At 39.3% G+C, this 40,590-nt stretch carries 40 protein-coding genes, 1 rRNA gene and 1 riboswitch (2 of these 42 only partly in view); of the genes, 7 read left to right on the top strand and 34 right to left on the bottom strand.

The window, feature by feature from the left end:
- The 13 genes from IGK70_RS01035 to pth form a co-directional block, all read right to left on the bottom strand.
- Window positions 1-968, bottom strand: a 16S ribosomal RNA gene (locus IGK70_RS01035); it reaches 593 nt to the left of the window's first position.
- Window positions 969-1,618: 650 nt separating this feature from the next.
- The gene (gene lysS, locus IGK70_RS01030; RefSeq protein WP_002356264.1) at window positions 1,619-3,115 is read right to left on the bottom strand and encodes a lysine--tRNA ligase; all 1,497 of its coding nucleotides are present in this window, start codon (window positions 3,113-3,115) and stop codon (window positions 1,619-1,621) included.
- Between the two features lie 93 nt (window positions 3,116-3,208).
- Window positions 3,209-4,207, bottom strand: a complete 999-nt coding sequence (dusB, locus tag IGK70_RS01025; RefSeq protein ID WP_104855924.1) for a tRNA dihydrouridine synthase DusB — start codon at window positions 4,205-4,207, stop codon at window positions 3,209-3,211.
- Between the two features lie 11 nt (window positions 4,208-4,218).
- Window positions 4,219-5,115, bottom strand: a complete 897-nt coding sequence (hslO, locus tag IGK70_RS01020) for an Hsp33 family molecular chaperone HslO (protein WP_002359370.1) — start codon at window positions 5,113-5,115, stop codon at window positions 4,219-4,221.
- A 161-nt stretch (window positions 5,116-5,276) separates the two neighbouring features.
- Complete coding sequence (ftsH, locus tag IGK70_RS01015) at window positions 5,277-7,433, bottom strand: ATP-dependent zinc metalloprotease FtsH (protein WP_002363441.1); 2,157 nt, start codon at window positions 7,431-7,433, stop codon at window positions 5,277-5,279.
- A gap of 93 nt (window positions 7,434-7,526) precedes the next feature.
- Entirely contained in the window at window positions 7,527-8,072 is a 546-nt protein-coding gene (gene hpt / locus IGK70_RS01010; RefSeq protein WP_002356260.1) for a hypoxanthine phosphoribosyltransferase, read from the bottom strand.
- An 18-nt stretch (window positions 8,073-8,090) separates the two neighbouring features.
- Window positions 8,091-9,479, bottom strand: coding sequence for a tRNA lysidine(34) synthetase TilS (gene tilS / locus IGK70_RS01005; protein WP_002379219.1), 1,389 nt, complete (start codon window positions 9,477-9,479; stop codon window positions 8,091-8,093).
- An 85-nt stretch (window positions 9,480-9,564) separates the two neighbouring features.
- Window positions 9,565-10,044 (bottom strand): S1 domain-containing RNA-binding protein, encoded by a 480-nt coding sequence (locus IGK70_RS01000; RefSeq protein WP_002356258.1) that lies wholly within the window; start codon window positions 10,042-10,044, stop codon window positions 9,565-9,567.
- 44 nt (window positions 10,045-10,088) lie between these two features.
- Complete coding sequence (locus IGK70_RS00995) at window positions 10,089-10,568, bottom strand: FtsB family cell division protein (RefSeq protein WP_002356257.1); 480 nt, start codon at window positions 10,566-10,568, stop codon at window positions 10,089-10,091.
- Between the two features lie 254 nt (window positions 10,569-10,822).
- The gene (locus tag IGK70_RS00990) at window positions 10,823-11,086 is read right to left on the bottom strand and encodes an RNA-binding S4 domain-containing protein (protein ID WP_002356255.1); all 264 of its coding nucleotides are present in this window, start codon (window positions 11,084-11,086) and stop codon (window positions 10,823-10,825) included.
- A 14-nt stretch (window positions 11,087-11,100) separates the two neighbouring features.
- Window positions 11,101-12,690, bottom strand: a complete 1,590-nt coding sequence (locus IGK70_RS00985; protein ID WP_002368546.1) for a putative polysaccharide biosynthesis protein — start codon at window positions 12,688-12,690, stop codon at window positions 11,101-11,103.
- Window positions 12,691-12,705: 15 nt separating this feature from the next.
- Window positions 12,706-16,245, bottom strand: a complete 3,540-nt coding sequence (mfd, locus tag IGK70_RS00980; protein WP_373415120.1) for a transcription-repair coupling factor — start codon at window positions 16,243-16,245, stop codon at window positions 12,706-12,708.
- Between the two features lie 19 nt (window positions 16,246-16,264).
- Window positions 16,265-16,831 carry an aminoacyl-tRNA hydrolase gene (gene pth, locus IGK70_RS00975; RefSeq protein ID WP_002361556.1) on the bottom strand — a complete coding sequence of 189 codons (567 nt, stop codon included), beginning with the start codon at window positions 16,829-16,831 and terminating at the stop codon, window positions 16,265-16,267.
- Between the two features lie 335 nt (window positions 16,832-17,166).
- Between pth and IGK70_RS00970 the strand changes: the two genes are divergently transcribed.
- Window positions 17,167-18,150 (top strand): L-lactate dehydrogenase, encoded by a 984-nt coding sequence (locus IGK70_RS00970; RefSeq protein WP_002356251.1) that lies wholly within the window; start codon window positions 17,167-17,169, stop codon window positions 18,148-18,150.
- A gap of 226 nt (window positions 18,151-18,376) precedes the next feature.
- Here IGK70_RS00970 and IGK70_RS00965 read toward each other — a convergent pair whose 3' ends face one another.
- The 5 genes from IGK70_RS00965 to IGK70_RS00945 form a co-directional block, all read right to left on the bottom strand.
- Window positions 18,377-19,867 carry an aldehyde dehydrogenase family protein gene (locus IGK70_RS00965; protein ID WP_104855926.1) on the bottom strand — a complete coding sequence of 497 codons (1,491 nt, stop codon included), beginning with the start codon at window positions 19,865-19,867 and terminating at the stop codon, window positions 18,377-18,379.
- 276 nt (window positions 19,868-20,143) lie between these two features.
- Window positions 20,144-21,655 carry a glucosaminidase domain-containing protein gene (locus tag IGK70_RS00960; RefSeq protein WP_104855927.1) on the bottom strand — a complete coding sequence of 504 codons (1,512 nt, stop codon included), beginning with the start codon at window positions 21,653-21,655 and terminating at the stop codon, window positions 20,144-20,146.
- A 227-nt stretch (window positions 21,656-21,882) separates the two neighbouring features.
- Window positions 21,883-22,395, bottom strand: a complete 513-nt coding sequence (locus tag IGK70_RS00955; protein WP_002356248.1) for a transcription repressor NadR — start codon at window positions 22,393-22,395, stop codon at window positions 21,883-21,885.
- A gap of 10 nt (window positions 22,396-22,405) precedes the next feature.
- Window positions 22,406-23,251 (bottom strand): chorismate mutase, encoded by an 846-nt coding sequence (locus IGK70_RS00950; protein WP_002363448.1) that lies wholly within the window; start codon window positions 23,249-23,251, stop codon window positions 22,406-22,408.
- A gap of 4 nt (window positions 23,252-23,255) precedes the next feature.
- Window positions 23,256-23,969 (bottom strand): NAD-dependent protein deacylase, encoded by a 714-nt coding sequence (locus IGK70_RS00945; protein ID WP_002403960.1) that lies wholly within the window; start codon window positions 23,967-23,969, stop codon window positions 23,256-23,258.
- A 172-nt stretch (window positions 23,970-24,141) separates the two neighbouring features.
- On the opposite strand from IGK70_RS00945, the gene IGK70_RS00940 reads away from it, so the two are divergent.
- The 3 genes from IGK70_RS00940 (at window position 24,142) to IGK70_RS00930 (ending at window position 27,332) form a co-directional block, all read left to right on the top strand.
- Window positions 24,142-24,438, top strand: a complete 297-nt coding sequence (locus IGK70_RS00940; RefSeq protein ID WP_002356244.1) for a hypothetical protein — start codon at window positions 24,142-24,144, stop codon at window positions 24,436-24,438.
- Window positions 24,439-24,627: 189 nt separating this feature from the next.
- Window positions 24,628-24,802, top strand: a riboswitch (Lysine riboswitch).
- 194 nt (window positions 24,803-24,996) lie between these two features.
- A complete protein-coding gene (locus IGK70_RS00935; protein ID WP_002381368.1) occupies window positions 24,997-26,580 on the top strand; it encodes an ABC transporter substrate-binding protein/permease in 1,584 nt (527 codons plus the stop codon).
- Window positions 26,581-26,591: 11 nt separating this feature from the next.
- The gene (locus IGK70_RS00930) at window positions 26,592-27,332 is read left to right on the top strand and encodes an amino acid ABC transporter ATP-binding protein (protein ID WP_002356242.1); all 741 of its coding nucleotides are present in this window, start codon (window positions 26,592-26,594) and stop codon (window positions 27,330-27,332) included.
- 44 nt (window positions 27,333-27,376) lie between these two features.
- On the opposite strand, the gene IGK70_RS00925 is transcribed toward IGK70_RS00930, so the two are convergent.
- Window positions 27,377-27,961, bottom strand: coding sequence for a TIGR00730 family Rossman fold protein (locus tag IGK70_RS00925; protein ID WP_002387512.1), 585 nt, complete (start codon window positions 27,959-27,961; stop codon window positions 27,377-27,379).
- Window positions 27,962-28,133: 172 nt separating this feature from the next.
- Here IGK70_RS00925 and IGK70_RS00920 point away from each other — a divergent pair, with 172 nt between their 5' ends.
- The 3 genes from IGK70_RS00920 (at window position 28,134) to IGK70_RS00910 (ending at window position 30,514) form a co-directional block, all read left to right on the top strand.
- Window positions 28,134-28,625, top strand: coding sequence for a GNAT family N-acetyltransferase (locus IGK70_RS00920; RefSeq protein WP_010819704.1), 492 nt, complete (start codon window positions 28,134-28,136; stop codon window positions 28,623-28,625).
- A 90-nt stretch (window positions 28,626-28,715) separates the two neighbouring features.
- Complete coding sequence (gene brnQ / locus IGK70_RS00915; protein ID WP_104874216.1) at window positions 28,716-30,071, top strand: branched-chain amino acid transport system II carrier protein; 1,356 nt, start codon at window positions 28,716-28,718, stop codon at window positions 30,069-30,071.
- Between the two features lie 131 nt (window positions 30,072-30,202).
- Window positions 30,203-30,514, top strand: a complete 312-nt coding sequence (locus IGK70_RS00910) for a heavy metal-binding domain-containing protein (protein WP_002381365.1) — start codon at window positions 30,203-30,205, stop codon at window positions 30,512-30,514.
- 50 nt (window positions 30,515-30,564) lie between these two features.
- On the opposite strand, the gene truA is transcribed toward IGK70_RS00910, so the two are convergent.
- The 15 genes from truA to secY form a co-directional block, all read right to left on the bottom strand.
- Window positions 30,565-31,314 (bottom strand): tRNA pseudouridine(38-40) synthase TruA, encoded by a 750-nt coding sequence (gene truA, locus IGK70_RS00905; protein WP_104855725.1) that lies wholly within the window; start codon window positions 31,312-31,314, stop codon window positions 30,565-30,567.
- An 18-nt stretch (window positions 31,315-31,332) separates the two neighbouring features.
- Complete coding sequence (locus IGK70_RS00900) at window positions 31,333-32,130, bottom strand: energy-coupling factor transporter transmembrane component T family protein (RefSeq protein ID WP_002373841.1); 798 nt, start codon at window positions 32,128-32,130, stop codon at window positions 31,333-31,335.
- Entirely contained in the window at window positions 32,127-32,996 is an 870-nt protein-coding gene (locus IGK70_RS00895; RefSeq protein ID WP_002381364.1) for an energy-coupling factor ABC transporter ATP-binding protein, read from the bottom strand. The genes IGK70_RS00900 and IGK70_RS00895 overlap by 4 nt, the downstream gene beginning before the upstream one ends.
- Window positions 32,972-33,811 carry an energy-coupling factor ABC transporter ATP-binding protein gene (locus IGK70_RS00890; RefSeq protein ID WP_104855724.1) on the bottom strand — a complete coding sequence of 280 codons (840 nt, stop codon included), beginning with the start codon at window positions 33,809-33,811 and terminating at the stop codon, window positions 32,972-32,974. Before IGK70_RS00890 ends, IGK70_RS00895 begins: the two co-directional genes overlap by 25 nt.
- Window positions 33,812-34,012: 201 nt before the next feature.
- Window positions 34,013-35,188, bottom strand: coding sequence for a M20 family metallopeptidase (locus tag IGK70_RS00885; RefSeq protein ID WP_162783091.1), 1,176 nt, complete (start codon window positions 35,186-35,188; stop codon window positions 34,013-34,015).
- Between the two features lie 15 nt (window positions 35,189-35,203).
- Window positions 35,204-36,403 carry a membrane protein gene (locus IGK70_RS00880; protein WP_002363456.1) on the bottom strand — a complete coding sequence of 400 codons (1,200 nt, stop codon included), beginning with the start codon at window positions 36,401-36,403 and terminating at the stop codon, window positions 35,204-35,206.
- Window positions 36,373-36,633: a hypothetical protein gene (locus tag IGK70_RS00875; protein ID WP_002390254.1), complete on the bottom strand. Its 261-nt coding sequence runs from the start codon at window positions 36,631-36,633 to the stop codon at window positions 36,373-36,375. Before IGK70_RS00875 ends, IGK70_RS00880 begins: the two co-directional genes overlap by 31 nt.
- A gap of 45 nt (window positions 36,634-36,678) precedes the next feature.
- Complete coding sequence (gene rplQ / locus IGK70_RS00870) at window positions 36,679-37,062, bottom strand: 50S ribosomal protein L17 (RefSeq protein ID WP_002356228.1); 384 nt, start codon at window positions 37,060-37,062, stop codon at window positions 36,679-36,681.
- 73 nt (window positions 37,063-37,135) lie between these two features.
- A complete protein-coding gene (locus IGK70_RS00865; RefSeq protein WP_002356227.1) occupies window positions 37,136-38,074 on the bottom strand; it encodes a DNA-directed RNA polymerase subunit alpha in 939 nt (312 codons plus the stop codon).
- Between the two features lie 80 nt (window positions 38,075-38,154).
- Entirely contained in the window at window positions 38,155-38,544 is a 390-nt protein-coding gene (rpsK, locus tag IGK70_RS00860; RefSeq protein ID WP_002356226.1) for a 30S ribosomal protein S11, read from the bottom strand.
- A 27-nt stretch (window positions 38,545-38,571) separates the two neighbouring features.
- The gene (rpsM, locus tag IGK70_RS00855) at window positions 38,572-38,937 is read right to left on the bottom strand and encodes a 30S ribosomal protein S13 (RefSeq protein WP_002356225.1); all 366 of its coding nucleotides are present in this window, start codon (window positions 38,935-38,937) and stop codon (window positions 38,572-38,574) included.
- A 19-nt stretch (window positions 38,938-38,956) separates the two neighbouring features.
- Window positions 38,957-39,073 (bottom strand): 50S ribosomal protein L36, encoded by a 117-nt coding sequence (gene rpmJ / locus IGK70_RS00850; protein WP_002288710.1) that lies wholly within the window; start codon window positions 39,071-39,073, stop codon window positions 38,957-38,959.
- Between the two features lie 32 nt (window positions 39,074-39,105).
- Window positions 39,106-39,324, bottom strand: a complete 219-nt coding sequence (infA, locus tag IGK70_RS00845; RefSeq protein WP_002356224.1) for a translation initiation factor IF-1 — start codon at window positions 39,322-39,324, stop codon at window positions 39,106-39,108.
- A gap of 210 nt (window positions 39,325-39,534) precedes the next feature.
- Window positions 39,535-40,185 (bottom strand): adenylate kinase, encoded by a 651-nt coding sequence (locus IGK70_RS00840; RefSeq protein ID WP_002356223.1) that lies wholly within the window; start codon window positions 40,183-40,185, stop codon window positions 39,535-39,537.
- Between the two features lie 86 nt (window positions 40,186-40,271).
- Window positions 40,272-40,590, bottom strand: partial view of a preprotein translocase subunit SecY gene (secY, locus tag IGK70_RS00835; RefSeq protein WP_002359350.1) — the end only. It continues 980 nt past the right edge of the window; only the last 319 of its 1,299 coding nucleotides appear in the window; its start codon lies beyond the right edge, outside the window — the gene reads right to left on this strand; the stop codon is at window positions 40,272-40,274.

Raw genomic sequence — 40,590 nt, 5'->3', positions numbered from 1 at the left:
TGCTCCACCGCTTGTGCGGGCCCCCGTCAATTCCTTTGAGTTTCAACCTTGCGGTCGTACTCCCCAGGCGGAGTGCTTAATGCGTTTGCTGCAGCACTGAAGGGCGGAAACCCTCCAACACTTAGCACTCATCGTTTACGGCGTGGACTACCAGGGTATCTAATCCTGTTTGCTCCCCACGCTTTCGAGCCTCAGCGTCAGTTACAGACCAGAGAGCCGCCTTCGCCACTGGTGTTCCTCCATATATCTACGCATTTCACCGCTACACATGGAATTCCACTCTCCTCTTCTGCACTCAAGTCTCCCAGTTTCCAATGACCCTCCCCGGTTGAGCCGGGGGCTTTCACATCAGACTTAAGAAACCGCCTGCGCTCGCTTTACGCCCAATAAATCCGGACAACGCTTGCCACCTACGTATTACCGCGGCTGCTGGCACGTAGTTAGCCGTGGCTTTCTGGTTAGATACCGTCAGGGGACGTTCAGTTACTAACGTCCTTGTTCTTCTCTAACAACAGAGTTTTACGATCCGAAAACCTTCTTCACTCACGCGGCGTTGCTCGGTCAGACTTTCGTCCATTGCCGAAGATTCCCTACTGCTGCCTCCCGTAGGAGTCTGGGCCGTGTCTCAGTCCCAGTGTGGCCGATCACCCTCTCAGGTCGGCTATGCATCGTGGCCTTGGTGAGCCGTTACCTCACCAACTAGCTAATGCACCGCGGGTCCATCCATCAGCGACACCCGAAAGCGCCTTTCACTCTTATGCCATGCGGCATAAACTGTTATGCGGTATTAGCACCTGTTTCCAAGTGTTATCCCCCTCTGATGGGTAGGTTACCCACGTGTTACTCACCCGTCCGCCACTCCTCTTTCCAATTGAGTGCAAGCACTCGGGAGGAAAGAAGCGTTCGACTTGCATGTATTAGGCACGCCGCCAGCGTTCGTCCTGAGCCAGGATCAAACTCTCATAATAAAAGTTAGAACAATCTTGCGATTGTTAAGCTCAATTTGTTTGCTAGCATATTGCTTGCTTGTTAAAAATGTTTGTTGTCTTGAATTGAATCAAGACGCCCTACACATTTGGTTTGTCTATTCTTTGTTCAGTTTTCAAAGGTCTACGTTACCTCGCAGCAACTTTTATATCATAACAAACTTTCGTTTGAATGTCAAGAACTTTTTTAAAAAGTTTTTTCAAGTTGTTTTGCTCGGTTGTTGTTGTCTGTTGTGACAACTTCTATATCTTATCATCTCGTTTGTTATTTGTCAACAACTTTTTTGTTGTTTTTTCAAACTTTTTTCGAGAGATTTGAAATCAAGAATTGTTATTTAATTATTGATTTCTGAATCGCTCAGCTGTGTGACTCGCCTTGCGACATGTAATAATATACCAAGATTTCAAGCATTGGTCAATCATTATTTTCACTTTTTTTGAACTTTTTTTCAATACCGATTGTTCTTTCTTATTCGATTAGATAAAGTTCGTTTTTTTATCAGATTACCCATTCTTTTTACTACTCATCTTCGATTTTTTTAGAAAAAAAGAATTGGTTTCAATTGTTTTTCTACTCTTTTTTATTTAATTTTTTGCGAATACAAAAAAAGATGCCCTTAAGGCATCTTTTTTTATCTCATTGTTGGGAATAATAATACATCACGAATTGATTGAGCATCGGTTAATAACATAACTAGTCGATCAATCCCAATACCTAATCCTCCGGTTGGTGGCAAGCCATATTCTAAGGCTTCGATGAAATCTTCATCTACTCCGTGTGCTTCGTCATTTCCTTGTTCCCGTTCTTTTTCTTGTTCTTCAAAACGTTCACGTTGGTCAATTGGATCATTTAATTCTGTAAATGCATTAGCAAACTCTTTTCCGATAATAAATAGTTCAAAGCGGTCAGTGAAACGACCATCTTCTGGATTTTTCTTCGCTAATGGTGAAACAGCGACTGGGTGACCATAAATAAATGTTGGTTGTTGCAATGTATCTTCTACAAATGTTTCGAAAAATTCATTAATGATATGACCGACTGTCATAGCATCTGTAATTTCAACATTATGTTCTTTAGCCAACGCACGGGCTTCTTCTATCGTCATCTCTTGCCAAAAATCTACGCCCGTTTGTTCTTTGACCGCATCTACCATGTGTAGACGTTTGAAAGGACTGCCTAAATCAACCGCTTGACCATCGTACGTGATATCAGTAGTTCCTAAGACTTTTTCCGCAGCATTACGGATAATTCCCTCTGTTAAATCCATCACATCTTGATAATCAGTATAAGCAGTATAAGCTTCTAGCATTGTAAATTCTGGGTTATGAGTGGTATCGATTCCTTCATTACGGAAGACACGACCAATTTCATATACTTTTTCCATGCCACCGACAATTAAACGTTTTAAATGTAACTCTAGGGCAATGCGTAAGTATAAGTCCATATCTAATGCATTATGGTGTGTGATAAATGGACGAGCAGCAGCTCCTCCTGCTTCGTTATGCAAGACAGGTGTTTCTACTTCGACATAGCCATTGCCATCTAGATAACGACGGATTTCGCTAATAATTTGACTGCGTTTCATGAAACGATCAAAACTTTCTTTGTTACTGATTAAATCCAAATAGCGTTGACGATAACGTTGTTCCACATTCGTTAATCCATGGTATTTATCTGGCAACGGACGCAAAGCTTTAGTTAATAACGTAATTGTTTGAGCTTTAACAGTAACTTCCCCCGTATTGGTTTTCATTATTTGACCAGTCACACCAAAGAAGTCGCCTAAGTCAGCATGTTTAAATAGTTCATAGGCTTCGTCTCCAACTTGGTCCTTCCGAACATAAATTTGAATTTGGCCTTCACGGTCTTGCAAATGGGCGAAACCAGCTTTTCCTTTACCACGTTTTGTCATCATACGTCCAGCAACGCTGACTTCTGTATTCATTTCACTAAGTTCTTCTTTTGTATGATTATCATATTGTTCATGAAGTTCTGCTGAATTATGAGTGCGATCGAAACGTTTACCGAAAGGATCAATCCCTTCTTCACGTAAAGCTTCCATTTTTTCGCGGCGCACGAGCATTTGATCATTTAAATCCTCTAAATGCGCTTGTTGTTCTTCTGCCACTGTTGTTCCTCCATTCTTGATTTTAACCTATCCTAATAATGCCACAGTAATTCGAAAAAAAGCAAGCCGAATTTTACTTTCGGCTTGAATTTTTTATTCTTCTATAGTAGTTACAGCAACTTTGGAAATCTTCTCTACAAAGGCATCAAGTAAATCGACAACTGCTTGTTGTGTTTCAACTTGGTTAATCGCAACTTTCACTTTGGCTGCTCGCGAGATTCCTTTTAGATAGTAAGAAGCATGTTGGCGAAACTCACGGACCGCAATTTTTTCGCCTTTTAAATCCACTAATCGTTGTAAATGAACTTTTGCAATATTGATTTTTTCAGCTGTTGAAGGCTCAGGCATCAATTCGCCCGTTTCCAAGTATTCTTTCGTCCGTTGAATCATCCAAGGATTGCCCAAAGCAGCCCGACCAATCATCACACCATCCGCTCCAACATATTCTAACATGCGTTTAGCATCTTCAGGCGTTTTGACATCGCCATTTCCCATAAAAGGAATGCTTAAATGCTTTTTCACTTCCTTTAAAACGTCCCAGTTGGCTGTCCCTTCGTACATTTGGACACGCGTCCGACCATGCATAGCAATTGCCGAAGCCCCTGCTTGTTCGGCAGCCAAAGCGTTGTCTACAGCATATAGATGATCTTCATCCCAGCCTGTTCGCATTTTTACAGTGACAGGCAAAGAAACTGCCGAAGAGACTGCGTGAACCATCTCATGCACTTTATTCGGATCCAGCAACCATTTCGCACCAGCTTCAGCTTTAATTATTTTATTGACAGGGCAACCCATGTTAATATCAATAATCGCCGCTTGCGTATTTTCTTCCACAAACTTAGCAGCTTCCACTAATGTTTCTTTATCTCCACCAAAAATTTGTACACTTAAAGGATATTCTCGCTCATCAATATATAGCATTTCTAAGGTTTTTTTGTTTCTTAATTTAATTCCTTTATCACTAATCATTTCACAAACGACTAATCCTGCGCCAAATTCTTTTACAGTCACACGAAAAGCGGCGTTACTAATACCCGCCATCGGAGCTACGACAACACGGTTGGGGATTTCAACGTCTCCAATTTTCCACATAGTCTTTCCTCCTACTTTTGTTTCGTATTGCGAATCGCTTCATCGCGAAGTTCAATTAATTCTTCTTCACTATAGTGATATTTATTGTTACAGAATTGACAAACTGCTTCTGCTCCATGATCTTCATCAATCATCGCATTTAATTCATCGATCCCAACGGCAATCAAAGCGGTCGCAAATTTTTCTTTGGAACAGTCACATTTAAATTGTACAGGCATTTTTTCTAAAATTTCTACTTCGTCTTCTCCCAATAAGCGATACAAGACTTGTTCAGGTGTTTCTCCATTTTCTAGTAATTGTGAAATTGGTGGCACTTCCGCTAGACGCTGTTCAATAAAATCAATGGTACTTTCATCGGCACCTGGCATTACTTGAATCATAAAACCACCGGCTGCTTTCACAGATTCATCCGTGTCCACCAATACACCTAAACCGATAGCTGAAGGAACTTGTTCAGAGACCGCCATAAAATATGTAAAGTCTTCACCGATTTCACCAGAAACAATAGGTGTTTGTCCAGAAAAGGTTTCTTTTAATCCTAAATCTTTAATGACTGTGAAAATTCCTTCGTTACCGACAGCGCCACGTACATCAATTTTACCTGTTGCATTCAACTTTAAGCTGACATGTGGATTTTTAATGTAGCCTTTTGTTTCTCCACGGCCATTACTATCGACAATAATAGCGCCAGCTGGGCCATTTCCTTGTACTTTTACAGTTAATTTATCGTCGCCTTTTAAAGTCGCTCCTAGTAAAAGGGCTCCAATCAATGTGCGCCCTAACGCTGCAGTAGAAGAACTCCATGTATCATGTCTTCTTTGCGCTTCGCTAACAGTTTCAGTGGCACTGATGGCATATGCTCGTATTGAACCTTTATAACAAAGGGCTTTTACTAAATAATCTTCCATTCTTTTTCCTCTTCTCTTGGTGCTTTTTTGTCCATTAGTCAGATAATACTAGGAATCAGGTGTTTTTTCAACCAAATAATCTTCCTTCTATAGAATATCTTAATATTATAGAAGGTGCAGTATTCGTCAACTCGACAAATACTGCACCTTCTACTAATTGGTTATTTATAACGATCTTCGTAGTTATTGCGATCATATTCAGAATTGGAATCTGAATCTTTTTTCTCTTCAGATTGGACTTCTTTTTCTGTTTGTTCGCTTTCTACTTTGACTTCTTCTGCTTCATCATGTAATTCTTTTTTCGCTTCTTCAAAGTCTTGTTTTTCTTCAACTTGTTTTTGCGCTTCTTTTTCTTCTAAAGCACGTTTTGCTTCTTCGAATGTTTGCGCTTCTTTTTCACTAGGATAGTCGCTGTCAGCACCTTCAGGCATTTTACCTGTTTCAAATAATGATTTGATTGCTTTTGCATCTAATGTTTCATATTCTAATAGTTTTTCAGCGATTAGTTTATGTTGTTCACGGTGCGCTTCGATAATTTCATGCGCTTTCGTATGAGCATCCATTAAGATACGACGAACTTCCTGATCGATTTCAAACGCCACTTGTTCTGAGTAAGCTTTTGTTTGACCATAATCACGACCGACAAAGACTTGATGGTTTCCTTCATATTGAACAGGTCCTAATTTGTCGCTCATTCCATATTCAGTTACCATGCTACGGGCAATCCCTGTTGCTTGTTCAAAGTCATTTGAAGCCCCTGTTGATTGAACGCCAAAGATAATTTCTTCTGCTGTACGTCCACCAAGTAAGCCAACGATTTGTTCAAACATATCTTCTTTAGTCATTAAGAATTGATCTTCTTTTGGTAAAGCAATCATATAACCGCCTGCGCGACCACGAGGGATAATTGTTACTTTGTGGACAACACGAGCACGGCTTAAGACTAAACCAACAATTGTGTGTCCTGCTTCATGGTAAGCCACCATTTCGCGTTCTTTTTTATTAATCACACGATCTTTTTTAGCTGGACCAGCAATTACGCGGTCTTCGGCTTCATCCACATCAGAAGCATCAATTTTTTTCTTGTTACGACGAGCGGCAACTAAGGCTGCTTCGTTTAAGACATTTTCTAAATCAGCACCAGCAAAACCTGGTGTTTGTTGTGCAACAACTTTCAAATCAACGTCATCAGCTAACGGTTTGTTTTTCGCATGAACACGTAAAATCGCTTCACGACCTTTGACATCTGGACGTCCTACCAAGATTTGGCGGTCAAAACGACCTGGACGTAACAACGCTGGGTCTAACACGTCTGAACGGTTCGTTGCAGCAATTACGATAACTCCTTCATTGCCATCAAAACCATCCATCTCAACTAATAATTGGTTAAGGGTTTGTTCACGTTCGTCGTGTCCGCCACCCATACCAGCACCACGTTGACGACCAACTGCATCGATTTCATCGATAAAGATAATCGCAGGCGCGTTTTTCTTCGCTGTTTCAAATAAATCCCGGACACGGCTAGCACCGACCCCGACAAACATTTCAACGAAATCTGAACCTGAGATTGAGTAAAATGGCACACCTGCTTCACCTGCTACGGCTTTAGCAAGTAACGTTTTACCAGTCCCTGGAGGTCCTTCTAATAGTACGCCCGCAGGAATCCGTGCGCCTAATTCAGCGAAACGACGTGGATCTTTTAAGAATTCCACTACTTCAACTAATTCTTGTTTTTCTTCTTCCGCACCAGCTACATCTGAGAAGCGGACACGGTTAGCTTTTTTATCGGCTTCTTTGGCTTTTGATTTACCGAAGTTCATCACACGGCCACCGCCGCCACCGCCACCGCCTTGTTGGCTCATCATCATGTAGAAGAAGAAGAAAATAATCACTAATGGTAAGAAACTAAACAACAGTGACAACCAAGCACCACTTGTTGATTGTTCTTTGACAACTAGCTTCACCTTGTTATTTTGTGCCGCATCTTGAATGCCAGCTAAGGTTGTATCACTAGGTAAAACGGTTGTTGTGAAGCCTTTTGACGATGCTTGCGTTGAGCCCCACAATGACAGACCACCTGTGTCTTTCACTTCTTGTTTTTCTTTATACTGACCTTCAATTCGGTAAACCCCATTGGTTGGTTGAATGGTCATGTCTTTGACTTTTCCGTCTTCCAATTGTTGTTGGAAGGTTGAGTAATCGATGTCTGGCGATTGTTGGTTGTTATTTCCAAAAATGAAATAGACAACCATGACCATGGCAAGTACTACTAAGACGTAGTATAAACCATTTTTCATGCCATTATTCTTTTTGTTCATGCCTGTCCTCCTTATGCTCATCATTACAATTCATGTTATTCTTTTATCAATCCTGACCTTTACATTGTAACACAATTAATTCCTTGATAGATATTAATTTGATTCGTAAACTTCAGGTTTTAAAACGCCAATATAAGGCAAGTTGCGGTACGTTTCTGCATAGTCTAATCCGTAACCGACCACAAACTCATTGGGCACATCAAACCCTACGTAGTCAGCTTTAATGTCTACTACACGGCCTTCTGGTTTATCTAATAAGGTAACAATTTTCACAGATGCAGCTTTACGGTATCTAAACAAATCTACTAAATACGCTAATGTACGACCACTATCGATGATATCTTCTACGATTAAAATATGTCTACCTTCGACATTTGTGTCTAAGTCTTTGACAATTTTTACTTCGCCTGAAGAAACTGTCGCGTTGCCGTAGCTAGATACATCCATAAAGTCCAATTCTAAATAAGTATTGATTTCACGAGTCAAATCAGCCATAAATGGTACTGCACCTTTTAAAATACCGACCACTAAAGGATTTTTCCCTTGATATTCTTCTGTCAGTTGCTTGCCAAGCTCTGCAGACTTCGCAAGAATTTCTTCTTTGGAGATTAGGACTTTCTCAATATCTTTTTCTATCATAGTGCGCTCCTTTCAGCATTACTCCTTTGTCTTAAAAAGGAGTCTGTAGTGTATTTTATCAGTTTCTAAAGGAATACTCAAATAGGAATTTGCAAATTTTGGTACCCAAATGATTTCCTCTTGCTCATCCGTAATGACCCAAGCACTCTCTCTCGCTTCATTTGGCACTTTTTGATCAATAAAAACTCTGCTTAATTTTTTCGTAAACCCTGGTTTTAATGTAATCCGATCACCACTTTGGCGATGACGAACGGTCAAAGGTGTGGCTGTTGTCAACGGGATTGCTAACAACTGACCCGTCCATTGATTAATCTCTTCAGGAAGAGGAAACGGTTTGTCTGTCGCAATTAATCCTAGCCACTCGGTTTCCGATAAATAAATCCCCGCACCAGGTACTAATAAATGTGTAACTTCTTCTCGCAGTGCAGCCTGTTTTTGTTCTAAGCATAGCCAATCATAACTTTTAGCTAGTTGCCATTGCTGTTCTAACATAACCGAGCCTTGCGGTTGCCGTTCATCATTCAAAACTTTTAAAATTTGTGTCATCTGGCGTTGGTTTAACGAAACCCCTAATGGCACTAATGTTTTTTGAAAAAACGCGGTTAAAAAGAAGTGCTGGTACGCAGGCGTTTCTTTTAATAATCTCTTCAAAGGAATGCGCCAGCCTTGTTTGGTTGGTTCTACGGCTTCAGATAATTGAGGCTCAATTTGTTCTTGAATAAATTCTTGGGCAAAACGTTGTTCATTACTAAAAGAAGCAATCTGATCTAAGAATTGCGGATTTTCCTGCTTTAATAGCGGCAAAACCTGATTACGGAGCCGATTTCTCAAATATTCATTGGTTTGGTTCGTTTCGTCCTCAAAATAAACGAATGCTTGGCGCTGTGCAAATTGATACAATTCTTCTTTTGGATAAATAAGTAACGGACGAATCAATTCCCCTGTCGCAAAAGGACGTCTCTCTTTAATGCCTGCGGAATGGGAAAAATTAGTTCCTCGAATCAGCTTCATTAAAATCGTTTCCGCTTGATCGTCTAGATGATGTGCCGTCATTAAGACCGCCGCACCTTCAATTTCCATGACTTCTTTAAAAAATTCATAACGAAATGTGCGCGCTTTTGCTTCTAAATTTCGTTGCTTTTCAGGGTCTTCCCAACGTGTTTCATAATACGTTAGCTCTCGCTGCTGACAATAGGTAGCGAGATATTGCGCTTCCTGTGCCGACGCTTCTCGCAATTGATGATTGACGTGTGCAACAACCAATTGTAATTGTTCTTTTTCTGCCACCTGTTCCATTAACGTCAAAAGGGCCATGGAGTCTACACCACCAGAAACGGCGACCACGATTGTTTGATGCGGTTGCCAAAATCCTTGTTCTTTTCCTCGTTTATAAAACTGCCAAAACATTGTTCGCCCTTCTTTCTTCCTTAGAATAAAAGAGGAACCGAGAAATAACCCATTCGTTATCCCCAGTCCCCCTATTTGTTTGTGCTTAGCCGCGACGTCCGCCACGTCCGCCACGTTTGCCTTCAGTATTACGTTTTAATGAAGATAAACGGTCATCACTATCTTTCAAGAAAGAGCTCATCAATGAGTCAAAATCTTGTTTATTGTTATTGTTATTTGCTTGTGGTTTATTGAAAGGCTTTTTGCCCCCTGCGCGTGGATTACGGTCACGATTCTCATAATTGTTTTCACGACGTTGAAATTCACGTTTTGGTTGTTGCCCTTCTGCTGGCTCTTGCGCTTTACGGATCGATAAGCCAATTTTGCCGTCGTCACCAACTGAGGTTACTTTCACTGTTACTTCGTCACCTACTGTTAATACATCATGAATATCTTTAACGAATCCATTAGACACTTCACTGATGTGTACTAACCCAGTTTTTCCTTCTCCTAAATCAATAAATGCACCAAAGTTAGTAATCCCTGACACTTTTCCTGGCAATTTAGCTCCTACTTCGATTGACATAAAAAAATTGTTCCTCCTATTTTTTCCCTAATTATAATTGCAGTTTATTCAGCTGAAGACTTAGTTGTTTCAGTTGAAGACTGTGATTGACTATTTTTTTCTGAACTGCTCTTGCTTTCTTCCGCTCCAGAAGTCTGTGTTTTTTTCATTTGTTCTGGTGTGGGATAAATCTGTTCGCCTTCTTTTGAGAGAAGGAAACGGCTACGTGCTAATTTTGCCACATAATCATCATCTTTTAACAAAGCAACGTCTTTTTTTAGATCCTTGACCTTCTTATCAACTGCTACGGATTCAGCAATTGCATCTGCTCGTTCTTGTTTGAAAGCACCTAAGCGATGATAATCTTTCATCAATTGGATGCCAGAAAAGGCAAAAATAATGAAGGCCACGAGAAAAATCGCTGCCAAGCGTCTGCGTCTAAAAATCAATTGTTTCTGTTGTTTTTGGAATTCGACATACTGTTCTTTCGTGTAGTCATTTTCCAATGCCGCAACTTTCTTCGAGTTTTTTTCATTCTTTCCCATCGTCTCGCTCCACTCGCTTTGGATTGTCCGTTTTATTATACCAACATCTAAGAACCTTGTCTAATGTTAATTTCAGAGAAGTTAAAGAAAATCAAGCTTTTTTCTAAAATATTCTTTGCTTTTGAAATAACAGTGGTTGATTTATTAATTTTTTTCAAAAGCGGCGCGTCTGTTTCATTAAAACGCTGAAAGGATGAAGCGCTTGGAATATTCATCTTTTCAATGAACTTGCCAAGCGCTCCATCCTCACCTGCTTATTCTTCAGAGACACGTGTTTCTGATTTTATTTCATACATTTTTGTGGCATCTTCTTTTTTCGTAGAGTCATTTAGTTGCAGGACTTCTACTTCTAAAATTCTGTTCCCAAATTGAATTTTGACAAGGTCACCAATCTTCACAGTACTAGAAGATTTGGCTAAGACTCCGTTGATTTGAATCCGACCTTTATCAGCGACTTCTTTGGCAACTGTTCTTCTTTTAATAATGCGAGAAACTTTTAAAAATTTATCTAACCGCATCACATTCACCTCTTTTATTTTTTTTGTCTCATCCGTAAAATTTTTGCGCCATACGGTAAACTTAACCATTCACGTATCGTAAATAATTCTAACTTAATGATGGTGCTAATAAAAACTGTACCACCCACCGCAACGCCTAAAACTGTAACGAAAAACGCTTGACTTCGGTGATGCACACCTTGGAACAAGATGGAGATAATTCCTTGATAGACCAGTAATGACAGCATCATGATTGCTAAACTAAGCAACAGTTTTTTCAAAAAGCTTCGTTCTCGAACAAAACAATTAATCGCTGCATCCGATTGTCGGACTAAAACGAATAGCGTCGCTAGTAACCCAAGAATAGTAGACCAACTAGCACCTAATGTTCCCCAACGAATGGTGAAAAAGCCCGTTGTCAGTAATTTCACTAATAAGCCCACACCAGCTGCCACTAAAGGACCTTTAAAACGATTGCGACTTTGTTCAATACTTTGGTAGGCCTGAATAATGGCCATAAAAGCGATGGATAAAACATACACCCCTAAAACATCGTTGCCTTTATAATCTTTAAAAAGCGTAAAGTTCATGTACGGCAATAACATCATTAGACCAATCGAAGCCGCCGATGCCAAGGTTGTGGTAAGACGCAAAAAGATTTTTGCAACTTGTAAAAATTGTTGACGGTCTTTTTTCATAAAATATTTTGTCAAACCTGGTAAAAAGGTCGAGCTTAAAGCTAAAGCAATTACCAATCCTAATTGAACTAGTGGTTGTCCTCTATCATAGACCCCTTTGTCCACTTTCGCAGCTAAATCAGAGAGCCCGAAAAGCATGAGAGCATTTTTTACTTTAAAGGAATCAATTAATTGAAATAGAATCAGAAAAGCACTATATAAAGAGACCAAACCACCCTCAATCATTAAACGTTTAAATAGTCCTGTGGTTTGAGGCATAATCTTCCATTGATGCAAGTATTCCGTACTTCCACTAAGAATTTTTCGATTGTAGTACCATAAGACAAGTACCGCTAAGACACCGCCAGCCAACGCACCACTCATGGCCACCGTCCCCGTTTGGTAAATGGAGCCACCAAAGTAATGATAGGACAACGCAGCTACTAGAATAACCCCAACACGCACAAACTGTTCCATCACCTGTGAAATACCACTAGGCACCATCAACAAATGACCTTGAAAATTCCCACGATAGAAAGAAAGAATTGGAACGAGTAAAAAGGTAAAGGAAACAACTTCCATTAATGGTTGGAGTGCAGCATCCCCCATACTAATAGCAATTTCTTGACTACCAAAGAAAAAGAAGGCCCAACAAGCAATCGCTAACCATAACACATAGGGATATAGTTGGCGCAACACTTGTTTTTGACTCCGAATATCTGGTTGTTCAGCAACAATTTTGGAAATAAATTGCGGTAAACCTGACAATGCTAATGTCATCGCAATCCCATAGATTGGATAAACTTGCTGATACACGTAAAATCCTTCATCCCCTACAAAGTTCTGAAAAGGAACGCGATAAAACGCACTCAACACTTTTGCAATGAAGGAAGCAATGGTTAACACAACGGCACCTTGCATCATTCGTTGCATTTCTTTTTGTGCCATCTTCTAGGCCTCCTTTTAAAGGGAATCCGTTTCTTGCGAATGTTTGTATTTTTCTTGTCGCAATGCGGTTGTAAAAGTAGCAATTTCTTGAATCCAAACAGCTTCTTTACAATCTTTCGGCAACTTCAAGGAAATAGTCATTTGTTCTTTCTCAACTGCTAGATCCGCTTTTAAGCTGGTTGCCGATAGCGCTTCAAACAACTGCTCCACAGAGTATGTTTTTGTGCCAATTTTACTTAACACAAACTTGACTTTTTGGTCGCGTTTACGAATACTTTCTAACAAGGCACGGTCGCCATCCATTTTGATACGGCCAGTGGTTAATAAATGCGCCACTTCGTCAGGATACTCTCCAAAGCGGTCTAACAAGTCCACTTCTAATTCTTCGTACATATCCATATTTTCTAATTGACGAATCCGTTTATAAATTTCAATTTTTTGTCGTTCATCTGTGATGTACGTTCCTGGAATATAAGCATCAATGCCCAAATCAATTTCAACAGACGTTTTTTGGTCTTGGATATTTTTTCCTTGTTTACGAGCAACTGCCTCAGATAACATCTGTGAGTACATATCAAACCCAACCGAATCAATGAAGCCATGTTGTTGGGCACCAAGAAGGTTTCCGGCCCCTCGAATGGAAAGGTCACGCATCGCAATTTTGAACCCAGAACCTAATTCCGTAAAGTCTTTAATTGCTTCTAAACGTTTCTCACTAACTTCGTTTAGGATTTTTTGCTGTTCGTACATAAAATAAGCATAGGCCACTCGATTGCTACGCCCCACACGACCACGTAATTGATACAACGTAGATAAGCCCATGTAGTCCGCATTTTCTACAAACAAGGTATTAGCATTAGGAATATCTACCCCTGTTTCAATAATCGTTGTAGTGACTAATATATCATATTGTCCTTCAATAAAATCAAACAAAGTATTCTCCAGTTGTACTTCTGTCATTTGCCCATGTGCATACGCAATTCGTGCGTCTGGAACTAGCGCTTGTAACTCTTCAACTTTTCGTTCAATCGTATCTACTCGATTGTATAAATAAAAGACTTGACCATCTCGGGCCATTTCTCGCTCAATCGCTTCCCGAATCGCCCCAGGATTATTTTCCATGACATACGTTTGGATCGGATAACGATTCTCTGGTGGGGTTTCGATGACGGATAAATCACGGACACCTAACATTGACATATGAAGGGTCCTTGGGATTGGCGTTGCTGTTAACGTCAAGACATCCACTTGTGAACGCAATTGTTTTAGTCGTTCTTTATGTTTCACTCCAAACCGTTGTTCCTCATCAATAATCAACAAGCCTAAATCACTAAAATTAATATCTTGCGACAATAAACGATGGGTACCAATCACAATATCTACTTGGCCATGTTTAATTTTTTCAATTGTTTCATTTTGCTGTTTTTTCGTGCGGAAACGACTTAATAAACCAATTTCTACAGGAAAGCCCTCAAACCGCTCTTGAATCGTTTCGTAATGTTGTTGCGCTAAAATAGTTGTTGGCACTAAAAAGGCAACCTGTTTATTGTTGCTAACAGCTTTGAAGGCCGCTCGTAAAGCCACTTCTGTTTTACCAAACCCTACATCGCCAACTAACAAACGATCCATTGGTCGAGATTTTTCCATGTCGTGTTTAATTTCGGCAGCACTACGTAATTGATCATCTGTTTCAGAATACGGAAAAGCCTCTTCAAATTCTTTTTGATACGCATCATCTGGCGGAAAAGCATAACCTTTTTCCGATTCTCTTGTCGCATAAAGTAAGATTAAATCATCCGCGATATCTTCAATTTTCGTAGCAACTTTTCGTTTGGTTTTCGTCCACTCACTGCCGCCTAGCTTGTTAATTTTCGGCGTTTTAGACTCGGAAGCAACGAACTTTTGAATCAAGTTCAATTGTGTTACTGGAATAAATAACTTGTCATCATTTTGGTACAAGATAGTCATGTAATCTTGATGGACCCCATCAACTTCTAAGGTTTCCATACCAATATATTTACCAATCCCGTGATTCGCATGAACGACATAATCGCCCGTTTTTAAGTCGCTATAACTTTTCAAACGTTCCGCATTAGAGATTGTTTGACGACGTGCCCGTTTTTTGGTCGTTGTATGAAAAATTTCTTTTTCCGTAATCGCCACGAGCTTGTTTTTAGGTAATTCAAACCCTGTTTGTAATGCCCCTTGGACAATTTGGACATGCCCATCTAACAACTGATCCCAATTGCTTACTACGCTAGGTATGTCAAAGTCCTGAAATAGCTCTTCGACTTTTTGAATCCGTTCTTTCGTAGGAACAAAAACAACGACCGTTTGGTTTTGCTTTTGCCAACGGTCCACTTCCGCTTTCAGCAACGGCATTTGACCGAAGAATTGTTGCATTGAACGATATTGGAAATTATGGACTTCTTGGAAACGAAGATTCCCCATTCCTTTTTGAAAAAGTGAAAAGAAGGTCGTATTTCGTGCAGTTTTTCGCAATTGATCATGAAAGTCTACGCCGAAAGTTTGTTCAGAAAACACGCGCATTTCTTCAATTTTCAGGGTTTGCCATTCCGCTTCCTCTCTAGCAATCTCTCGCTCCGTTTCCATCATACGAGAATAATCATCCACAAAAAGCAAACTATTTTCTGGTAAATAATCTAACAGCGTAGTTTTTTGTTGGTACAGAAAATCTGTATAATAGTGAGCATTTTCTGTAGGAATCCCTTGTTCCCAAGAAGACAGCAACTGACCAAAATATTCTTCTAAAAAATCGGTCTCCGTTTGATCTTTAGCTGTCGCTAAACGTTTTTCTAGAGCATCTTGTAACCTCATCATGCCATGATTCATATCTGACTTTGAGAACACTAAATCAGTCATTGGTGAAATCGTTACTTCTTCAAGATTTTCTAATGAACGTTGGGTATCCGCTTCAAAATAACGGATTGAGTCGATTTCAACATCAAACAGTTCCACACGAACAGGGTATTCGGCATTTAGCGGATAGACATCAATAATGCTTCCACGAATACTAAATTCGCCGGGTTTCCCGACCATCGATTGGCGTTCATAGCCCATTAACACTAAGCGTTGCGCGAGGATTTCAGGTTCTACTTCTGTCCCGATTTCCCAATGGAGTTGCGCATTTTGCCACGTTTCTTTCGTTGGCAAATATTTTCGTAGTCCAGCTACTGGCACGACCACAATTCCTGCATTCGCTGTCATCAGGAAATTTAACGCACTCACTCGATCTGCGCGCGCTTCTGGTGAAGAAAAGGCCATTTCGGCGGATAACACTTCATCTACTGGAAATAGATGAACTTGTTCTGAAGGTAAAATATTTAAAAAATCATCTACTAATTGATTAGCATAGTATAGATTTGGAACCGCAATAACAATTTTTTGATGCGTCTTTTGTAAAGCGCCTGCCATCAGTAATGTTTTAGCAGAGCCTGATAACCCAGTAATTAGTTGGCGCGTTCCTGTTGTCATTAGTTGACTGCGCCATGATTTAGCAATTTCTGTTTGGCTAATTCGTTCGATAATATTCAAACAAGGGCCCTCCTTTCTGCTATTTTCCATTAAATTGATTCATTGTTTCAACAAACGTATGTCCTTCGCATGCATATAAAGCGGCATCGGCTGCTTTTTTTACAGCAAGTAACATCTCTTCGTGTGTTTCTTTGGGAAAAGTACTTAGTACATGGTGGATAACTGTATCATTTTTTGAGGGCCGACCAATGCCAATTTTAATTCTAGGAAAGACATTTGTTCCTAAATGGGCAATCAGACTTTTTATCCCATTGTGGCCCCCAGCACTACCTTTTTGCCGTAAACGAATTTTACCGACCTCTAAGTCTAAGTCATCATAAATAACAATCAAGTCTTCCTCATCTACCCCAAAGTAGGTCAACAGCGGACCAACAGAGCGACCTGATTCATTCATAAATGTTAATGGTTTCACTAACAATACTTTCTCAGTCCCTATAAAAAACTCTGCAATATCTGCTTCAAAATTACTATTATTAAACGAAACATTTTGCCGATACGCAATTTCATCTAGCGTAATAAAGCCAATGTTGTGTTTTGTTTCTTTGTATTTACTACCGGGATTTCCCAGTCCTACGATTACTTTCATCTTTCATTCTCCTTGGATTATAAGCTTGCCAACACAAAATGGCTGGGAAGCGTATGCGCTACCCAGTTTTATTCATTATACCATAGAAATAAAAAAACTCGCAGTCTTTGAAGATTAAGAAAGATGTAAAAAAATTTTTTAGAAATTTAAATATGCGTAAGATAGTGAAATTACACACATGTAAGAGCTACCATTTTGAAACAGGTCTGAAAACTGTATCATTTTTACAATCAAAGTTCGTGACATTTTTTACAAACCATGTTACTATCACTTTAGCAACAGGAAATAAAAACTCGTTGCTCACGAAAAAGAATGTAGAGGAAGGAATGGTACACATGACTGCAGCCGCAGGGAATAAAGATCACCAAAAAGTAATTTTAGTCGGGGACGGTGCCGTAGGTTCTAGCTATGCCTTTGCTTTAGTAACTCAGAATATTGCTCAAGAAGTTGGGATTATTGATATTAATGTACCAAAAACTGAAGGAGACGCGTTGGACTTATCTCACGCATTAGCATTTACTTCTCCTAAAAAAATCTATGCTGCTACTTATGACGATTGCCATGATGCAGACTTAGTTGTCTTAACAGCTGGCGCGCCTCAAAAACCAGGCGAAACTCGTTTAGACTTAGTTCATAAAAACTTGAAAATTAATAAAGAAATCGTTACAACAATTGTTGATTCTGGTTTCAACGGTATCTTCTTAGTTGCCGCAAACCCAGTTGATATTTTGACTTATTCAACTTGGAAATTCTCTGGCTTCCCGAAAGAACGAGTAATCGGTTCAGGAACTTCACTAGATTCTGCTCGTTTCCGTCAAGCAATTGCCGAATTAGTTGACGTTGATGCACGAAATGTCCATGCCTACATCTTAGGAGAACACGGAGATACAGAATTCCCAGTTTGGTCACATGCAAATGTCGCTGGCTTACAAATTTACGAATGGGTGAAAAATAATCCTGACGTCGATGAAGAAGCAATGGTTAATTTATTCTTCAACGTACGCGACGCTGCTTACACAATCATCGAGAAAAAAGGAGCTACTTTCTATGGAATCGCGGTTGCACTAGCGCGTATCACTAAAGCTATCCTAAACGATGAAAACTCTGTGTTACCACTATCTGTTTATTTAGAAGGTGAATATGGTCAAAACGATATTTATATCGGTGCACCAGCGATCATCAACCGCCAAGGCGTTAAACAAGTCATTGAAATTCCATTAACAGATGCTGAACAAGAAAAAATGGAAGCTTCTGCTTCTGCATTAAAAGAAGTCATTGAAACAGCTTTTGCTAAATTTGAAGCAGAAGAAGCAAAATAACTCCTTCTACAATAGTCAAAAATTAAAAACAACCAAGAGTGAACACTATTGTTACTCCGCTTTAAAGCCTGGTACAAAAATCCAAAGTGATTTTTGCACCAGGCTTTACTTTTAATTTGTTTTACTTTACTCATCACCCAATTTTTTCAAAAAATTATTGTTTTGTTTAGCTCTAAAAATAACAATAACCAAAAATAAGTTTATTATCTAAAATTCACTACACTACTTAATACAGTCCATCTGCTTCTTCTTTTGTCACAATGTAAATATTTTTCATTTGCGTATAAGCATCTAGCATTGATTTATGCGTTTCTCGACCAATTCCTGATTTTTTATAACCGCCAAATGGCGCGCCCGCAGGCAATTGATTGTATGTGTTGACCCACATCCGACCTGTCCGTACACCACGAGCAACCCGTAATGCCACATTGATATCTTGAGAAAAGACGGCGCCACCTAGGCCATATTCAGAATCATTAGCTAAACGAATGACTTCTTCTTCCGTTTCAAATTTAATCACTGTTGCAACAGGACCAAAGATTTCTTCTTGGGCCACACACATTGTATTCGTACCATTCGCTAATAACGTAGGAGCTAAAAATGCCCCCTTGTCTAGCCCATTTTCTGTTAAACGTTGCCCTCCAGTAATCAGCGTAGCTCCTTCCTTCACACCAATTTCGACATATTTTAAAATTTCTTCCAATTGATGCTCATTGATCTGAGCGCCCATTTCAGCATCTTTTTCCCACGGGAAACCAACGTTCACTTGTTCAAATTTTTCCTTTAAAGCTTCTACAAATTGATCATAAATACCTGACTGAACGAACACACGAGACCCAGCACAACAAACTTGCCCTTGATTGAATAAAATCCCTAACTGCACGCCTTCTAATGCACGTTCCCAATTGGCATCTTCAAAAATAATGTTGGCTGATTTTCCGCCAAGTTCTAAAGTGGCTGGAATTAGGCGGTCGGCCGCCGCTTTAGCGACAGTGTACCCCACCTCTGTTGAGCCTGTAAAAGCTAGCTTATCAAACCCTGGATGTGCCAACATATAATTTCCTGAATCAGAACCACGACCGGTGATTAAATTCACTACTCCTTTCGGCAAGACTTGATCAAAAATCTTAAACAATTCCAACAGACTTAATGATGTGCTCGAGGATGGATGAATCACAACCGTATTACCTGCTGCCAACGCTGGCGCTAATTTCCAAGCACCCATTAATAAGGGGAAATTCCACGGAATAATTTGACCCACAACACCAATGGGTTCTTTCACAACAATGGATAACGTATCCTTATCAAATTCTTTGACAGCCCCTTCTTCTCCACGAATCACACTAGCAAAATACCGAAAATGGTCTGCACTGGCAGGGACATCAATCGATTGCGTTTCCCGAAGCGGTTTTCCATTATCTAAAGTCTCCACCATAGCCAAATGTTCTTGATTTTCTTCAATCAAATCAGCAATTTTCAATAAAAGATTGCTTCTTGTTACAACGTCAACATCTTTCCATGTCTGAAACGCTTCTTGGGCTGCTTCTACAGCTCGATCCACATCTGCATTTGTGGCATCTACAAATTCTGCTAATTTTTCACCATTACTAGGATTGTAACTAGCAATCATTTTGTTACCACTACCTGTTGTCCACTCTCCATTAATATACAATTGATAGCTACTGGCAACTACTTGATTTATTTCTTTTTTACTCATTTACCCACCTCTTTTTTTATTTTTGTATCCGCTTACAATTATAAGACATCTTTCACCTAAAAGTAAATGATTCTACCTAAAAAAAATATAGCTATCAGCGACTGTTGCTAACTCATCCCGACCTGAAACCGCCTGGCAATAACTGAATGTATTAAACTTTATTGGAGAGAACTTTTGCCACAAAAAAAGCTAGCACTGAAGAATTAAAATTGCTTCTTCAGTGCTAGCTTTGATTTTTCCAACTCATCCGTTCTTATTGACAAAGAGCTGATTTTTTTATTTATCTTTTGGAACGATATAGTTCATTAAATGTGTTTCATCAGCTGAGATTGTACGTGTCGAAACAACGTTTAATCCCTTCACGTTCATTTCAGAAATTAAGATGCTACCATCTTTAAAGACTTTTTCCACAAATGCGACATGACCATAAGTATTGTCTGCGCCTAAAACACCAGCTGGGAAGGAAACCGCTGCGCCTGCTTTTGGTGTACGACTTACTTTGTACCCGCGTGCACGACCTGTTTCGCCCCAATCTTGACCATTCCCCATTGTTAAGTCCACACGTTTACCTAATTGCGTAATACGGTTGTAAACATATTGTGTACAGTTGCCCCAAGCATAACTATTAAAGGTGTCATAGTTTTTGCCATTATAGGCTGGGAAATTTGATTCCATTGGTTCAACGGTTGCTTTTTCTTTATCATAATAAGTTAAATCGTATGTTTTAATTAACGCATTTAATTTCTTATGGTAATCTTTGTCCGTTGCGTATTTTCCTGTTAGGAAACGTGTCGCTTCTTTGTATGATTTGGCTTCCGTTTTCCAGACACCATGATAGAAATCTTTATTGGAATCTAAACCATTTTTCAATAATTTCGCATAATCTTCCATTGATTCTTTATACGTTGGATATTGACGGAATTTTGCTTCTACTGTGTATAGGTTACCGAAACCATTGTCTTCATAGGTAATAAAAGAAACAGATTGACCTTTGTAATCGCCTTTAATACCAAACAAATTGTAGTTTGGTTTCTGGCTTAATTTACTATTGCCGCTGCCACTTTCTAAAATTGCTTGAGCAATCATCACACTAGCATATAAGTTTTTGTCCTTGGCCACTTTCCGAGCAGATTCCCCGATTTCTTGAATAAACTCTTCTGTCTTCTTCGTTTTGCTGACCGTAAACGTCTCATCGTCTTCCACTAACCCAACCGTTTCATTTGTAACTGGTGGGACTATTTCGGGCTGCGGTGTTGACGCTGCTGGTTGTTCTACTGGCTTTTCAGCTGGCGCTGTTGGTGTCACTGGTTTCGCCGGCTGTTTTGATTCAGAAGTACTCGTGCCAGGTTTTGGCTGTTCTTTAGAAGAACTTGGTGTGGTCGTCGGCGTGGTACTTGATTCAGTTGTACTTGTTGACGTAGAATCTGTGGTTGACTCTGTTGTACTCGTTGAGGTGGAGTCAGTAGTCGATTCTGTCGTACTTGTGGATGTTGAATCCGTTGTGGAATCTGTCGTTTCGGTTCCTGACGTTTCCGTGGACTCCGTGGTTGTAGATTCACTTGATTCGGTTGAACTTTCTGTTTCAGTCGTTGATTCTTCTGTCGCTTCTGTTGTTTCACTAGTCGCTGTCGTTTCAGTGGCTTCAGCAGTTGTTGCTTCTGCGGTTGTTTCTGCGACAGAACTATTTTCAGCTACCAAGTTATTACCTTCTGCAAATGCGCCTACTGGCATTGATGAACCTAAAAGTAATAAGGTAGAGAATATGGCAAATTGTTTTTTCATACTCATTCTCCTTTTTTATTTTTCTCCATTTATTTTTATGTACCAACATAATAATTGACATAGTTATTGTTTAAATGGCTCCTTTTTTAATAGTATACTGTTTCATAAAAAATTTCTAGCAAAAAGTTAAAAAAATAGAAGAAAATTCACAAATTCTTCTATCTTTTTTTGGTAATTTTCTAAGAAAAAAAAGAAAGGGCTTGAACAAACATCAATGTCCTCTCTTTTTCTCGTTATCCTTCAAACAAAATACTTTTTTTTCGAAGCGCCTCTTTGATTTCTTGGAAAGTTTCTTCGTCTGCACAGCGAATAGTATGCAGATGGACGCCTCCTGTTAAAACTGATAGTAATGTAGCATGCTCTTTTTGATACTTGTCCATAAATTTATCAATATCTTTCTCTGATTGAATGCGCAAACTGCCGATTAATTCCCCATAAAGCGGATGTGCAATACTCACATCTACCACTTCTCCACCTTTGGCAACAATGACTGACAATTCTTCTCTCGTTTGTTCAGGCGTATGTTGACAAGCAATTTTCCGCTCAATTCCTTCTAAAGGTTGTTCCAACATATACCCTCGAGCTGTTGCGACAATTTCGACCCCTGTCGCCCGTAATAGAGCGACATCTCCTACAATAATTTGTCTGCTGACATCAAAAGCTTTTGCAAAACGAGTGGCACTAATTGGCTTTTCGGTCTCTCTTAATCTTTTAACAATCTCTCTTCTTCTGATTTCTCCATCCACGACCTTCGCCTCACTCTCCTAAATGTTTTTCTTGGAAACGTTTAGAGGCGTCCATAATTCCCTGGAAAGTCTCAGATAATGTTTCTTCATACTCGGCATTTTCAACATGATTCAGAATAGTTTCTAATACTTGTTGTTCTCTTTCAGAATCAAAAACCGCATGACCTGCTTTCTTTTTCACTGCAGCAATCTCTGCGACGACGTCCATCCGCTGTTCTAATAAACGGACTAGTTCCTTATCGATTTGGTTAATCTTTGCTCGTTGTTGTTCTAAAGAAGTTGTTGGGGCGTCATCTTCAGTCAATTCTTTAATTATCCGTGCTGGATTACCTGCGATCACACAGTTTTCTGGGAACGATTTGGTCACAACAGCACCTGCTGCCACCACTACATTATCGCCTAATGTTACGCCTGGAAGGACAATCGCTCCACCGCCAATCCAAACATTGTTGCCAATGATAATTCGTTTCCCTGATTCCATTCCGCTATTACGCTTGGCTGCTTGTAATGGATGCTCGGCTGTATAAAGTTGCACATTGGGGCCAAACATACAGTTATCGCCAATTTCGATTGGACAAACATCTAAAAAAACGTTATTAAAATTGGCATAGAAATTTTTTCCCACAGAAATGTTGTAGCCGTAATCAAATTGAATCATCGGTTCGATGTACGTCCCGACACCCACTTTTCCAAATGTTTCTTCTATTAATTGACGACGAATATAAGTGTCTGGTTGTTGGTTAATTAACGCCATTTGTTCACGGGCTTTTTTGCGATCAGCCACTAATTCAGGATCTGAGGCAAAATATAGTGCACCTGCGATCATTTTTTCTTTTTCTGATTTAAATTCTTCCATTCCGTTACTCCTTTATCGTTAATTCTGCAAATATCGTTTCGGCTTTCGCTTCTAAAAAATAATAAGGTTGTTGTAAAAATAGCGGCGTTTGATTAATGGCTAAAATAGTTGCCATTGGTTGTTTATAATGAATCAAATCGCAAAATGGATGCACTTGAAAACTCGTGCCGACAATCACGATTAAGTCGGCAGAAGCAACGGCCTGAATGGCTTTTTCGATTGCCTCTTCGGATAGTCCTTCTTCATACAAAGTAATAGCTGGACGGATTTGTCCATGACAATCAGCGTGCCGATCACTAAGCAAATAGTCTTGCCAAGGAACCGTTGCACCACAAGTTTGGCAATAACATTCATATAAATTACCATGAAAGTCCACCACTTCTTGGCTACCTGCTTTTCGATGAAGCCCATCAATATTTTGTGAAACAATTTTTCCCCGTTTCATTTGCTCTAATTGTGCCATTTTCTGGTGAATGATATTAGGTTGTGCGTCTGGATGATAGAGCGTTTTAACGAATTGATAAAACTTTTCTGGCTCTGTTTTTAAGCAAGTCCGGCTCAATAAGTATTCCGGTTGCTGGATTCCTTGATAGACACCTTTTAAGGAACGATAATCTGGCACACCTGAGGCTGTCGAGATACCCGCACCTGTTAAAAATGTGATTTTTTGTTGGGTTGCCAACCAATGAATTGCCTCAGCTTGCGTGATATCTTGCATATCGATTCAGCTCCTAATCTTCTATATTATAACGTATTTTAACATTAGCACCAAAAGTTTTTCCACTTTTTGAAAACTTCTTACCTATATATTGATTTATCTTGAAAGAGTTTGTGACAAATTTCTCAACTCGTGGTAAAATATGCATGAGTAAAAGTGAGGTGAAACAACAATGGTCGCATTTATTATTTATTGGGCTGCAATTATTGCCTGCATCGCTTGGGGCGTTTTAAGCATTTGGTTCTCTGTTTTTTATCTTTCTCGTAAAGAAAACGGAAATCTTTGGGCTTTTGCGTTCTTCAACGTTATCGCTATTATCGCCTTAGCAATTGTTTTATTAGTTTACAAAACTTGGGATTTCGGTATCTTAACTTACTCAAGTCTAATTTATACAATTTTAGCTTCTTTAGGTGTATTGACTGTTCTTCAAGCTATTTTAGGTCGTGAACCAAAAGCTGTCAAAGCTTAAGTAAAAAGCAACTGTTCCTTTAGGAATGGTTGCTTTTTTCGTATTAGTTTCTATTTCGTAGGGAAAATGTTACGCTAATTTCATGGTGTTTGTGTCCTCTTGATAAATTCCTTTGCTGGAACATATTGACTTTCTTCTGGATTTATCCTAAAATTAATAACTGAATTTAATAACTGAATAGTGCCTCAAAAAAGAGGTAGAGGTCGCGGTTTTTATTACGCTTGTGGAGTGAGAGGACACTGGGAAGCAAGTTTAGGATCAATCGCCGAAATGCATAACAGAGCCTCTTCTGTTGTGTGTTGGGACGTAAGTTAAGAGCTTGCGGACTGTCTTAGTAGTGATGCTAAGTTGTGCTATGTTTCGTTGAGGAATTTTTTTCGACATTACCTAGCAACCTTACATCTGTTTGGTTGTTTTTTTGTATTCAAAAATAGGTTGTGACAGAAGTATTCTCCTTTAAAAAGACAGAATCGCTTTTGCTCAGCTGATTATCAAAGCTTGTTGATTGAAAAAAGACAAAACGATCAATCAGACAAGAAATTTAAAGGAGAGAAAAAGATGAACAAAAAAGTTTTTTCATTCAGTCTACTACTTGTCACGCTATTTTCGTTACTTGGCATGACAACCAACGCTTCGGCGGAGGAAAATGGTGAATTTCGTGTCGGCATGGAAGCTGGCTACGCCCCTTTTAACTGGTCACAGAAAAATGACGCACATGGCGCAGTGCCTATTCAAGGCAACTCTTATGCAGGCGGCTATGATGTTCAAATTTCTAAAAAAATTGCCGATGGTTTAGGTCGTAAATTAGTAATCGTCCAAACCAAATGGGATGGCTTGGCGCCCGCCTTACAATCTGGAAAAATTGATGCCATTATCGCCGGAATGAGCCCAACCGCTGAACGAAAAAAAGAAATTGCTTTTACAAACCCTTATTATGAATCACAATTTGTCGTAATTGTAAAAAAAGATGGCAAATACGCTAATGCAAAAAGCTTGAAAGATTTAGCTGATGCTAAAATTACGGCTCAACTAAATACATTCCACTACGGATTAATTGATCAAATTCCAAATGTCAATAAACAGCAAGCAATGGATAACTTTTCAGCTATGCGAACAGCACTTGCTTCTGGCATGATTGACGGGTATGTTAGTGAACGCCCTGAAGGCATAACAGCAACTAGTGTCAATAAAGAATTAAAAATGTTAGAATTTCCAAAAGAAAATGGCTTTGATGCTAGCGCTGAAGACTCGCAAGTAGCAGTCGGCATGCGTAAAGGCGATCCAGACATTGAAAAAGTAAACAAAATTTTAGCAGGTATTTCTCAAGATGAACGGACAAAAATTATGGACCAAGCAATCAAGGATCAACCTGCAGCAACAGATAGTGATGAACAAAAAACAGGACTTATTAACGATTTCAAAAATATTTGGAATCAATATGGCGACATGTTTTTACGTGGTGCTGGTTTAACGCTATTTATCGCGTTAATTGGGACAGTTGTCGGAACAACCCTTGGTTTACTAATTGGTGTCTTCCGTACAATTCCAGATTCTGAAAACCCAGTCGCTCGTTTCTTCCAAAAATTAGGAAATTTAATTCTTTCTATTTATATTGAAGTTTTCCGTGGTACACCAATGATGGTTCAAGCAATGGTTATTTTCTATGGTTTAGCTCTAGCTTTTGGCATCTCTTTAGACCGAACAGTGGCCGCATTATTTATCGTTTCTGTGAATACTGGTGCCTATATGTCTGAAATTGTTCGCGGAGGTATTTTCGCAGTAGATAAAGGACAATTCGAGGCAGCACAAGCGATCGGGATGACCCATGGACAAACAATGCGTAAAGTCGTTATTCCCCAAGTATTACGTAATATTTTACCTGCAACAGGGAATGAATTTGTCATTAATATCAAAGATACGGCCGTGTTAAGTGTTATCGGTGTTGCAGATTTATTCTTCCAAGGGAATGCTGCTTCTGGCGCAAACTTCCAGTTCTTCCAAACCTTTACAATTGTCGGCATCATGTACTTGGTAATGACTTTTGTGATCACACGAATCTTACGTGTTGTGGAACGTAAAATGGATGGCCCTTCTGCTTACGTTAAAGTAGAAGAATTAACTGAAGAAGGAAAAGAAAGCTAGGAGGCAAACAGATGAGTGCAATTATTGAAATTGAACATTTACGAAAAAGCTTTGGCGAAAACGAAGTATTAAAAGATATCAATATGAACGTCAACAAAGGAGAAGTTGTCACCATTATCGGTTCTTCTGGTTCTGGTAAATCAACGTTACTACGTTGTATTAATTTGTTAGAAAAACCAACAGATGGCAAAATCATCTATAATGGTAAAAATGTTTTAGAACGTGGTTATAGTTTGCCCAAATATCGGACCCATTTAGGTATGGTTTTCCAATCATTCAATTTATTTAATAACATGAATGTCTTAGAAAACTGTACTTCTGGTCAGATGACTGTCCTAAAAAGAAACAAAGAAGAAGCCAAAAAAATTGCCTTAGAAAATTTAGAAAAAGTTGGCATGGCTCGTTTTATTGATGCCAAACCTGCTCAATTATCTGGTGGACAAAAGCAACGGGTAGCCATTGCTCGAGCATTATCAATGGATCCAGATGTTTTACTTTTCGATGAACCAACTTCTGCATTGGATCCTGAAATGGTTGGCGAAGTGCTAAAAACGATGAAAAATCTTGCCCATACAGGGCTAACAATGGTGATTGTAACACATGAAATGGAATTTGCGCGGGACGTATCCGATCGTGTTATTTTCATGGATAAAGGTGTCATTGCCGAAGAAGGGACCGCTGAAGATATTTTTGTCCATCCAAAAGAAGCTCGGACAAAAGAGTTCTTACATCGGATTTTAACGAAAAACTAGTAAAAAAGAGGCAGTCATTCTGGTTAGAGTGACTGCCTCTTTTGTTATTTTTTGTATTGACGAATCATTGGCGGTTCATAGGAATCAATAAATGCACCAATTTCTTCTAAGGAATCTGAAATGAAAATTTTAGCTCGATCCGCTTCTGTTAAGAAATTAGTTTCTACCATTTTATCAAAAAAAGCAGCTAGTAAATCATAGTAACCATTCACGTTGTATAAAATACAAGGATTCATATGTTCACCGACTCGGCCCCAAGAGATTACCTCGCTAATTTCTTCGAGTGTGCCGGGACCACCGGGTAAAGCTAAATACACATCTGCCAATTCAATCATCTTTTTCTTACGCGCATGCATATCACTGACTGTATGCATCTTTGTAATGCCATTATGTGCAATCTCCCGCTCCATTAAAAAAGTGGGCATGACACCAATTACCTCTCCACCTTCTGCTAAAAGCGTGTCAGCCACCGTACCCATTAGACCAACATTGCCACCGCCATAAACTAGATCATAGTGATTTTCTTTCATCCAAGCGGCTAACGCTACTGCAGCTTGCTGATAGATTGGCTCATTTCCCAGACTGGCGCCACAATATACTGCCATTTTTTTCACAAACATACCCTCCATTTAGATAGATTCTTTTTTACCATCTATCCTCTGGTAGCTATGGTAGCATATTTTGATTTTCTCGAAAAGGTGCAGCCACTTTTTTTTCGTTTTAAAAGTATTTGAATTTTCAGACAATAAATGCTATAGTCTTTTTATATTTTAAAATTTCAGAAAAAGGAGCCCTATTATCTTGTCTACCTCACTCACTATTCGCTTAGTTGCCGAAGCAGATTGGCCCGCATTACATGCCTTGGACCAAATCATTTGGACAAAAAAGAATACCCCTGCCGAGATACAACCACTCTCGCTTGCGGCATATCAAGAAAAAATGAAGGATGAAACGATTTTCGTTGCCATCAGCGGACAACAACTTGCTGGATTTATTGAAGTCCATCCGCCCACTTCGTTAGCAGCTCATCAAAAGCAATGGCTACTAAGTATTGGCGTTTCGCCAGATTTCCAAGGCCAAGGGATTGGTGGTACTTTGTTGTCGTATGTCAAAGATATGGCCCAGATAAGCGGGATTCATAAGCTGAGTTTGCGAGTAATGGCTACCAATCAAGAAGCCATTCGATTCTATAAAAAACATGGTTTTGTGCAGGAAGCACATTTTAAAGAAGAATTTTATATAAATGGACACTATTGTGATGATTATCAGTATGCTTATTTCATAGAAAAATAAGAAAACCAATGTTTTCTATAAAAACTGGTTGCTCTCTGTTTCTTCTTCTGTTATTTTAAATAATAAGACAATATTAAGGAGTGTGAATCTATGCAAAAAAAGTTAGTTTGGCGTGATTATCTATACGTTGGTTCAATGTTATTCGGTTTGTTTTTCGGTGCTGGAAATTTAATTTTCCCTGTACATATGGGACAAGAAGCGGGGGCTTCCGTCTTTTTAGCAAACTTGGGCTTCTTAGCCACTGGAATTGGCTTACCTTTTCTTGGTGTCATTGCTATGGGTGTTTCTAAAAGTTCAGGTGTTTTTGACTTAGCTTCTCGGATTAATCGTCGTTATGCTCTTATTTTTACCTTACTATTATATTTAACGATTGGTCCTTTCTTTGCTTTACCAAGGTTAGCAACTACTTCTTTTGAGATTGGTCTTGCACCATTTGTTCCTAAAGACTTGCAATGGCTGGTTCTTGCTGGTTTTTCCGCATTATTTTTCTTAGCCGTTTGGCTCTTCTCTAGAAAGCCAAGTAAAATCTTAGATTATGTGGGTAAGTTTTTAAATCCATTATTTTTAGCATTGCTAGGAATTTTGATTGTTTTAGCCTTTGTAAAACCATTAGGTCATGTGGCCAGTGCCGCTGTTGGTGAAAATTATATTTCAAGTCCTTTCTTTAAAGGATTTACAGAAGGTTATAATACGTTGGATGCTTTAGCTTCATTAGCTTTTGGGATTGTTGTCGTTTCCACTTTACGAAATATGGGCGTCGAAAAACCAGGAGATGTCGCTAAAGGAATGATTAAATCAGGTGCTTTCAGTGTTGTATTGATGGGGATTATCTATACCTTACTTGCTTATATGGGAACAATGAGTATCGGGGCTTTTCCAATCAGTGAAAACGGCGGGATTGCCTTAGCCCAAATTGCCAATTACTATTTAGGCCTACCAGGGAGTATTTTACTGGCTTTTATCGTAGTTCTTGCTTGTTTAAAAACCGGTATCGGCTTAAGCACAGCCTTTTCTGAGACTTTTGAAGAAATGTTTCCGAAAGTTTCCTATCAAAAATTCTTGGCAATTGTTGTTATTTTACCAGCTATTTTTGCAAATGTCGGCTTAACCAACATCATTCAATTTGCCGTTCCAGTCTTGATGTTCCTTTATCCACTAGCGATTACTTTAATGCTTTTGGTAATCATCAGTCCTATTTTCAAACATCGACGGGAAGTCTATCAAGCAACGACCTATATCACATTGATTGCTGCTGTTTTAGATGCATTAAATAGCGCGCCTGCCTTTATCAAAGATACGGCGTTTGTAACAACGCTTTTAGAAAAAGCCGGCCAATACTTACCATTGTTCACTATTGGCATGGGCTGGGTCGTTCCAGCAACGGTTGCTTTTCTAATTAGTTGGGTTTGGGTCATGATTTCTAAAAAAGATCCTATTCTTGATTAATTCTTACCAAAACGACACTAGAAAAATGCGGAAGCGCATCTTTTCTAGTGTCGTTTTTATGTATATTCGTTGTACCAAACTCTTGACTATGGTAAATTGAAGTTACCAACAAGTACTGGAGGAAATTGCCCATGTTAGTTACAACAACCGAGAGAATTAGCGGTCAAGAATATGAAATTATTGGAGAAGTTTTCGGGTTAACCACACGTTCTAAAAATATGTTTAAAGATTTAGGTGCTGGACTAAAAAGCGTAGTTGGCGGTGAAATCAAAGGTTACACTGATATGCAACGAGAAGCACGCGACCAAGCAATCGAACGTTTAAAAGCAGAAGCCTCTAAATTAGGTGCAGATGCCGTTGTGATGATGCGTTTTGATTCTGGCACAATTGGCACAGACATGCAATCTGTCGTGGCTTACGGAACAGCTGTTAAATACATCTAAATTTTACAACTAAAAAGACGCAGACCTTTTCTTGTAAGGTCTGCGTCTTTTTAGTTGTCATATTTCACTTCTGCTAAATATAATCCTTCTGGATGAGCAGTCGGACCCGCTAAATTTCGATCTTTGGCGGCGATAATTGCTGGAATCGCGGTTGGTTCCAGCCGCCCATTGCCGATTTTCAATAGCGTACCAACTAAAATCCGAATCATTTTGTACAAGAAACCATCGCCCCGAAAAGTGAATGTTAATTCATCCCCCGTTTCATTGACATGAACACTGGCTTCATGAATGGTTCGGACTTTATCTTCTACCGAACTTCCTGAGGCACAGAAAGAGGTAAAATCATGGGTGCCTAATAAATCAGGCAAAGCTTGTTGGATTTTTTCGAGATCAATGGGATACGGGAAATAACTAGCATAAAAACGTCGAAATGGACTTCGCGGTTTGCCAATATCCACTTTAAATTGATAGGTTTTTTCGATCACGTGATAACGTGCATGAAAGTCTTCTGAAACACGTTCCACGCTGCGCACAGCAATGTCTTCTGGTGTTTGTGTGTCTAACGCAAAGCGCATTTTTTCCAACGGACGTTCCTGCGGGTAATCAAAGTGAATCACTTGGCCCATTGCATGAACACCTGCATCTGTTCGTCCTGAACCAAAAACCGTCACGGAGCGTCCGTTATTCATGCGTGCTAACGTTTTTTCTATTTCTTCTTGAACGGTACGCTCATTAGGCTGCTTTTGAAAGCCATGAAAATGAGTGCCATCATAGGCAATGATTGCTTTATAGCGGGGCATAATTTTTCTTCACCTTTTCTAAGTTCTTAATACAAATAAGCCAATGGTTAACAAGACAAAGCCAAACATTACTATTGTATCTCGTAGGTGCCAATGAAGAATGCGGTATTTTGTCCGTCCTTCGCCACCTTGATAACCTCTTGCTTCCATGGCAGTCGCCAAATCTTCCGCACGATTAAAACTACTTACGAAAAGCGGAATTAACAGTGGAACAATAGCTTTCATTTTTTGAAGTAAGTTTCCTTCACCAAAATCAACACCACGGGCACGTTGAGCATTCATAATCTTTTCCGTTTCATCCATTAATGTTGGGACAAAACGTAAGGCAATTGATAACATCAATGAAACTTCATGAACTGGAAATTTCACTACACGAAGTGGGCGTAGCAAATATTCAATCGCATCTGATAACTCTAATGGTGCCGTCGTTAAAGTTAATAACGTTGACATGAAAATAATTAAAACAAAACGACAGAAAATAAATAGCCCATTCGTCACACCAAACTGGGTAATGGAAATAATTCCCCACTGAAAGTACACTTCTCCCCCTTGTGTAAACAAGGTTTGAAGAGCCACAGTAAACAGAATTAGCCATAATAATGGCCGAACACCGCGGATAAAGAAGCGGGCACTGATTTTTGATAATGAAATAGCAAAAGCAGTAAAAGCTGCTATTAAAACATAACTCTGCCAATTATTTGCTAAAAAGATAATCCCAATAAAATAAAAACTAGCTAATAATTTTGCGCGCGGATCTAAACGATGGATAAAAGAATCACCTGGAATATAGCGCCCAAAAATCAATTTATTCATCATTTTGCCTCACCTGCTTCCTGCATTTTTTTCAGAAGCTGATCGGCTAATTGATCGGCCGTTAATGGTAATTGCTCAAAAGAAAAGCCTTTTGCCACTAATTTTTCAGCAAATTCGGCTGCAGTTGGCACGCCTAATTGTTTTTCTTTCAGCCATTGTGTCTCTTGAAACACTTCTTGTGGTGCTCCCGCTCGGACGATTTGTCCTTTTTCTAAAACAATCACATGATCTGCGTAATTAGCCACATCATCCATCAAATGTGTCACTAAAACGATGGTCATATTGTGTTCTTTATGCAGACGACTAAACATCTCCATCATTTCTTTACGACCCTTAGGATCCAAACCAGCAGTCGGTTCGTCTAATACTAAGACTTCTGGTTCCATCGCTAGCACACCAGCAATTGCGACACGGCGCATTTGACCACCTGATAACTCAAACGGAGAATGTTGTAAGTATTTTTCATCTAAGCCGACTAAATCAAGCATTTTCTTAGCTAATTTTTTCGCTTCTTCGTCTGAAACACCAAAGTTTTTCGGTCCGAAAGCGATATCTCGCTCCACTGTTTCTTCAAACAATTGTGCTTCTGGAAATTGAAAAACGATCCCAACTTTTTTACGAATTGGTTTTAAATTCTTATTATCAGTTTCTGGCGTAATTACACGCTCTCCAATTGTCACTTGGCCTTTAGTTGGTTTCACCAAAGCATTCAAATGTTGTAATAACGTTGATTTGCCACTGCCAGTATGACCGACAATCGCTGTATAAGAGCCGTCTTGAATCGTTAAATTAATATCGAATAATGCCCGTTGCTCAAAAGGAGTATTGGGTTGGTAAGTAAAATCTACTTGTTTAAAACGGATGTCCATAACCAATCCACCATCCCTTCTTCTGTTAAATAATTCGCTGGCACAACAACGCCACGCTCTTTCAAAGCTACTTTTAATTTTTCAGGAAACGGTAAATCCAAGCCCATTTCAACAAGCGCTTCTCCTGCAGAAAAAATCTTTTCTGGTGTTCCCTCGTTTGTCAATTGTCCTTGGCGCATCACTAAAATACGATTCGCATTAGCCGCTTCATCAATATCGTGGGTAATAGAAATAACTGTTAAATTGCTTTCTTCTTTAATCTTTTGAATGGTAGCAATCACTTCTGCACGACCTTCTGGATCTAACATACTTGTCGCTTCGTCTAAAATAATAATATCTGGTCGCAAAGCAACCACACCAGCGATAGCTACTCGTTGTTTTTGGCCGCCAGATAGCCGAGCAGGTTCTCGCTTGGCAAAATCTAACATACGAACCCGTTCTAATGCATCGTGAACACGTTCGACCATTTCATCACGCGGAATACCTTGATTTTCTAAACCAAAAGCCACATCGTCTTCGACTGTTGAACCGACAAATTGGTTATCTGGATTCTGAAAGACCATTCCTACCATACGCCGGATATCCCAGACGTTTGCTTCATTTAATTCTTTGCCGCCAACTTTGATAGTCCCAGCAGCTGGCAGTAACAGCCCATTGATCGTTTTGGCTAACGTTGATTTACCAGAACCATTATGGCCAATAATAGCGACCCATTCGCCTTGTTGAATGGAAAAAGACACATCTTTTAAAGCGGGAGAAGCATCTTCTGGTTGATAATTAAATTGGATATTATTTAGTTCAATGATTGGTTGCATCGCGTACTCCCTCAATCTATTTATTCTTTCTAACACTACCAAAAAAGTAGCGTTTTTTCAATCATCTGTTCTGATTCTTCACACTATTTTTTATTATACCAAAAGAACGGTCATTATGGGAGCTCTTATCTGTCTTGACAGGTCTATTTTTCATAAAAATAACTTCTTGTTCTCATAAAACAAGAAGTTACTGATTTTCTTTTAAAAATGTGTCTTCAAATATTCAAACGCATATTGGGCATATAACTCAGCACCCATTGCCATCGCATCTTCATCAATATTAAAACGACCATGGTGATGTGCCCATTCCGTATCTTTCTCCGGATTACCACTTCCCACTAAGGCAAAACAACCAGAAGCATGTTCAGTATAATAACTGAAGTCTTCACCACCGGTTGTCGGCTCTTCTTGTCTTAAGGCCGCTTCACCAAAATTTTTCTTAATTAATGTTTGGGCAAACAAGGCATCCTGCTCATCATTAATCACTGGCAACGTTCCATATTGATAATCTAACGAAGCCGTCCCACCGTAAATAGCGGCTGTTTGTTCCGCATAGCGTTGTAGTGCCTGTTCTACTCGATTACGCGTTGCTACACTAAAGCAACGAACCGTTCCTTCTAAACGTGCATTCTCAGCAATCACATTAAAACGGGTCCCCACATCCATCCGTCCAATCGTGACAACTACTGGATCTAAAGGATCTGTCTCCCGAGAAACAATCGTTTGCAGATTCATCACGAAAGAAGAAGCTATGACTGCCGCATCAATACAAGCGTTTGGCATGGCACCATGGCCACCACGTCCTTTAAAATCAACAGAAAAAATATCTGCGGATGCGAAACTTGAGCCCACTCGACACGAAGCGGTTCCTACAGGCATTTGTGACCAGATATGTAAGCCAAATACATCATCAACACCGGTCATTGCGCCTTGCGCAATCATTGCTTTAGCACCTTGCGCATTTTCTTCAGATGGTTGAAAAATTAACCTTACTGTTCCCTGAAGTTCTTCCTGGATTTCTTTTAATACTTTAGCCGCTGTTACTAACATCGCGGTATGGGAATCATGCCCACATGCATGCATCTTGCCAGCTTCTAAAGATTTATAAGCTAAATCTTCATTTAATTCCTGTACAGGTAAGGCATCCATATCCGCCCGCAGCGCAACCACTCGGCCTGGTTTGCCGCCCACAATTTCAGCAATTAAACCCGTCGGTTCTGTTTTGCGATAAGTAATTCCCAATTGATCAAGAACTGCCGCGACTTTTTCTGTCGTTCGAAATTCTTCAAATTGTAATTCTGGATGTTGGTGTAAATCCCGTCGAAAAGCAATCATTTCTTGTGCATGCTGCATGATTAGTGCTTTGATTTTTTTCATACTTACGCCCCGTTTCTACAAACTTAATAAAATACTTGAAAAAATACCCGCTAAAATAACCGAAACAATGGTGACTGTTACGAAACCTGCCACTAACATCGGTGGCATTAAATGGCTCGTTAAAGCCGCCTGTTCTTGTTCATCTTCTGTCAATGATTGAATCACTTCATTCGTAATAATATAATCGGCTGGAAAGCCATATAAAGCTGTCAACGAAACAGCGAATGCCATCTCTTTACTCACACCTAATACACGACCAACAATTGCTGAAAAGATGTACATCCCGATAACACCAATCACAATAATCCCAATCATTGGTAAAAATAAATCCATCAACATTTCAGGTGTGGCTTGTTTTAAGCCATCAAAGACAAAAAGCATTAACCCTAAAATCGCAAAACCAAAGCTATTTGCTTTCTGCAATGGTTGCTTTTCTAAAAAGCCTAAAGACGTTGCAATCACGCCAAAACATAAACACAGCACAAAAGGACTAATCGTCACAAACGGTGCCGTCCACACAGAAACATAATAAGCGAGTGTGGCAACTAAGGCTAAACGTAAAATTCGTGAATAATCTGTATGATATCGTTTGGGTACTTTTTCAAATAGTTTAGGCACATCTGGTTCTGCTCCTGTTTCTTGCCCCTCTTGTTCATGAACCGGCTGCCATGTCCCTGCTCGATATTCTTGAAGCTTCCGCTTTCCTTCTTTTTTTAGAACAATTGAAGTTAAGGGATAACCAGCAAACCCTTGAATGACATAAATTAAAATTGCCAAAACCGAAAGTGAGGCTAAACCAGCTGATTGAGCCGCTTCTGACATTACTAATGAAGAAACTAAACCTCCTACTAACGGCGGGATTGCAACTAAAACTGTTTTTAAGTCAAAAACAAAAGTCCCTACAGCTAATAACAAGGCAATAATGCCCAGAATACCTGACAAAGCAATCACAATCGTTTTCCATTGATTAACCAATTCTTTAATAGAGAGCAGAGTGCCCATATTAGTAATCAACAGATACATTAATAAAGTGGCAACCACTGTAGGAATCCCTGCCACTTCCACAATATTTTGTGGAAAAATAGTCCAATAACCAAGAATAAATAAAACACCACAAACAAAAACAGATGGAATCCAAGCTTTTGTTTTGATAGAAACTACATCACCAATGTATAAAATAACCATCAGCAACGAAAAAGCAAACATTTGCGACATATAATTCCCCCTTCTACTAACTCAGATTGTTTAATTATCTGAAAATTCCAATTAATAATCAGTATAACAAACCGGAAAAGCTTCTGCAATGCTTTTAAGAAACAAAAAAGCTTTGAGAAAACAGCGTTTTCCCAAAGCAAAAAAAAATCACCTTTATATGATGAGTGCTCCCCTGCTAAAGCCATCTTTAGCAGGGAAAGCAGAGCTAGACTCGGAGTCGCCTCCAACATCATAACACTCTAAAAGAAACATCTATAAAGTGATCGGTTTATTAATTATTTAACAAATTCGATAACTACCATTGGTGCTGCATCACCGCGTCTTGGTTCTGTCTTCAAGATACGAGTGTAACCACCTTGGCGTTCCGCGAAACGAGGTCCTAAATCGTTAAATAGCTTTTGTAAAGCTGATTCAACAACGATAGACTCATCTTCTTCACGAACACTAGCAACTTCATTACGAACGAAAGTAGCTGCTTGACGACGTGCATGAAGATCTCCACGTTTACCTAAAGTAATCATTTTTTCTACAGTTGAACGTACTTCTTTCGCACGAGCTTCAGTAGTTACGATGCGTTCGTTGATGATTAAATCAGTTGTAATATCACGTAGCATAGCTTTACGTTGGCTTGATGTGCGTCCTAATTTACGGTAACTCACGTTGGGTTCCCTCCTTCGTTTCTGTTCTCACGAGCCACTGCTGTTAAGCAGGACTGGAAACTTCGTAAAAGTCTTAATCGTCCTTACGTAATCCTAATCCTAGATCATGCAATTTAAGTTTTACTTCTTCAAGAGATTTACGACCTAAATTACGTACTTTGATCATTTCTGGTTCAGATTTGTTTGTAAGTTCTTGTACAGTATTAATGCCTGCACGTTTTAAACAGTTATATGAACGAACTGATAAATCAAGTTCTTCAATCGTCATTTCTAGCATTTTCTCTTTTTGAGTTTCTTCTTTTTCCACCATGATTTCAGCGTTTTTCGCTTCGTCAGTAAGGTTTACAAAGATATCTAAATGCTCAGTCATGATTTTCGCAGCTAAACTTAGTGCTTCTTGAGGAATGATTGAACCATCTGTCCATATTTCCATTGTTAATTTGTCGAAATCATCACGACGACCAACACGTGTATTTTCTACTTGGTAGTTAACACGACGAACGGGTGTGTAGATGGAATCAACTGGAAGTACACCGATTGGCATATCTTCTTTTTTGTTTTCGTCTGCTTGAACATAGCCACGACCAGGTTTCACTGTTAAGCGAGCATGGAAAGTAGCTCCTTCAGCAACACTACAGATAACTAAATCTTTATTTAGGATCTCAACATCACTGTCCACGATAATATCGCCGGCAGTCACGGTAGCGGGTCCTGTAATATCGATCTCAAGGGTTTTCTCTTCTTCAGCATATAATTTCAATGCTAAGCCTTTAATATTCAAAATAATTTGTGTTACGTCTTCTCGTACACCTGGAATGGTTGAGAATTCGTGTAAAACACCATCGATTTGAATATTCGTAATTGCAGCTCCTGGTAAAGAAGACAATAAAATACGACGTAGAGAGTTACCTAAAGTAGTTCCGTAACCGCGTTCTAATGGTTCAACGACGAACTTACCATAATCTCTATTTTCATCAATTTTTTCGATTCTTGGTTTTTCAAATTCAATCATTCTTATCTATACCCCTTTCAAAACGAAAAGTGTCTTGTTCAATGACGTTCCTAATTCAAACTCAGAATGAGTGGCGCTCATTAAACACGACGGCGTTTTGGAGGGCGGCATCCATTATGAGGAACTGGAGTCACGTCACGAATTGCAGTCACTTCTAAACCTGTTGCTTGTAATGAACGAATTGCTGCTTCACGTCCAGAACCAGGTCCTTTAACTGTTACGTCTACAGTTTTAAGTCCATGTTCCATTGCCACTTTAGTTGCGGCTTCTGCAGCCATTTGAGCGGCAAAAGGAGTTGATTTTTTGCTTCCTTTAAAGCCTAATGATCCTGCTGATGACCATGCTAATGCATTACCATGTGTATCAGTAATCATTACGATTGTATTGTTGAATGTAGAATGGATATGTGCTACACCTGATTCTATATTCTTTTTGACACGGCGTTTACGACTAACTTTTTTTGCTGCCATGAAGTTCTAACCTCCTTCACTTAGGAATTATTTTTTCTTGCCTGCTACTGTTTTAGTAGGGCCTTTACGAGTACGTGCATTATTTTTCGTGTTTTGTCCACGAGTTGGTAATCCACGACGGTGACGGATTCCACGGTATGAACCGATTTCCATCAAGCGTTTGATGTTTAAGTTCACTTCACGACGAAGATCCCCTTCAACTTTTAACTTATCAATTTCCGCACGAATCGCATCTGTTTGTTCGTTTGTTAAATCACGTACACGAACATCTTCAGATACGCCAACGTTTGCTAAAACTTTTTTAGCTGTAGTGTTACCAATACCATAAATGTAAGTAAGAGAAACTACTACACGTTTGTCACGAGGGATGTCTACTCCTGCAATACGAGCCATTATTCGTTACACCTCCTAATTATCCTTGACGTTGTTTATGTTTTGGATTTGCTGGGCAAATAACCATAACACGTCCTTTACGGCGAATTACTTTACAATGTTCACACATTGGTTTTACTGATGGTCTTACTTTCATGATAATACCTCCTGTGGTTTTACGGAGTACAATTATTTAAAGCGATAAGTAATACGGCCACGCGTTAAATCATACGGTGATAATTCAACTGTTACTTTGTCACCAGGTAAGATACGGATGTAGTGCATACGGATTTTACCTGAAACAGTAGCAAGAACTTGGTGTCCATTTTCTAGTTCGACTTTAAACATTGCATTCGGCAAAGTTTCGACGACTGTACCTTCGACTTCAATCATATCTTCTTTTGCCACGCACAGTACCTCCTTGTACTTGTTTCGCGTTTTCACACGATAAAACGGCGGAAACTCCAGCTCCCACCTAGAAATTCTCAACTAACTTCGTTATTCATTTTGATGTCACAAAACTGTAGAAGTCGGACTGATATATTCTACCATATTTAGTTATGTTTTGGCAAGAGAAACTGAATACAACAACAGGGTTAAACTGCGGGCAATTGGAAATTAGTTTTCGTCAATGATTTTTTTCACATCAGAAAAAACAGTATCGATTTCGCGATTGCCATCGATTGTATGCATCAAGCCTTGTTCTTTATAGAAAGCTAAGATTGGTGCGCTACTTTCAATGTTGACTGCCAAACGATTTTTAACCGTTTCGGGCTTATCATCTTCTCTTTGGTAGAATTCATGTCCGCCACAGCGATCACAAGTGCCTTCAACTTTTGGCGGGTTGAATAATTTATGATACGTTGCGCCACATGTGCGACAGATGAATCGTCCAGCTAAACGCTCGATTAATACATCTTCTTCTACATGGATGTCAATGACAGCATCAATTTTTTTGTTTAATTCTTTAAGCATTGTATCTAATGCTTTTGCTTGATCCAGTGTACGTGGGAAACCATCTAATAGGAATCCTTTGTCTGTATCTGGTTCAGCAAGGCGTTCTTTAACAATTCCGTTTGTTACTTCGTCAGGAACCAGTTCACCTTTATCGATATAAGATTTCGCTTCTAGGCCCAAGGCAGTTTCATTTTTCATTGCTGCACGGAACATATCTCCAGTAGAAATATGTGGAATGCCATACGTATCAATGATTTTTTCTGCTTGGGTGCCTTTACCTGCTCCAGGTAATCCCATTAAAATGAGGTTCATATATTCTCCTCCTAATTTTAAAGACCGGCTTATGAAGCTAGCCATATGTGAGAATGGTGCTGAGGTAAAACCTCAACACTCGATTCTTACTTATTGATAAAGCCGACATATTGACGTTTCATCATTAATCCTTCTAATTGTTTCGTTGTTTCTAATGCAACCCCGATAACGATTAGTAAACTTGTTCCACCTAAACCGATTGATTGAGGTAAGTTCCAAACCATTTGCGCAATGATTGGAAGTAAAGCAACAAGTCCTAGGAAAATTGAGCCGACAACACTTAATCTCATTAACACGCCAGATACATATTCTTCTGTACCTTTACCTGGTCGCACGCTTGGAATGTAGCTTCCTTGTTTTTGTAAGTTTTCCGCTAATTTCTCAGGGTTTACTTGAACAAATGCA

Source organism: Enterococcus sp. DIV0358, assembly GCF_051713465.1.
GTDB classification, from domain to species: domain Bacteria; phylum Bacillota; class Bacilli; order Lactobacillales; family Enterococcaceae; genus Enterococcus; species Enterococcus faecalis.
The sequence above is the reverse complement of the archived record's forward strand: the minus strand, read 5'-3'. Positions and strand labels throughout refer to the sequence as shown.

Coding starts and splice junctions, on each gene's coding strand:
- dusB (WP_104855924.1), bottom strand. CDS start 4,207: ATGTGGAAAATTGGAGACGTTGAAATCCCCAACCGTGTTGTCGTAGCT.
- hslO (WP_002359370.1), bottom strand. CDS start 5,115: ATGGAAGATTATTTAGTAAAAGCCCTTTGTTATAAAGGTTCAATACGA.
- ftsH (WP_002363441.1), bottom strand. CDS start 7,433: ATGAACAAAAAGAATAATGGCATGAAAAATGGTTTATACTACGTCTTA.
- hpt (WP_002356260.1), bottom strand. CDS start 8,072: ATGATAGAAAAAGATATTGAGAAAGTCCTAATCTCCAAAGAAGAAATT.
- tilS (WP_002379219.1), bottom strand. CDS start 9,479: ATGTTTTGGCAGTTTTATAAACGAGGAAAAGAACAAGGATTTTGGCAA.
- IGK70_RS01000 (WP_002356258.1), bottom strand. CDS start 10,044: ATGTCAATCGAAGTAGGAGCTAAATTGCCAGGAAAAGTGTCAGGGATT.
- IGK70_RS00995 (WP_002356257.1), bottom strand. CDS start 10,568: ATGGGAAAGAATGAAAAAAACTCGAAGAAAGTTGCGGCATTGGAAAAT.
- IGK70_RS00990 (WP_002356255.1), bottom strand. CDS start 11,086: ATGCGGTTAGATAAATTTTTAAAAGTTTCTCGCATTATTAAAAGAAGA.
- IGK70_RS00985 (WP_002368546.1), bottom strand. CDS start 12,690: ATGGCACAAAAAGAAATGCAACGAATGATGCAAGGTGCCGTTGTGTTA.
- pth (WP_002361556.1), bottom strand. CDS start 16,831: ATGAAAGTAATCGTAGGACTGGGAAATCCCGGTAGTAAATACAAAGAA.
- IGK70_RS00970 (WP_002356251.1), top strand. CDS start 17,167: ATGACTGCAGCCGCAGGGAATAAAGATCACCAAAAAGTAATTTTAGTC.
- IGK70_RS00965 (WP_104855926.1), bottom strand. CDS start 19,867: ATGAGTAAAAAAGAAATAAATCAAGTAGTTGCCAGTAGCTATCAATTG.
- IGK70_RS00960 (WP_104855927.1), bottom strand. CDS start 21,655: ATGAGTATGAAAAAACAATTTGCCATATTCTCTACCTTATTACTTTTA.
- IGK70_RS00950 (WP_002363448.1), bottom strand. CDS start 23,251: ATGGAAGAATTTAAATCAGAAAAAGAAAAAATGATCGCAGGTGCACTA.
- IGK70_RS00945 (WP_002403960.1), bottom strand. CDS start 23,969: ATGCAAGATATCACGCAAGCTGAGGCAATTCATTGGTTGGCAACCCAA.
- IGK70_RS00940 (WP_002356244.1), top strand. CDS start 24,142: ATGGTCGCATTTATTATTTATTGGGCTGCAATTATTGCCTGCATCGCT.
- IGK70_RS00935 (WP_002381368.1), top strand. CDS start 24,997: ATGAACAAAAAAGTTTTTTCATTCAGTCTACTACTTGTCACGCTATTT.
- IGK70_RS00930 (WP_002356242.1), top strand. CDS start 26,592: ATGAGTGCAATTATTGAAATTGAACATTTACGAAAAAGCTTTGGCGAA.
- IGK70_RS00925 (WP_002387512.1), bottom strand. CDS start 27,961: ATGGAGGGTATGTTTGTGAAAAAAATGGCAGTATATTGTGGCGCCAGT.
- brnQ (WP_104874216.1), top strand. CDS start 28,716: ATGCAAAAAAAGTTAGTTTGGCGTGATTATCTATACGTTGGTTCAATG.
- IGK70_RS00910 (WP_002381365.1), top strand. CDS start 30,203: ATGTTAGTTACAACAACCGAGAGAATTAGCGGTCAAGAATATGAAATT.
- truA (WP_104855725.1), bottom strand. CDS start 31,314: ATGCCCCGCTATAAAGCAATCATTGCCTATGATGGCACTCATTTTCAT.
- IGK70_RS00900 (WP_002373841.1), bottom strand. CDS start 32,130: ATGATGAATAAATTGATTTTTGGGCGCTATATTCCAGGTGATTCTTTT.
- IGK70_RS00895 (WP_002381364.1), bottom strand. CDS start 32,996: ATGGACATCCGTTTTAAACAAGTAGATTTTACTTACCAACCCAATACT.
- IGK70_RS00890 (WP_104855724.1), bottom strand. CDS start 33,811: ATGCAACCAATCATTGAACTAAATAATATCCAATTTAATTATCAACCA.
- IGK70_RS00885 (WP_162783091.1), bottom strand. CDS start 35,188: ATGAAAAAAATCAAAGCACTAATCATGCAGCATGCACAAGAAATGATT.
- IGK70_RS00880 (WP_002363456.1), bottom strand. CDS start 36,403: ATGTCGCAAATGTTTGCTTTTTCGTTGCTGATGGTTATTTTATACATT.
- IGK70_RS00875 (WP_002390254.1), bottom strand. CDS start 36,633: ATGTTGGAGGCGACTCCGAGTCTAGCTCTGCTTTCCCTGCTAAAGATG.
- IGK70_RS00865 (WP_002356227.1), bottom strand. CDS start 38,074: ATGATTGAATTTGAAAAACCAAGAATCGAAAAAATTGATGAAAATAGA.
- rpsK (WP_002356226.1), bottom strand. CDS start 38,544: ATGGCAGCAAAAAAAGTTAGTCGTAAACGCCGTGTCAAAAAGAATATA.
- rpsM (WP_002356225.1), bottom strand. CDS start 38,937: ATGGCTCGTATTGCAGGAGTAGACATCCCTCGTGACAAACGTGTAGTA.
- rpmJ (WP_002288710.1), bottom strand. CDS start 39,073: ATGAAAGTAAGACCATCAGTAAAACCAATGTGTGAACATTGTAAAGTA.
- IGK70_RS00840 (WP_002356223.1), bottom strand. CDS start 40,185: ATGAACCTCATTTTAATGGGATTACCTGGAGCAGGTAAAGGCACCCAA.